The following is a 44,107-nucleotide window of genomic DNA, read 5'->3' as shown; positions in this document are numbered from 1 at the left end:
GCGGGTATGTCCGTCCGCGATGAGCCCATCTGTCCCGCGCCGTCCTCGGGCGCCGCACCCCGTCCCACCGTCACGACGCCTCGCGAAAGCGCCCCTTCATTGGACGAGGTGAAGCCATTCTACGGCAGGTTTTGGGGGCGGGGATAAGTGAGGCGGAACGGCCCGCCCGGCGGACTCGGGCTCTTTAGCTCCGGGAAACGTTTTGCGCGCAGCATTGGCGCCGGGATTCGGGGACCTTTTAGGCCGTTTTCGGCCCGTCGATCACAGGACCGCCACGGTTTTCTCGGAAAAAGTCGGTCTCCGGAACACACCCGGTCGGGGATTTTGATTTTGCGCGCAACCCTCACAAGGCTTCTCTGCGGCTTGGCTTTTGGCGCCGCACTGATTGGCCCGGCAGCGACAGGCCCGGCCATGGCCGACCAGTTCGTGATGCCCTTCGCCTGCCGTGCCGCCGGCGGCCATGTCTCGCTCGCGCCGAGCGCGCCGCAGACCTACCAGATCTACGGCCGCCGGGAGCATCAGCTGATGACCACCTGCTCCCCTTACGACCCGCGGAAGTGCCACAACTGGTCCGTCTATCGCTTCGATCTCGATTGCGGCGGCGTGCGGACGAGCTGGCAATCGGTCGTCGCCGCGCTCGCACCAATCCTGGCGGAGAGCGGCGGGAACCCCTATCCCGGCGCCCACGACGACCCCGGCTATCCGCCCGAACGCGCCGCGGCCCCCTACCGGCCCGGTCCCGGCGGGCGCATCGCCTTCCCGCCCGGCTTCGCGCCAAATCCCATGAAGGTCGCGCGGTTCGAGCGAACGGAGGAAGCGGCCGCGCCCATCCCCCTGCCGCCCAAGAAGCCTGCCGCGCCCGTTGAGGTCGCCAAGGTCGAACCGGCCCCCGCGCCCGTCGCGGCGAAGCCGTCGCCGTCCCGCAAGGCCGAGGCTGCCGGCAAGGCGGACTCCATCGCCAAGACCGGGGCCAAGCCGAAGCCCGCGAAGGTGGCCGAGCAGCGCGCCCTGCAAATCGAGATCGAGCCCGGCAGCGGCGACGTCACCGGATCGCTGCCGAAGCCGGACAGCTCCGGCTCGCTGTGGCGTGACGCCGGTATGGTCTTCGCCTTGACGCTCACCGCCCTCCTCGCTTTGTCCGCCATCCTTCTTCTGCGGCGGCGCGGCATGCTGGCCCTGCCTATGCCGATGCAGGTCCTGAGATTGCGCGCACCGGCGGGACTGCCCGCCCTTCGCCGCTCGATCGTTTCCGAATGGAAGGAAGCCGCGGCCCGTCTGACCGGCGGCAAAGCCGGCTCGGGCATGCGCCTGTGGGACGAGGACTGGCTGCCGTCCACCAAGAGGGAAGCGCTCGATGTTCTCGGCGTCGATCCCCGCGCCGGCCGCGAGACGATCAAGAGCACCGTCACGCGGCTCCGCCGCGCGCTCCATCCCGACCATGCGATCGACGAGGAAGACCGGCTCTTGCGCGAGCGCCGGCTGAAGCAGATCAACGTGGCCTGGGAGATCATCGCCGGGAAACGCCGCGTGCCCTGGCTCAAGACGAAGCCGCAGTCGTCCTAGTCCGCCCCCGTTCAGGGAACGCAAGGGCACGAGCAGCGTTGTTTCGATAACGCCAGCTGATGTTCGTGAGGACCTTCCATGACGACGGCCACCCAACGCCCCAATGCCCCGCGAGCCGGCGCCAGCCGCCACGGCGCGGAGCCCTTCGTCGCCGAGACCTTGTCTCAGATCGAAGCCAGCACCCTGCGCAATCCCTTGGCTGCCGTTGCCGTCGCCGCCGGGGTCGGCTTCATGATCAGCAAGCTCAGGCTGGACAAGGCGGCCCGGAGCCTCGGCCTGTTCCCGATGATCGCCAGCGCCGCCTTCGGCTATTGGCTGAAGCCCCGCGCGGACTAAAGCCGCCCCTCCTCGTATCCTCTTCTCCGCCCCATCGATCCGGGGAAGCTCACCATGGCCCCCCTATTTCGCCGAGCAATGCGCGGCGCGCATCCTGGGGTAGCCGCGTCGTAGAGGCATTCCCCGGGCGGGGATGACGGACGCGACCGGAATCGCTCGCGCCGATCCTGACAGCCCGGCCGTCGATCGCTATGCTGTTTTGCGAGGGTCTTCCGGTTCACCGACCATGCCGCAAACATATTACGAGGTCTTGGGCGTTGCCAAAGGCGCCGGCGCTGCGGAGATTTCCAACGCCTACCGCCAGCGCGCCAAGGAACTTCATCCGGACCTGCCGGGGGGTGATGCCGAGGCGTTCAAGCGATTGAACGAAGCGCATCACGTGCTCTGCGATTCATACAAGCGTGGCCTCTACGACCTTCAAACGAAACTGCAAGAACCGGCCGATGAACCGGCGTCGAACGCCGGCGTTTGGGTCAACATTCTCGCGAGCCTTGCGTCCGGCGCGCTCGGCGTGATGTTCTGGGTGTGGGGCGACAAGCCGGGCGATGCCTATAACGGCTATTTCGTCGCCTTGGGTTGGGTCGCCATCCTGTACGGCATCGGCCTCTTCGTCGACCGGCACAACACGTTCTCCAATCCGCTCATCACCGCGAAGCGCGTGATCGTCTATTTGCTCTATGCAGCGATCGGTCTCGCCATCAGCATGTCTGTTCTGGGCGCGGCTTTGGCGATTCTCGCTGGTCTCTTCGCGCTCGCGTGCTGGCTGTTTTGGCTTGTGTTCTGAGCGGGCGGCCTCTGCCTCGTGAGCAACTAGTCGAGGGCCAGCGTGTTCAGTGTCGACGTCAACGACTGATAGTCTCTCTCCCGGCAATCCGCGTAATTCACGAGCTGCAGCCAAAGATCGAGTTCCCGGCCCCAATCGCGCCAATATATCGGGAACAGCACCGGGCGGTCGGCGCGCTTGTTCCGCAGCCTCGCCTGCATCAGCTCTTCGCGCACTCCGGCGACGCGAAATAATTCGGACTGAGAATGGTCACCACGGAGCGCGACGAGCTGATGGCGCGGTCCAGTTCTTCCTGCCAGCTTTTGCCCTTGTCGATGGCAATGCGGTAATCGAAGACTCGCTTGGCATCGGCCCGGGTTTGCAGCGCGGCCTTCGCACAGTCCGCCGCCTCGGCGTCGGCCTTGGCGAAGCTGAGGAACACATCGAAGGAGGCCGCCTCAGGCTCCTGGACCACATTGGCGGCGCTCTTGGCCTTGAAGTCCGCCATCGCCGCCGCCAGCTCCGCGGCACGATCGGGCCGGGACTCGACGATTTTCAGCTCGCTGATGGCGAGGCCCCGCGCCAGCCAGTTCGACGCCGCATCCAAGATGGACCGCAGCATGACGTCGGGAGGCCAGCCTTGATTTCCCGTTGCCAAGACCGGCATCGCCACGGTCTGGCTCTTGCGATCGTCGAGAAAGGGAAACAGGCCGCGAAACAGATCGCCGACGACCGCCGGCGGCGCGCCGAGCTCATGCGTTTCGAAGCAGGCGACCTGTCCGATATTCATGCCGTCGAAGGCGGGCCCGAGCGGGCGAGACAGCCAGAACGCGCTCGTGGCCCGCAAGTCGTACAGCTTGTTCGCGGCGAGCTCCGCGACCGAGAGCCCGCGCCCCTGCAAAGCGCCGATCAGGGTCGTGGTCTTGGGCGAGTAGTCGTCGGGAAAGGCCGAGACGATCAAGATGTCGGCGCGCTGTTCCGGAGGCAGCGCGGTCAAGTCGCCCTCATAGAGCGCAATGCGCCGCGTCGTGGCGCCATCCGCGACATCGATCTTATCGAGCAGTTTGAACGTCATCCCGAAAGCCAACCCCCGTGACATCGGGCCGGCGCGCCTGACCGACCGAGAGCGCTTGCAACAATATCCGAGAGACAGACCATCGGCCATATGCGCTTCCCGCGGAAAGCCAGCGCCTGACGGTGCTACTGACAGGTGCTAATCGGCGGACGGGGTTGGATCTGCCACATCCGGTTCCGCGGCAATCGTCTTCCGCAAATTCACGATCGCGGCGTCGAGCCGAGCGAGAAACGCGTCGTCGCCGGGAGACAGCTCCTTGATTTTCGCAAAGAGATCGCGTGCCTGCTGCAAGGCATCGCCCGCGGCCCCCGCGTCCTTCTCTTCGAGAGACATGGCGACCGCCTCGAGCTTGCTCAAAGCGGCTTCGTACAACTCGAGGATGGAAGTGACATCGGTCCCTTGGTCCTTCAGCCGCACGACGACCAGGCGCGCCTCCCGGAGTGACTGTCGAGCGCTTGCTGCTTCACCGCGCAGCATCAAGACCAGCCCGATATTGGCATGGCTGGTTGCCAGACCAGCTTGCGCGTCCGGATGGTTTGGATGCGCCTCGGCCAAGCGATCCGAGACGGCCAATCCCTTGTGGAAATATTCGAGAGCATCGCCGAGCTTGCCTTGCGCCATCAAGGCTTCGCCTATGGAGTTGAATGAGTCGGAAAGCGACCGTTGCCAATCCGCGTTGTGCGGATCGGCTTCCGCCAAGTTTTCGGCGACAGCCAAGCCCTCTCGGAATGCGGTTAGCGCCTCGTCGAGATCGCCTTGCCGCATGCGCAACTCGCCAATTTTCTGGCGTGACACATAAAGACTATGCCGGAGCTTGGCATTGTCGGGGTCGGCCTCGGCCAAACGTTCGGAGATGACGAGGTCAAGCCGGTAGGCGAGCATCGCATCGTCGAGCCTGCCCAGCATCGCCATCGTGTCGCCGACGGTGCTGGAGGCGCGGAGAGGCTTTGTTGCCAATGGACATTCTCGGGGTCGACTGTGATCAAGCGTTGAAAAAGGGCGACGCTGGCCTGGTAGGCCTTTAGCGCTTCCTCTCGCTTGTCTTGTAGCTCCAGCGCCTTTCCGAGCTGGAGAACGGCCACGGCAAGGTCGTTTTGGGCCAACACGCTCTCCTGGTCGGCTTCGACAATGCGGTAAGCAATCTCGGTCTTGTCACGGTAGTAGGTCAGCGCATCGGCAAACTGGCCCTGCCGCATCAGGATGTCGCCGATCGCCCCATAGACGATGGCGAGACCGCGCTGCCATTCGGGATCCGCCTCGGCCATGGGTTTGGCCATCTCGCTGGCGGCGCGGTATTCGTCCAAAGCCGCCGCCAGGTCACCGCGGTCCTGATGGATATCGCCGATTCCAATGCGAGACCAAAAACGCCATATCTCGTTTCCCTGTTCGGCGTTGCCAACGATACGCTGAAAGGCTGCTTCCGCATCGCTGAGAGATCCCGCCTGGAGCTGGAACCAGCCGTGGTAATAAGTGCCTTCGACGTTGTCCGGATCGAGTGCGGCGGCCTCGGCGTAATAGGTTCGCGCTTTTTGCGTCTCTGAGATGGCCGCGATGGCCGCGAGGTTTCGGTACGCCTCCGCCGCCGCCTTGTTTTGCGTTGCCGCCGCCTTTTTCTTGTCCTCGGCGACCGCCGCCAGAAGCGGTTCGGCCTCCTCGGGCTTGCCCGCCTTCAGAAGGTCGAGCGCCTTGGCGTAGCGGGGATCGCGGGCAGCACCTTCAGCGATCGAGGTAATGGCATCGGTCAGGCTCTGCTTGGCTCCGGGAACGGCCGCTTCGGCGGTGCCGACGAAACTGTATCGGGCGACCAGCGCCTCGATCTCGCTCAGCCTTTGCTGGCTTTGCTGAGCCTGCCAGCCGAAAAAGCTGCCGATGAGAACAAGCGCGGCAATGGCCCCGGCGATGCCGTTGCGAATTCGGCCCTGGCGGCGACGTTCGCGCTCGCGCGGCGGAACACCTCGTCCGAGGACACGGCGAGGAGACCGGCCACCACCTTGGCCACGGCGAGGTTCTTGCCGTCGCCTTCCTCCCGCGCGTCCGCCGCCAGCACCTCGAGCGGCTCGTCGGAAATCCCTCCATCTGCATCGAGCTTGAACCTCAGCGACGGCGGAAAGCATTCCAGATCGGCATCGCCCGGTTTGCCGTCCACGATCAGGGGGATCACTGGGCGGTCGGGATGGCGCGACTTGAAGAGGCGGATCTCCTCGGTGACGTAGCGGCTCTTCGCCGCCGCGGGCGAGCAGATCACGATGAGAGCATGGGACGCATCCAGCGCGGCCAGCGTCTGGTCGGTCAGCGTGTGACCCGCCGTAAAGTCGTCGCGGTCGCGGAAGATGGGGCGAAGGCTTTGAGGGATGCACCCTGTCGGCGTTTCGCGGCCCTGAAGGTCCTTGTCGATACGGAAGCCTTCGAGCCGGCGGTGCAGCCATTTGGCCCAGCTCGTATCAGCGTGGCTGTAGGAGATGAAGGCCCGGTACTTGCGGGCGTCGGTCTCTACCATAACTGCCTCGGCCCTCGAGCCGAGAGCCGCCCCCGGGGCAGATTATGGGTAAGGTAGGGAGACGCCGCAACCTGGGGTTTGCCAAGGGAGGATGGGTAGCACGGGAAGTCCGGTGCAAGGCTCACTCCTCCGCCACATACACCTCGCTGCCCATGGCGCGGAATTTCTCGCTCATCTCCGCCATGCCTTGCTTCTTGGCTTGCTCCACCGCTTCGCGGCTTGAGAGCATGTCCTTGTCGTTGAGCTTGGCCGCGTAGTCGCGCACCTCGCGGGTAATCTCCATGGAGCAGAATTTCGGTCCGCACATGGAGCAGAAATGCGCGAGCTTGTGCGCCTCCTTCGGCAGCGTCTCGTCGTGGTAGCTCCGCGCGGTTTCCGGATCGAGCGACAGGTTGAACTGGTCCTCCCAGCGGAAGCCAAAGCGCGCTTCCGACAGCGCGTTGTCGCGCGCGACCGCGATCGGGTGCCCCTTGGCGAGATCGGCGGCATGCGCGGCGATCTTGTAGGTGATCACGCCCGTCTTCACGTCGTCGCGGTTGGGAAGCCCCAGATGCTCCTTCGGCGTCACGTAGCAAAGCATCGCCGTGCCGAACCAGCCGATCATCGCGGCGCCGATCGCGCTCGTGATGTGGTCGTAGGCCGGGGCGATGTCGGTGACGAGCGGACCCAGCGTGTAGAACGGCGCCTCGCCGCATTCTTTCAGCTGCTTGTCCACATTGACCTTAATCTTGTGGAGCGGCACGTGGCCCGGCCCTTCGATCATCACCTGGCAGCCATGGTCCCAGGCAACCTTGGTCAGCTCGCCGAGAGTCTCAAGCTCGGCAAACTGTGCTCTATCATTCGCGTCCGCAATGGACCCTGGACGCAATCCGTCGCCCAGCGAGAAGGACACATCGTATTTCCGCATGATCTCGCAAATGTCGGCGAAGCGCTCGTAGAGGAAGCTCTCGCGGTGATGCGCCAGACACCACTTGGCCATGATCGAGCCGCCGCGGCTGACGATACCGGTGACGCGGTCCGCGGTAAGGTGGATATAGCCAAGCCGCACGCCCGCATGGATGGTGAAATAGTCGACGCCCTGCTCGCATTGCTCGATCAGCGTGTCCTTGTAGACCTCCCAATCGAGCTTGACCGGATCGCCGTCGACCTTCTCCAACGCCTGATAGATCGGCACCGTGCCGATGGGCACCGCCGCATTGCGGATGATCCACTCGCGGGTCGTATGAATGTTGCGGCCCGTGGAGAGATCCATGACCGTGTCGGCGCCCCAGCGTGTCGCCCACACCATTTTCTCCACTTCTTCTTCCACCGACGACGTCACGGCGGAGTTGCCGATATTGGCGTTGATCTTGGTGAGGAAGTTGCGGCCGATGATCATCGGCTCGGACTCGGGGTGGTTGATATTGGCCGGGATGATGGCCCGTCCCCGCGCCACCTCGCTCCGCACGAACTCCGGCGTGACGAAGGCGGGCATCTCGGCGCCGAAATTCTCGCGTCGTCGAGGCGCGCTTGCGCTTCGTCTGCGGCGCGCTGGCGCCCGACATTCTCGCGGTGAGCGACATAGACCATCTCTTGCGTGACGATGCCGGCGCGGGCGAACTCCAACTGCGTGACAGGCTGGCCAACGAGCCCGCGCAACGGCCGGCGCTCCACTTTGAACGCGCGGGCGAGATGGGTGGCGCCCACATTGCCGTTGTCTTCGGGCTTCACGTCGCGGCCGTCATACGCTTCGACGCCGCCGCGGACTTCGATCCACGGGGCGCGCAACGGCGCGAGGCCCTGCTTCACGTCGATGTTCGCGTCGGCGTCGCTATAGGGCCCGCTCGTGTCGTAGACCTGGAAGACAGTCTTATGGCCTACCGCTTCGCTACTTGAGGCCGGGGTGCCATTCGACAGCTCGATGGCGCGGAACGGCACGCGCAACGTCTCGTGCCTTGCGGCGACGAATAGATCTTCCGGCTGCCCTGAAGCGGCCCGGTGGTCACCTCGGGCGTGATTTTGTCGCCAAGCGACTTGTCGTGAATGTTCATGGTCTCGGCCTCCATGGCGCATACGGCGCACCGATTGGTTCCAGATGACCAAGCGTTGGGAATTCAGGAAGTTCCTGTCCCTTCGCCGGCATAACCCGGATCAGGTTCGAAGGGTCTCCGCACCGGCCTCGTTTGCGAAAAATCGCGAAAAGAGACAACGGACTCTCAGCCCCTGCCAGGGGCTCCCCTCGGAACACATCCAATGTAGACCCGGGCGGGCGCGGTGATAAGGCCCAGCCGGGGCTTTTCTCACGAGCGCTTGCGCGGGCTGGCGGTCTTACGCGCCGACGCCGTCGTCTTGCGCACGGCCTTGCGCGCGCCGGCGCTCTTGGCCGCTGGCTTGGCTGCGGTCTTGTCCGCGCTCTTGTCCGCGCTCTTGGCCGGAGTTTTGGCCGGGGCTTTCGCCGTATCCCTCTGCCACAAATGCTCGTAGCCGACGAAGGACAGGATCGCGCCCATCGTCAGCACGATGATCCCGCCCATGATCATGGCGGCCGGACTGGCCACCAGTCCGGTGCCGAGCGCTTGCACCTTGCCGGGAAACAGCAGCCGGAAGATGCCGCCGGCGATCGACAGCCAGCCGAGCAGGGTGATGAGGACCCGCCAGTCGGCCACCCAGAGATTATGGGCGTTGACGATGGCCAAGCCCGCCACCAGCGCCAGCATGCCGGCGAGATAGATCAGCGACAGATTGCTCAGGAACTCTTGCGACAGCGCCCGCACGGTGTCGCCTTCGACCACCATGCCGAGCCCCATGATCAGGAACAGCGGGCCGATCAGCCGCGCGATATAGGTCGATGTGCTCATTTTCCCTCCCCCCGCGCCGGTGTCGTCGTGCTGTTGAGCTTCGCCCAGCGCTCTCCAACCCCAATCTGCGCCCCTTCCAAACAGGAACGCAAGTCGTACCGGGTGGAGGCCAAGATGAAACGGAACGTGATAAGGATTTGGCCGGCTCTAATGGTCGAAGCACGCTTTTTGCTGGAGCCGCACGTGGTTAGCGACGGCCAGAAAACTGGCTTCAGGGCTGAAAGCCAAGGACTTCTTGCGGGCCGCGCCCAAGCGGTTTAAGCCTCGTCATTATTCTGCCGTGCTTCACCTTGATTTGCTGGTGTTGAGACTTCCCCCACCCCTTTCCCTTAGCTGCGACCGAGGTAGATAGAGACGTGAATCAGGACGCTTCGACTGCCGCGCAGACGCCCGCCAAATCCGCTTCGGCCAAGGGCCGCTGGATCGCCCTCTTCGTCCTGCTGACGATCACGGTCATCGGCGTGCTGGGCTATTGGCGCTATGCCGAGCTCTATCCCTCGACCGACAACGCCTATACCGGCACCGACGTGGTGCGCGTGGCGCCGCAAATTTCCGGCGCCGTGGCCCATGTCTATGTCCAGGACGACGACAAGGTCGCCATGGGCGATCCGCTGTTCGACCTCGACCCGACGCCCTACGAGGCGGCCTTACGCAACGCCCGGGCTCAATTCGATGCCGCGGCCAACGCCGCCGGCACCGCCGCCGACAATTTAAAGGCCGCCGCGGCCGAACTCGAGACGGCCCGTGCCGCCCTCGGGGACGCCATCGCCAAATATCGCGATGCCAAGGATCAGCAGAAGCCCGACGAGCCGCCCTCGTCCCAAGTGACCGACGCCTGAAGGGCTGGCACGACGCCATGGACGCCTATGACGCCGCCGCGGCCGCCTTCAGCAAGGCCCAGGACGAGGATCTGGTGGTAACCACCCCCACCGTGAAGCTCCGCGCCGCCTCCGCTCAGCTCGACAAGGCGACCAACGATCGGGTGAAGACCCACGTCACCGCGCCGGGCAGCGGCTGGCTGTCCAATGTCCGCCTGCGCCCGGGCGCCGTCATCCAGGCCGGCACGCCCGCCTTCTCCATCATCGAGGACGGTCCCTGGTGGGTCGATGCCAATTTCAAGGAGACCGACCTCGGCCGCATCAAGCCGGGTCAGCCCGCCACCATCAGCCTCGACATGTATTCCGGCGTCACCCTCGAGGCGTCGTCGAGAGCATCAGCGCCGGGTCCGGCGCCATGTTCTCCGTGCTGCCGCCGGAGAACGCGACCGGCAACTGGGTCAAGGTCACCCAGCGCTTTCCAGTACGCATCAAGATCACCAGCGCGCCTAACCCCGATAAGCCGTTGCGCGTCGGCGCCAGCGCCGATGTGACCATCGACACCACCGAAGGCGGGAAATGAGCCGCCGGACGGAGGCAGGCACCAAAGGCAGAGGCGGCAAGCCTCCCCCCAAGCGGCGCCAACCGCCGCCACCGCCGCCACCGCCGCGTCCCGAGTTCGATCGCCCGCCGATCCCGCTCGTCATCGCGGTGGTCCTGACGGCGATCCTCGAAGTCCTCGACATCACGATCGTCAACGTGGCGATGCCCCATATGCTGGGAGCCTTCGGCGCGACGCCCGACCAGATCACCTGGGTGCTCACCTCCTATATCGTGGCCGCCGCCGTAGTGATGCCGCTCACCGGCTATCTCTCCAACTGGCTCGGGCGCAGACGGCTGCTCCTGCTGTCGATCACCGGCTTCATCTTGTCGTCGGTGGCTTGCGGCATGGCCTGGAATCTGGAGAGCATCGTCTTCTTCCGCCTGGCCCAAGGCGTGTTCGGCGCCCCGCTCGTGCCGTTGAGCCAAGCCATCCTCCTCGACGCCTTCCCACGCGAGAAGCACGGCCAGGCGCTTGCCATTTTCGGCCTCGGCATCATGGTGGCGCCGGTGATCGGCCCGGCGCTCGGCGGCTATCTGACCGAGACCTATTCCTGGCGGATGGTGTTCTACATCAACATCCCCATCGGCGCGGTGGCGCTGCTGCTCTCGGTGGGCTATCTGCCCCAGCGCGCCATCAAAGACATCCGAACCGACTGGATCGGCATGGCGCTTCTCGTGATCGCCGTCGGCGCGCTGCAATTCGTGCTCGACCAGGGTCAGATGCGCGACTGGTTCAACTCCAAGGTCATCGTCGTCGGCACCATCATCACCGTGTTCACCACCATCGCCTTCTTCCTGCGAGGCTGGAACAAGTCCGACAACATCATCGACCTGTCGCTGCTGAAGGACCGCAACTTCGTCGCCGGCACACTCGCCATCACCCTATACGGCATCAGCCTGTTCGGCGTGATGGCGCTCATGCCGCTGTTCAGCCAGCGGCTGCTCGGCTATCCGGCTGACGTTGCCGGCACCTTGTTCATTCCGCGCGGCATCGTCAGCGCCATCACGCTGGCAATCACCGGCGGCCTGCTCATCCGCATCTTCGACGCGCGCTGGCTCGTGGCGTCGGGCCTCGTCCTCACCGCGGTCGGCACGCTGCTGATGGCCCATTTCAATCTCTATGTGGACTATTGGGGCATCGCCACGCCGAACATGGTCGCCGGCGTCGGCACCGGCCTGTTCTTCGTGCCGCTCACGGCCGTCGCTTTCGCCAGCGTCGCATCCGGCAAATACGACGAGGCGTCGGGCATCTATTCCCTGATGCGCGGTATCGGCGGCTCAGCCGGCATCGCCATCGTCAGCTCGCTCTTCGTGCGGCAAGCGCATATCCACTTCGCCGAGCTGACCGCGCACATCACGCCCTACAACCAGAACGTCGTGCCCTATCTGTGGGAGCACGGGCTGAACCCGCTCTCGCCGGAATCCGGACCGCTAATCGGTCAAGAACTCGCGCGCCAGGCGCAGATGCTCGCCTTCAACGACATGTTCTGGTTCATCGGCATCGTCACCCTGGCGATCACGCCGGTGCTGTTCTTCATGACGCGGCCGAAAGAAGTGTCGCTGGTGCCGGCCCACTAGGCGCGCGCAAAAAAACGGCGCCGGAAAGCAAAGCCTCCGGCGCCCGCGTCTTCTTCGATCAAAGCGAGGTCTAGGCTACCAGCAGACCTTGGCGCCCGAGGTGCACACCGACGGCGAGACCACGCCGGACCAGCACACCGTGTAGGACTTGGACGTCACCACATCGGGCTTCTGGTAGAGCTCCGAGCTGACGCTGTCCCGCCAATAAGGCTGAGGCTTCGCGCGCATGGCGCTGACGCTGATGGCGCCGAGCCGCTTCTGCGCCTTGAAGTCGGCGATGGCAGTCGCCAGCGCGTTCTGCGCCCGGCTGACGGCCGTCGGCCGATCGAACCCGTCGGCGGTGCCGGACAGTCCGACGCAGCCCGCCTGGGCTGTCGCGCCTTGCACCATGCACAGCCCCGCCGCAGCCAGTGCCAGCGCAAACCCACGCATATACGACCTCATGGAAACGTCTCCTTCACCCGAGCCAGAGTGGTAAGATTATCGCGGTGGCACGCGCTCTTGCCAGCATCTTGCTGCCATCATCAAAGGGTTCCGCCGACCCCTGTATCCTTTGTGCCACAGTGCGGGGTCATTTTGACACGAACATGGCCCGAAACGCCGCCGGCCACGCCGGCAGACGCCAGAAAGGCGGGGGAATGACGTCGAAACTGGTCCTGGTGACAGGGGCATCCAGCGGTATCGGCGAGGCCACGGCCAAGCGTTACGGGGCGGCCGGCGCCCATGTGCTGCTGCTCGCCCGCAACGCCGAGCGCCTGTTCGGCGTGGCCCATGCGATTCGCGAGGCCGGCGGCACGGCCACCGCGCACCCCATCGACCTGTCCGCCTCGGAGGCCATCAAGGACATGGCCGCCCGGGTCGAGGCCGAGAACGGCACCCCCGACATCCTGATCAACAATGCCGGCGCCGGCCGCTGGCTGCCGCTCGTCGACACCTCCCCTGAGGACGCCCGGGCCATGATGGATGTCCCGTATCTCGCGGCCTTCAACGTCACCCGCGCCTTCGCGCCGGCCATGATCGCGCGAGGGACCGGCAATATCGCCTTCATCACCTCGCCGGCCTCCTATCTCGCCTGGCCGAACGCGAGCGCCTATATCGCCGCGCGGCGGGCCTTGGCGGGACTGGCTGAGACGCTGCAAAGCGAGCTGAAGCCCGCGGCCTGTTCGTCACCCTGGTCGTGCTCGGCACGGTCGAGACGCCCTATTGGCAGCATAATCCCGGCAGCCGGGAGAACGTGCCCAAGACCGATCCCAGGCTGGTGCCGACCCTCAAGCCGGAGGAGGCCGCCAAGGCGATTTTCGACGGCGTGGCCGCGAACAAGGCCTTCGTGGTCAAGCCCGCCATCTACCGCGCGTTGTTCGTGATGAATGCGCTGTTCCCCAAGACGGTGGCCAGCCAGCTCCGCCGCGCCGCCAAAAAGGCGAAGACGGGCTAGGACGCGGCGGGACGCGCCGAGCGCCCGGGCGTTGCCGGCGGCAGGGCCAGCAGGGAGCGCAAGGAACTGCGCGGCCGCGCCAGATCCGCCAGGCTGTAGCCGTCGAGCACGCCGAGAAACGCATCGCCCGCCTTCTGAAGTGCCTTGCGCAGCACGCAGCACCGCTCGATCACGCAATCCCCGTCGCCCGGCGCGAAGCACGGCACGAGCATCATGTCCGGCTCGGTTTGCCGCACCACGTCGCCGAGCCTGATCGCCTCGCGTGGGCGCGCAAGCCGCAAGCCGCCGCCCCTGCCCCGCACCGTCTCCACATAGCCGGCGACGCCGAGCTCATGCGCCACCTTCATCAAATGGTTTTTGGAAATGCCGTAGCTTTCGGCGATCTCGGCGATAGTCGCGAGGCCGTCATCCTTGACCGCGAGATACATGAGCAGGCGCAGCGCATAGTCGCTATAGACGGTCAGCCGCACGGCTCTCTCCTCCTCGGGTCACAAAAGATATATTTTATATATTGCTTTTTGGCAAGCGGCGTGAATAGATGGATTAAATATCCATGTTTGTACGGAGCCCTCATGGAATCCACTGTCCAAACCAAGCCCGGGGGCGCGGAAGCCGGCACCTGTTGCGGCTGTTGCCCGCCCGAGCCTTCCAAGCTGACCGAGGCCACCGAGCCGGCGATCCGTCTCCTGGTCGACCGCTTCTACGCCAAGGTGCGCGCCGACGACGAGCTGGGGCCGGTCTCGACCGCGCCATCGCCGACTGGGATCCGCATCTCGCCACCATGCGCGACTTCTGGTCGTCGATCATGCTGACCTCGGGGCGCTACCACGGCAATCCGGTGGCGGCGCACCGCCGTCTCGCGGGCCTCACGCCGGAATTGTTCGAGCGCTGGCTTTCGCTGTTCGCCGAGACATGCGGCGAGCTGTTCGACGCGGCCCTGACCGCGTCCTTCATGGACAAGGCCAAGCGCATCGCCACGAGCCTGCAGATCGCCCTGTTCTACCGGCCGGAGCACGATTGCCCAAGGAGCGCGCCGTGACCTTCGTCGTCACCGACAACTGCATCAAGTGCAAATACATGGACTGCGTGGAGGTGTGTCCCGTCGACTGCTTCTACGAGGGCAAGAACATGCTCGTCATCCACCCGGACGAATGCATCGATTGCGGCGTGTGCGAGCCGGAATGTCCCGCCGAGGCGATCTTCGCCGACACGGAGCCCGGTCTCGACAAATGGCTGACGCTCAACGCCGAATACGCGGAGATCTGGCCGAACATCACGGTCAAGCGCGAGCCGCCGCCCGATGCCGCGGCCTTCGACGGGACGCCGGACAAGCTCGACACATATTTCTCGCCCGAACCCGGGCAGGGTGACGACGCCGGCGATCCCGCCCCGCCGTCCAACCGGCAGAACGAGGTGGCGCCCTGAGGCGACCGCGAAGTCTCCGGCCTAGCGGTGCTCTTCCACGCTGGCGTCGATCAGCGCCTTGTTGAACCACGACAGCGCCCGGGCTTGGCTCGCCCAGCCGACGATCCGGCTTCTGTCCTTGGGATCGACCACGGGCATCCGGTCGGCGCCCAGGGTATCGAAAGCGCGCAGTGCCGTTTCCAGCGTCTCGTCCGATTGCAACGCGCGCTCGCGCTCGCCCTCGGGCAGCACCACCGGATCGCCTTCCGCCGGCGGCCGCATGAAGTCGGCGACACGGATATCCTTCATCACCGTCCGGTGCGGGCCCTCATGCAGCACGATGCCGCGCGATTCGAGTTGGGCCTGGAAGAAGGACCGGCCGAGGATTGCCTGGCTGATGCCGTTGGCGATCGCCACCGTCAGCATCAGCGCCAGGCTCAACGCGAAGCCGCCGGTGAGCTCGAACACCATCACCGTGGTCGAGATCGGCGCGCCGAGCACGGCCGCGGTCACCGCGCCCATGCCGAGAATGGCGTAGAGGCCCTCGCTGGAGCCGATCTCGGGAAACACGCTGGCGGCGATGAGACCGAAGGCGCCGCCCGTCATGGCGCCGAGATAGAGCGCCGGCGAGAACACCCCACCGCCGAAGCGTGAGCCGAGCGCGATCGCCGTCGCCCCGGTCTTGGCGAAGATCAGCGTCACCATCAGGAGGATGGGGAGCTGGTCTTTCAGCGCCGCATCGGTGGTGTCGTAACCGACGCCGAGCACTTCCGGAAACCAGATGGCGATGACGCCGATCAGCAGGCCGCCCACCGCGGGCCGCGCCACCAGTGGCATGTTGATGTTGCGGGCGACCCAATCGGTGGAGAGCACCGTGAGCTGGAAGATGACCGCCACCGCGGCGGCGACGATGCCGAGCAGCACGAAGGCCGGCACTTCCAGATAGGACGCGATGCTGTAGCTCGGCACGACGAACGCGGCGACGTTGCCGAACCAGGCTTGCGACAGGATCGTCGCCACCACGGAGGACAGCACCAGCGGCACGAAGCTGCGGATGGAGAAATGATTGAGGATCACCTCTTGCGCGAACAGCACGCCGGCGATAGGCGCGTGAACGACGCGGCCACGGCGCCGGCGGCACCCGAGGCGAGCAATGTGCGCCGCGCGGCGTTGGGCAGGTTGAGCCGGGAGCAGGCCGCCGCGGCGATGGTCGCGCCGAGATGGACGATCGGGCCTTCGCGGCCGGCGCTGGCGCCGAGCCGAGCGACAGCAGCGCTCGCCAGCGCGCTCAGCAGCCCTGACGCAAGTTCAAGCCCCGCCCGGCATTGACCCGCGCCTCCATGACGTCAGGCACCGCGTCCGTGCGCTTGGCGGTGAGCACATAGCGCAGCATCAGCCCGACTAGAAGCCCGCCCGCGGCCGGCGCCAGCACGATCACCCACCAAGGCTGTGCCCGCGCGGCTTGGACCACGTTCTCCGACATGTCGTGCAGCCAAGGCAGCTGGAAGACGCCGATCGCCAGACGGAAGCCGATAGCCGCGAGGCCCGTGGCCAATCCGATCAGCGGCGCCAAGAGCCACACCACCGGTTGCCGGCTCTCTTGGAACTGCTTGAGATTGGGGATGGTCCAGCGTCCGGCCGTGGCCAGAAGCCTCACACGTCTCAGCGCCATAGAATGGGTTTAAAGACGCAAGTGAGTCTGCTCAAGCCTTAGCGGCAAGGGATCGGCGCGCGCCGGCTCGCCAATTCGACATCCAAATCGTGTTTCATGCATTCGCCGGCACGAAAGCCCATCGATATTGAGGCCGCGCGCCTTGTTGGAACCCAATCCAGGGCCCAACTATTAATCTTGTGTTCCGCCCTGGCCGCAACGGCCAACGGCACGCAACAATCGCATCCACACGAGGGAGGGACCGATGATCCGCACTTCACTTCTCGCAAGCCTCATCCTGGCCGCAGCGACGCTGTCGGCCCAGGCCGTCGAGCCGGTCAAAGGCGCCGTGAAAGGCACCGCAGAGGTCGGCAAGGGCGTCGTTCAAGGGGCCGGTCAGGCCGGCAAGGGCGTCGTCCAAGGCACGGGCACCGTGGTCAAGAAGACCGGCAAGGGCCTGAAATGCATCTTTACCCTCGGCAACCGCTGCTAGGCGGCGCGCGCTGAAGGCAGCGGCGGCTAAAGCCCCTTAGGCGGCCCCGGAACTTTTTTTGTGCAGCGCAGCAATTTCCCCTTGAAATCTATTGTGCACTGCAATATCTCTAGGCTGCACCGTGAAACACCCCGCGGAGATAAAGGAGTTCCGAGATGTTCGACTACAGCAAGGCCAGCAACGAATTTCAGAAGCTGGGCAAGGACAACTACGACGCGATGGTCCGCTCTTATGGCGAGCTCAATCGCGGCTTCCAGGATATCGGCGCCCAGATCACCGGCTATTCGAAGCAGGCATTCGCCGAAGCGACCCGCACTTTCGAGAAGCTCGTCGGCGCCAAGTCGCTCGAGCACGTGATCGAGATCCAGTCGCAGTATGCCAAGACGGCCTTCGACAATTGGGTCGCCGAGGCACGAAGATCGGCGAGAAGTTCGCCACCGTCAGCCGTGACGCCTATAAGCCGGTTGAGCAGGCTGTGGCCAAGACCACGCCGCCGTCCTTCACGCCGACCGCGTAACGCGATCGAGCGATTCGGCAAAAAAAGACCCGGGGTGAAAGCCCCGGGTTTTTTTGTGGCGTTTTGCGGCCGCGCTCAGATCACGACGCGAGCTTGAGCTTCTCGTCCGCGTCCTCGGCGCTCTCGCCCATGGTCCGCATCTCTTGCTCCTCGCCGGCGCACGGCCCGAACTTCTTGAGCAGCCGCGCCATGTAGCGGCGGAAGCGTAAGTGCTGTATCTCGAATTTGTGCCAAGGCGTGTCCTGCCACTTGATGCCGTGACCGATATCGGGATTGGCATGCGCGCGCAGCTTGCGGAACCAGTCCGCGCGCTTCTGATCCGTCTCGCAGGCCACGATGAAGGCCGCGATCAGCCGCGCCTGGTAATCGGCGATCTGCCACACGCCGCCTTCCGCCGGCTCGAACAGCCCGCACACGAAGAAGTCGTCGTGCTCGCGGTCGAACGTGTGGATGAACAGCTTGGAACGTCCCTTCTCGTCGAGAATGTAGGAATCGTCCATGAACGGGAAGCTGATGCTGTAGCCCGTGGCCCAGATCACCATGTCGACGTCTTCGAACGTGTCGTCGACGAAATAGACGCGCTTGCCCTCGAACCGCTCGATGCCGGGCTTGGCGACGATCCGCCCATGCACGATGTGATCGAGATACGTCGTGCAGGCGGTCGGATGCGCCTCGAACAAATTGTGGTCCGGCGCCTCCAGGCCGTAATGGCGATGCGCGCCCACGAGAATGCGCATGCCGAGCTTGTAGAGCCCGTACATGAAGCGGCGCGGCAGCGGCAAATGGCTCAACCGGTCGATCACCGCGTCGGTCGGCTTGCCGAACAGCATCTTCGGGAAGAAATAATAGGACCGGCGCATGGAGTGCACCGCCGCCTTCCCGTCGAGCGCGGCGTCGGACAGAATGTCGACGGCTGAGTTGCCGGCGCCGACCACAAGCACGCGCTTGTCCTTGAGCTGCGCCCGCGACTTCACGTCGTGCGAGTGCAGCATCTCCCCGTCGAACGTGCCGGCGTAGTCCGGCATCTTCGCCTGCCAATGATGGCCGTTGGCCACCACGAGCCCGTCATAGATCCGCGGCTCCGCCTCACCCTCGATGGCGATGCGCCAGCCCCGGTCCGTGCGCTCGGCCGACGTCACCCGGCTGTTGAAAGTGATCCGATCGTAGATTCCGTATTCCGCGGCATAAGCGCGCAAATACTCTTCGGCTTGGGCCGCGCTGACATAGTACGGCATCTCGTCCGGGAACTTGAAATCGGGGTAGCGCGACAGCTTCTTGGACGAATTGAGGTGGGTGGAACCATAGACCACATGCGGGCTATCCGGGTTCCAGATGCCCCCCACGTCGCCCTCCGCCTCGAAGCAATCGAAGGGAATTCCCCGCTCGGCAAAGGTTTTGGCGACGGCCAGGCCGCAGGCGCCGGCCCCGATGATACAGAAACGCTTCACGTCCCCTCACAAGCTCTGGCGCACCATGCGCCGGTGACATTTTGCCCAAGATTGGGCCATGACAGCGGCAGACCTAAGCACTCCCCTCAGGTCCCTTCAACCCATACGATCCTCCTCGCGCCTCATTGATCTGCGTCAAATCCTTTGAGGCTTGGGGCCCGCTCAATGCGCCCTGCGGCTCAAATGCGTGGAGCCTGGATTCGGCGGCACATTCCGTTATGGTCTTGCGCCGCGACGAAGTTTGGGGGGAGGACATGGACAGCCAGCAGGACGTCACCGTCAAGAGCTGGGACGGCACCTGGACCTATCACCCGAAGGTGAAGGTAACGCCGGAGAGCGTCGAGGATCTGGTCGAGATCATGGTCGACCACGTGCGCTTTCCCTCGCCCGTGCGCCCGGCCGGCTCCATGCATTCCACCGCCCGCATGAACGGCGACGACGGCACCATGGTCGACATGAAGGCCATGAATCGCATCCTGCACTTCACCGACGACACGGTGACGGTCGAGGCCGGCGTCTCGCACATGACGCTCGCTTACGCCCTGAAAGAGCGCGGCCTGCAGCCTTACATCACCACCGAGATCGGCAACACGACCATGGCCGCCATGGCCTGCGCCGCCACCAAGGACTCGTCCTTCCCCGGCGGCTTCGGCCAGGTGAGCTCCTATGTCACCGCCGTGCGGCTGGTGACGCCGCAAGGCGAGATCCGCGAGATCAACGAGGCCGACAATCCGAAGGAGATGCAGCTCATCCGCTCGAGCTACGGGCTGTTCGGCATCATCTTCGAGGTGACCATCAAGGTCCGGAAGACCACGGCGCTGTCGGTGCGCCACTACTCGCTGAGCCTGGAGAATTTCCGCAAATACTTCCCCATCTACAAGGCGCGCGGCTACGCCGTGATGTATTACATCTTCCCCTATGCGAAGCGCGTCGTCGTCGAGCTGCGCAAGGACAATCCCGAGGTCGAGCCCAAGTCGCGACTCCGCTGGGCCTATCGCAACCGCTTCTGGCGCAAATACGCGCCGGCGACGGTCCTCTGGATGAAGAAGAACATCTCGAACCCGAAATGGCGGGCGCGGGCCGAGGACGCCTTCTTCTATCTGCTGCGGCAGTTGATGGTTTGGTTCGTGCGCTCCGACCGCACCTGGCCGCACGCGCAGATCATCAATTACCCGCGCGATCCCGGCGAGAACAAATATCTCTTCAGCATGTGGTCGTTCCGCGAGGGCGGCTTCTTCGACACGCTCGAGGAATATTGCGACTTCTGCATCGCCTACGAGCAGCACACCGGCTATCGCTGCAACCTGCCGAGCGTCGGCTACGCCATCGTGCGCGATTGCGAGGCGCTGTTCTCCTATAGCTGGGAGGGCCCGACCTTGAGCATCGATCCGGCCTCCACCGGCGGCCCCGAATGGGAGGAGTTCCTGCTCGCCTATAACGATTTCTGTAGCGAGCGGCGGGGCGTGCCGCTGTTCAACCAGACGCCGTTCCTGACCCGCGACCAGGTGCGCCGGGCCTTCGGCACGCGGCTCCAGCAATTCGCCGCCCGCCGGAAAGAGATCGATCCCCAGGACCGCCTGCTCGATTCCTATTTCCGCGAGCTGTTGTCGTAAGGCGCCGCCGGGCAATTCGTCCCACCCGGTTGCCGTCCGCGGCACCCTTTTCCACCTGAAGAGTTCTCCCCGGAGAAGCACGCGAAAGGGGCCAGACATGGAACGCTTGAAAATCGCCGGCTTGCCCTTCGAGCTCGCGCATCGCGCTCGGCACCTGGGCCATTGGCGGCTGGATGTGGGGCGGCACCGAGGAAAAAGATGCGATCGCCACCATTCATCACGCCCTCGATCGCGGCATCAATCTCATCGACACCGCGCCCGTCTATGGCTTCGGGCAGTCCGAGGAGATCGTGGGCCGAGCCCTGGAAGGCCGGCGCGACAAAGTCCTGATCGCCACCAAGGCCGGACTCGATTGGAGCGGCGAAGGGATCGTCCGCAATTCGAAGCCGGCGCGGCTTGAGAAAGAGCTCGAAGACTCGCTCCGGCGGCTCAAGACCGATGTCATCGACATCTATCAAATCCACTGGCCCGACGAAGCGACGGCCTTCGAGCAGACGGCGAAGACGCTCGAGGGCTTTCGGCGCGACGGGAAGATCCGCGCCATCGGCGTCAGCAATTTCGCGCCGGAGCACATGGACCGCTTTTTGAAGGAAGCGCCGCTCGCCACCATCCAGCCGCCCTACAATCTGTTCGAGCGCGGCATCGAGGACGACGTGCTGCCGTACGCCAAGAAGCATGACATCGTCGTGCTCGCCTATGGCGCCCTGTGCCGCGGTCTGCTCAGCGGCAAGATCACGGCCAAGACGACATTCGACGGGGACGATCTGCGCAACAACGACCCGAAGTTCAAGGCGCCGCGCCGCGCGCAATATCTCGCCGCCGTCGCCAAGCTCGATGCGCTGGCCAAGGACAAGTTCGGCAAATCGGTGCTGGCGCTTGCCGTGCGCTGGCTTCTCGATCGCGGCGACACCATCGCGCTCTGGGGCGCGCGCAAGCCATCGCAGCTCGACGCCATCGGCGACGTCATGGGCTGGCACATCGACAATGCCACCATGAAAGAGATCGACAAGATTCTCGATGAGACGGTGAAGGAGCCTGTCGGCCCAGAATTCATGGCGCCGGCGCGTACCAAGGCAGCCTAGTCGTCCATACCCGCACAGCAAAAGAGGCGCCGTACGGTCCCGGCGCCTCTCATGATGGTCTCGATGTTCTTTGAGGTCTAGAAGCCGATCCAGACGCCACCACGGTAATAACCGCGGCCCTCGCCCGGCTCGCGCCAGCGATAGCCGGCGCCCGGCTCCCACTCGTCACCATAGATGTTGAGGTTCACGCCTGCGGGATACTCATGGGTCCGCTTGACCCGCCAGCAATCGCCGTCGCCGTTGCACACCACCGCGGCCGAGGCCGTGGTCGCAAAAGCCACGACGCCCAACGCCAGAACGGCACTACCAAGATATTTCATCGCCAGGATCTCCTACGTCTTGAGAAGCCGAAAAACGCGCGGCCGACTTCACGGTTGCGCGGGGACGACGATCGTTTCCTAGCCAGATGAAGGAGGCTTCAAGCGAATGGGTACAATTTGGCCTAAGCACCCATGGACTTGATGAACCAGCGCACCAGCGGGAAGGACAGGCTGCGCGGCATGTTGCGCACCGTCTTCAGGAAGCCCTCGACCTGCGGCGGGAAGGCGATCTCGTAAGGGCGGTTCGGCAGCTTCTCGAGGATCTTCCGCGCGCAGCGCTCCGTCTTCATGACGAACAGCTTCTTCTTCGGGTCGTAAGCGGCGTTGAGCGGCGTATCGACGAAGCCCGGATTGATAATGGTCACGTCGACGCCGGTGCCTTTGAGCTCGAGTTTCAGGCTCTCGGCGAGATTGATCACCGCCGCCTTGCTCGCCCCGTAGCTGCCGTTCCCCGGCCAGCCCGCATAGCCGAACAGCGAGCCCATGATGGCGACATGGCCTTGGCGGCGCGCCAGCATCGACGGCAGCACGGCGGCCACGCCGTTGATCACACCGTCCACGTTGAGCGCCATCGTCTTGTGGAAGCCGTCGACATCGATATTGCGGATGTCGAACGGCACATACATGCCCGCCCCCAGCAGCACCATGTCGATGGGGCCGAGGTCGGCCTCGACCTTGGCGGCGCACGCTTTCAGCGCATCGGCGTCAAGCACGTCCGCCGGGAAGGCTTTGATGTTCTCCGAAGCGGCCGAGCTTGTCGAGCCGGTCGCTCGGCCGCGCCGTGGCGGCCACAGTCACGCCGGCGGCGGCCAACCGCCGGGCGATCTCGCCGCAGATGGCCCCGGAGGCGCCGGTGATCCACACCAATTTCCAGGGATATTTCGCGTCAGCCATGACGAAGCCTAACCCACGAAGGGGTCGTGCACGAGGATGGTGTCCTCGCGCTTCGGACTGGTGGAAAGGAGCGCCACCGGCACGCCGACCAGCTCTTCGAGCCGGCGCACATATTTGATGCATTGCGCCGGCAAATCCGCCCAAGAGCGCGCGCCGCGCGTCGATTGCTTCCAGCCTTCCATGATCTCGTAGACCGGCTCGACCCGCGCCTGCTGGATCTGCGCCGCCGGCAGATATTCGATCTCCTTGCCGTCGAGCGTATAGCCGGTGCAGATCTTGAGCTCGGGCAGCGTGTCGAGCACGTCGAGCTTGGTCAGCGCGATGCCGTTGATGCCGGCCACGGTGCAGGTCTGGCGCACGAGGCAGGCGTCGAACCAGCCGCAGCGGCGGGCGCGGCCCGTCACCGTGCCGAATTCTTGCCCGCGCTCGCCGAGCTCCTTGCCCACCGCGTCGGTGAGCTCGGTGGGGAACGGTCCCTCGCCCACCCGCGTGGTGTAGGCCTTGGTGATGCCGAGCACGTAATGGAGCGCGCCGGGCCCGACGCCCGAGCCCGTCGCCGCCTGCGCCGCCACGGTGTTCGACGAGGTGACGAAGGGATAGGTGCCGTGGTCGATGTCGAGCAGCGCGCCTTGCGCCCCTTCGAACAGGATACGCTTGCCTTCCCGCCGCTTGGCGTCGAGCAACGACCACACCGTATCCACGTATGGCAGCACCTTGGGCGCGATCGCCGTGAGCTCGCCGCAAAGCTGATCGGCGCTGATCTCCGGCTCGCCCAAGCCGCGCCGCAAGGGATTGTGATGCGCCAGGATGCGCTCGATCTTGGGCTTCAGGCTCTGCAAGTCGGCCAAGTCCATGACGCGCACGGCGCGGCGGCCGACCTTATCCTCGTAGGCGGGGCCGATGCCGCGCTTGGTCGTGCCGATCTTGCCGGCGCCCGCGGCGGCCTCGCGCAGCGCGTCGAGCTCGCGGTGGAGCGGCAGGATCAGCGTGGCGTTCTCGGCGATGCGCAGGTTGTCGCGGCTGATCGCGACCCCGAGCGCCTCGATGCGGGCGATCTCTTCCGCCAAAGCCCAAGGATCGACGACGACGCCGTTGCCGATCACCGCGAGCTTGTTCTTGCGCACCACGCCGGAGGGCAGCAGCGACAATTTATAGGTCGTGCCGTCGACCACCAGCGTATGGCCGGCATTGTGGCCGCCCTGGAAGCGCACCACCACATCGGCGCGCTCCGACAGCCAGTCGACGATCTTGCCCTTGCCTTCGTCGCCCCATTGGGAACCGACGACCACGACATTGGCCACTATGAAATCCTCTAAATCCTGGAGTTAGACGCAGAAACGGCCCCGAAAGAGCGCGGGGCCGTGTCCCGTTATAGCGTGGCCGCCCGCCCGATGCGAGCCTTCCCTGGCGGCTTAGGCCGCCTTGGCTAACGCCGCTTTCTCGCAAGCGAAGGCCCAGTCGAGCCAGGGCATTAGCGCCTCGACGTCCGATCTCTCCACCGTGGCCCCGGTCCAGATGCGCAAGCCCGCCGGCGCATCGCGATAGGACGCGATGTCCTTGGCTACGTCCTCCCGGCTGAGCCGCGCCGCCATGGACCGCGGGAAGGCATCGCGCGCCTCCGGCGGCAGCGCCGCGATCTCGGAATCGGCGATCCTGAGGCAGACGGACGTGTTCGAGCGGGTCTCGGGCGCCCGCGCCATGAACTCCACCCAAGGCGTCTTGGCGACCCAGTCGGCGATCACCGCCGCGTTGGCGTCGGCCCGGGCCATGGTGCCCTTGAGCCCGCCCACGCTTTCGACAAAGGCGAGCGCGTCCATATAGTCCTCGAGGCACAGCATGGACGGCGTGTTGATGGTCGAGCCCTCGAACAGATCGTCCATCACCTTGCCGTTCTTGGTCAGGCGGAACAGCTTCGGCAGCGGCCAGGGCGGCGCGTAGCTCTCGAGCCGCTCGATCGCGCGCGGAGACAGGATCAGCATGCCGTGCTGCGCCTCGCCGCCCAGCACTTTTTGCCAGGAATAGGTGGTCGCATCGAGCTTCCGCCAATCGAGGTCTTGGGCGAACACGGCGGAGGTGGCGTCGCAGATGGTGAGACCCTTGCGGTCGGCCGCGATCCAGTCGGCGTTCGGCACGCGCACGCCGGAGGTGGTGCCGTTCCAGGCGAACACCACGTCGCGGTCGAAATCCACTTCGGAAAGGTCGGGCAGACTGCCATAGGCCGCCAGCAGCGGACGGACGTCGGTGAGCCTCAACTCGTCGAGGATATCGGTCACCCAGTCGCGGCTGAAGGCCTCCCAGGCGAGCACGTCGACGCCGCGCGGCCCCAGCAACGACCACAGCGCCATCTCCACCGCGCCCGTGTCCGAAGCCGGCACCAGCGCCACGCGATAGTCGTCAGGCAATTCGAGCAAGTCGCGGGTCTTGAGCAGCGCCGCCTCGATGCGCGCCTTGGTCTCCGGCTGGCGATGATTGCGCCCGAGCAGCGCGCCGTTCAGCGCCTCCGGCGTCCAGCCCGGCCGTTTGGTGCAAGGGCCGGAGGAAAAGCGCGGATTGGCGGGGCGTAGCGCCGGCTTTGGCGGCAGGGTCACGGCAGTCTCCTGAAGGAACGAGACGAGGCTCGCATGTGGAGATGCCCATACGAGCGGCGCATATGCCCGTCAAGAGCGCGCCGCCGGTCCGCCGCTCAAGAAAAAACCGCCCGTCGGGAAGACGGGCGGTTAAGGCTAGCAGTCGGCTGTGGTGGATGGGTCTACTTGAAGGCCACCGGCATCGGCGCTGCCGGCTGATGTCCGAGCTTCCAGCGCACGCCGAGCATGACGTCGTGAGACGTGATGTCGTCGATGTCCACGCCGGCGTAGGAGCTGGTGTTGTCGTAGGACGTCACCGTCCCCGACCGCGCGTTGCCGAGATCGGTGTAGCGGTAGGACAGGTCGAGCGTGACGGACGGGTTCACGTCATAGGCGAGACCGCCGTAGACGGCCCAGGCGAAATTCGTCTCGGTGTGATCGGCGCCATAGGCGACACCACCATTCGGCACGTTGACGTCCTTGAGGCCGAGCACGGAGACCGAAGCCATACCGATACCGCCGCCGACATAAGGCGTGATGCACATATAGGTGCCGAGGTCGATATAGGCGTTGGCCAGGCCGACCCAGCTCTCGATGTCGGCGGTATATTCGTTGGTGCCCGGCAGGAAGGTGCCGTCGGCGTCGTTGCTGGCTCGGCTGAAGGTGCCGTTGCCGCCCGGATAGCGATCCTGAGCGATGAACAGCGACTTGCCGCGATATTCACCGGTGACATCGAAGCGGAGCCAAGTGTTGAACTCGTAGCCGATGCCGACGCCGAAGAACGGCGAGCTCTTGATGTCTTCGTGGAAGACTTCGAAGTCATTGAACTGGAAAAGCTCCGTGCTGATGTCGCCGACATTGGGGTTGGCGCCGCCGATAAAGCCCTTCAGGTAGACCGGCCCCGTGCAGCCCACGCAAGGCGCGGGATATTCGAGCGGCGGCGGCGGCGGAAGACCGAGATCGGCGGCATAGGCGCTCGCCGTCTGGCCTAGGACCAGCGCGGCAACGCCGAGAATGAATGAGCGAGTCTGTCCCATCTGATTACCCCTTCTGACTGCAGCCTGGCGATCCAATGACCTGCGGCTCAGGTCACGCTGGCTGTCTCATGAGGGCGACTATCGGCGGGATTGGTTAATGGACTCCTAAGCGCGGTCCCAGGACGGGACAGCTGTGGCGTGCCAGCCACAAGACGCCGGGCGCGTGGCTCTGGCGAGCGGCAACTTCCTGAAAACGTTAGTCTTTTAGATTGCCAGGAAACCGCAGCCTAGGCCGCGGCGGCATCCGACAGGGCGTGGACGATGTCCGAAACCACGGTCTTCACCAGCCCCGCGTCGTCGCCCTCGGCCATGACCCGAATCACCGGCTCCGTGCCCGAAGGACGGATGACCAGGCGTCCGGCCTTGCCGAGCTTGGACTTGCCGTCGTTGATCGCCCGCTGCACCCCCACATTGTCGAGGGGCTGGCCATTCTTGTAGCGGACATTCTCCAGGATCTGCGGCAGCGGCTCGAAGCGGTTGCACACCTCGCTCACCGGCTTGCCGCTCTGGGCGACCACGGCCAGGATCTGCAAGGCCGTGACCAGGCCATCGCCGGTGGTGGAGAAGTCCGACAGCACGATATGGCCGGACTGCTCGCCGCCGACATTGTAGCCGTGCTGGCGCATATGCTCGACCACGTAGCGGTCGCCGACCGGCGTGCGGGTCAGGCCGAGGCCGAGATCCTCAAGATAGCGCTCCAGTCCGAGATTGGACATCACCGTGGCGACCACGCCGCCGCCGGCGAGCCGTCCGCGCCTGAGCCAGAACTCGGCGATGACCGCCATCAACTGGTCGCCGTCGATGATGCAGCCCTTCTCGTCGACGATGACCACGCGGTCCGCGTCGCCGTCGAGCGCGATGCCGATATCGGCGCGCACTTCTTGGACCTTGCGGATCAGGGCATGCGGCGCCGTCGACCCGCAATCCTTATTGATGTTGAGACCGTTCGGATCGACGCCGATCTTGATCACCCTCGCGCCGAGCTCCCATAGGGCTTCCGGCGCCACCTTGTAACCGGCGCCGTTGGCGCAATCGATCACCACCCGGATGCCGTCGAAGCGCAGATTCTTGGGCAGGGTGCGCTTGGCGAATTCGATATAGCGCTCCCGCGCGCTGTCGATGCGGGTCGCGCGGCCGATCTTCTCCGGCGGGGCGAGCAACTCGGTGAGGTCGCCCTCCATCAGCTTCTCGATCTCTTCCTCGGTCTCGTCGGAAAGCTTGTAGCCGTCCGGTCCGAACAGCTTGATGCCGTTGTCGATGAAAGGATTGTGCGAGGCGGAGATCATCACGCCGAGATCGGCGCGAAGCGAGCGGGTCAGCATGGCGACGGCGGGCGTCGGCATCGGGCCGAGCTGGAACACGTCCATGCCCATGGCGGTGAAGCCGGACACCAGCGCGGACTCGATCATGTAGCCGGACAGACGCGTGTCCTTGCCGATCACCACGCGGTGGCGGTACGAGCCATTGGTGAAAACCTTGCCGGCGGCCATGCCGACCTTCAGCGCCACCTCCGAGGTCATCGGATAGGAATTGGCGCTGCCACGGATACCATCCGTGCCAAAAAACTTGCGAGCCATCCCGGTACTTCCCCCGTCTACGCCGCCAGACGGCGCATTCCCCGTTTTTGGATTTGCCTGGCGCGACATCGGATTATGCGCCTCCTCATAGCCTGCTTGCGTTCAAAAAATGTAAGCAAAAATTACACGGCCAGTCTAAGCGCGGCGTGAAATTTGCCTTAATTTTCAGTGCCGAACATGCTCGCGCGCCAAACATCCAGCGCCTGGCGGCTGCCCGCCACGTCATGGACCCGCAACATCTGCACCCCTTGCGCGGCCGACGCGATCGCCGCCGCCTGGCTACCCGGCTCCCGCGACCGGGGATCGCGGCCCTGGCCCACCCCGCCGATGAAGCGTTTGCGCGAGGCGCCGACCAGGAGCGGCACGCCCAGGCCGTGGAACACGCTGAGATTGGCGAGCAAAGCGAGATTGTGGGCGAGCGTCTTGCCGAAGCCGAGACCCGGATCGGCGGCGATGCGGGAGCGGTCGATGCCGGCGGCCACGCAAGCTTCGATGCGCGCCTCTAGATAGTCGAACACCTCGAGCACCACGTCGTCGTAAGTGGGGTCGTCCTGCATCGTCTTGGGCTCGCCTTGGGCATGCATCAGCACCAGATCGAGTCCCGCCTCCACGGCCACGTCCAGACAGGCCGGGTCGTGGGTGAGCGCCGACACGTCATTGAGGATCTTGGCGCCGGCTTCCGCCGCCGCCCGTGCCACAGGCGCTTTCCGCGTATCGATGGAGATGACGGCGTGGATGCCCTTGAGCCCGTCCAGCACTGGCACCACCCGGTCGCGCTCCGCCTCGTCCTCGACCCTGTCGGAACCCGGCCGCGTCGACTCGCCGCCGACATCGACGATGTCGGCTCCCGCCTCCACCAGCTCCGCCGCATGGGTGATGGCGCCCTCGGTGGTGTCGTAGAGACCGCCGTCGGAGAAGCTGTCCGGGGTGACGTTGACGATGCCCATGAGCGCCGGGCGTTTAAGGTCTAAGCCGGCGAAGGGCGCCCGCTGCGCGGTGACGCGCGAAAGCGCCGCGCCGAGATCGGCGTCGCGCACCTCTTTCAGCGCGCTCACGGGAAACAGCCGCCGCCGCGAATTGGTCGGATCGCCCTCGATCAGGACCGCGGACGTGAAGGCGATCGGCCCGCCCGCCAAAGGCAGCGCCAAGCCATCCTCGATGCCGGCGTCGGCCGGCGGTCCGTAGAGAAACCCGATGGGCCGGAGATAGAGCTTCCCATCTGCCGTATTCTTTTCAGCCATGGGGGAGCCTTAGCACAAAGCAACATGCCCGGCACAAGGCCGGGCATGCGCAAATCAAATGCTTTGGAGAGCCGTGTCTAGGTCGGCTGCGGCTCCATGCCGCCAGCGTCCGGCTCCGGCGGCTTCTTGCCCCGGCCGGCGGTCGGCACAGCGGAGGCGGGACCGGGGCGCACCGTATCCTCCTCCGGCACATCGCGCACCGGCGGCTTGCCGTTGAGGAGGTCCTTGATCTCCTGACCCGACAGCGTCTCGTATTCGAGCAGGCCGCGGGCGACGATGTGCAGATCGTCGATATTCTCCGACAGGATCTTGCGCGCGCCTTCCAGCCCCTCATCGACGATGCGGTGGATCTCCTCGTCGACGATGCTCTGGGTCTCGTCGGACAGGTTCTGCTGCCGCGCCACCGAATGGCCGAGGAACACTTCCTCCTCGTTGTCGCCATAGGCCAGCGGGCCGAGCTTATCGGACATGCCGAACTGGGTGACCATGGCGCGCGCGAGCTGCGTCGCCATCTTGATGTCGGACGAGGCGCCGGAAGTGACCTTGTCGTGGCCGAACACGATCTCCTCGGCCACGCGGCCACCCATGGCGACGGCGATGTCTGCCTTCAGCTTGGCGCGGGTGTGGGACAGCATGTCCCCGTCGGGCAGGCGCATGACCATGCCGAGCGCGCGGCCGCGCGGAATGATGGTGGCCTTGTGCACCGGATCGGACGCCGGCTGATGCAGCGCCACGAGCGCGTGTCCGCCTTCGTGGTAAGCCGTCAGCGTCTTCTCCTCCTCGGTCATGACCATGGAGCGGCGCTCGGCGCCCATCATCACCTTGTCCTTGGCGTCCTCGAACTCGTGCTGCGTGACGAGGCGCTTGGAACGGCGCGCGGCGAGCAGCGCCGCCTCGTTGACGAGGTTGGCGAGATCGGCGCCGGAGAAGCCCGGCGTGCCGCGCGCGATGACGCGCAAGTCGACATCCGGCGCCAGCGGCACCTTCCGCACATGCACCTTGAGGATCTTCTCGCGGCCGATGATGTCGGGACGCGGCACCACGACCTGGCGGTCGAAACGGCCCGGACGCAGAAGCGCCGGATCGAGCACGTCGGGGCGGTTGGTCGCGGCGATGAGGATGATGCCCTCATTGGCCTCGAAGCCGTCCATCTCGACGAGCAACTGGTTCAACGTCTGCTCGCGCTCGTCATTGCCGCCGCCGAGACCGGCGCCGCGATGACGGCCGACCGCGTCGATCTCGTCGATGAAGATGATGCAGGGCGCGTTCTTCTTCGCCTGATCGAACATGTCGCGCACGCGGGACGCACCCACGCCGACGAACATCTCGACGAAGTCGGAGCCCGAGATGGTGAAGAAGGGCACATTGGCTTCGCCGGCGATGGCCCGCGCCAGCAGCGTCTTGCCGGTACCGGGAGGCCCGACCAAAAGCGCGCCGCGCGGAATGCGCCCGCCGAGCTTCTGGAACTTCTGGCGGTCGCGCAGGAACTCGACGATCTCCTGCAAATCGTCCTTCGCCTCGTTGACGCCGGCGACGTCGTCGAAGGTCACGCGGCCGTGGCGCTCGGTGAGCAGCTTCGCCTTGGACTTGCCGAAGCCCATGGCGCGGCCGCCGCCCGACTGCATCTGGCGCATGAAGAAGATCCACACGGCGATCAGGAGCAGCATGGGGAACCAGGAGATCAGCACGCCGAACAGAGACGGCACGTCTTCCTCCGACGGCTTGGCGGTGATCTTCACGCCCTTGCTGTTCAGCTTGTCGACCAGGTTGGGGTCGTTCGGCGCGTAGGTCTGGAAGCTCCGGCCGTCGGTGTAATGCCCGGTGATCTGATTGCCGGCGATGGTCACGTCTTGGACGTTGCCGCCTTCGACCTCGGACAGCATCTGCGAGAAGCTCACCTCGTTGCCGCGGACCTGGACGCCGGGCGTCTGGAACAGGTTGAAAAGAGCAACCAGAAGAAGGGCGATGAACACCCAAATCACGAAATTACGGAAGTTCGAATTCATGAACTGACCTGACCTGACGGCTTGGCTGAGAGGCGCGCGGCGTTAAGAGCGTTGCCCCCGAAAAACTGGCTCAGAATGGCCAGTAAGCCCAGTTAACATAGGAACCTGCACGACTTTTGCCAAGTAAAGCTAACGCAAAGAGGTGCATGCTTCCTCAACGGCTTAGGATCGCTGCGGCGTCCCGCCTCGGCTCTCGGATCGGCCCCCGCAGGAACGTTGCTTGGCAGTCAAGGCGCGCTTCGTGGCGCGAGCAAGGCGTGGAGCACTGAGGCGCCTGACGGAAGTCAGCCAGCCCCAATAGGCTTTCGCCGCGCCAGCAGGCCGGCAGCGCCCGGGCCGCGAGCCGCGGCAGCGAGTCCGGCAGGGCCTCGGCCTCGCGGAGCTGACGCCAGCCGCTCTCGCCAAGCGCCCGCACCGTAAGGGTCCGCGGCGCGGCGGTCCCAAGCGTGACCCGGAAGCGATTGTCCCATAGAGCCCCCTCGCCCGGATGGAGCTCGAGCACCGGTAGCCCGTCCCGCCGCATCTCGCGGAAGATCCCGAGCCGCCCCTCGCCGTGCGGCGCGATGCGGCAGCGGCCGAGCGTATGAGCCTTGTCGGGATGCTCGCGGAGCGCGGCGAACAGCGCCTCGAGCTTGGCCAAGCGCACCGGGTCCTCGCTGCCGCCGACCGACGCCAGAAGGCGCGACAGCGACCGCAGGGCGATTTCCTCCGGGCAAGTTGCGAGCGCCGTCCAATCGACGACCGCATAGCCGGCATCGCTGGTCTCGGCATGGCGGGAGAGAAGCTCTTGCGCCGCCTCGTCGAGCGCCGCGCGGGCCCGCCGCAGGCGCCGCGCCGACAGCGCCAGGGCTTCCGGCGTCAGACCGAGCTTGGCGTAGGCATCGTTGGCGCCGCGCAGACGCGCGCGTTCGAATCGAGGGTCCGCGTTGCTCGGATCGACGGCGAAGGCGAGCCCCGCCACCTCGGCGCTGGCGACGAGCCGCGCCTTCGGCACGTCGAGCAGCGGCCGGAGCAAGGGGAGCGGGCCCAGGCCCCCGTCTCGGCCATGGCGGCGAGACCATCGAGGCCGCTGCCGCGCTTCAGCCGCATCAAGAAGGTCTCGGCCTGATCGTCCAGATGATGGGCGGTGACGAGCGCGCCGATGTCGTGCGCGACCGCCTCCGCCGTCATCAGGTCGTAGCGCGCCGTCCGCGCTGGCCTGCACGCCCGTGGTGACGTCGCCTTGGTTTTTCCAGGCGAGGATCGTATGCGGCAGCGACAGCGCGGCGGCATGGCCGACCATCAGCGCCTCGTCACGCGCGCCGGGACGCAAGCCGTGATCAACCGTGAACACGGAGAGCGCCGGACCGTCCTTCCGCGCGGCACGCCAGCGCGCCGCGAGATGCATCAACGCCAGACTGTCCGGACCGCCGGACACCGCGAGCGCCACGCGGGCATAACGCAACAGCGGCTGAAACAGCATGTCCGCTTCTTGGCGCGAGACCGGTCCGCCGCGCGCATTTGCAGCCAGCCTTGTCTGCCTCGCCCTTGGCTTGATTGCGCAGATGATCGTGCATGTCGGGGAATTTGTCGTTGAGCTCCGCAAAGGTGGAACAGGCGGCATCCTTCTGGCCGAGAGCCGCGAGCGACATGCCGAGCTTGAGCAGGCTGTCGGGCGCCTTGTCGCTGGAGGAGTATTTGCGGTAGGCGGCGAGGAAGCTGTCGGCCGCCTTCTTGTATTGCTTGCGCACGTAATAGGTCTCGCCGACCCAATATTGCGCGCTGCCCGCCAGCGGATCCTTCGGATAGGTCTTCACCACCTTGGCGAAGCCCGTCTCGGCCGCCGGATAATCGCGCTGCAGAAGATCGCCGTAGGCTTGCTCGTAAAGCGCCTGGGCGTCGCCGTCGGGGAGCGCGGCAAGGCTCTTGGCCAAGTCGTCTCTTTGGGCCGCGTCGTCCGGCACAGCGCCGGTGGCGGACGGTGGCAGGATCGATTGGGGGGCGTTATCGTCGGCTTCCGCCTGGCCGGGCTGTTGTCCATCGGGCTGTTGTCCGCCGGCCCTTGGCCCATACCAGCGCGGCTTCGACGGATCGCTGTCGTCGGCCTGCGGCGGAATCGCGGCCTGAGGCGCAAGGGGCGCTGATTTGGGCGCGGCCTCGGCCGGTGCCGGCTCGTCCCGTAGAGCCTCCATGACGTCGGGCGCGATATCGGGCTTGCTGGTGTCAGACTTGGGCGCCGGGGGCATCGTCTCCTCCGCCGCAGCGACATCGGCCGGCGGCGGTGGCGTGGCATCGGCCCCGCCGGCCTGACCACCCATCTGGCCGCCCATCATGGCCATCTGATTGGTGAGCGCCCCGATCTGCGTCTCGATCACGCTCACGCGGGAGTCGAGATCGCCATCGCCCGCTGGAGCGGCGCCCGACACCCCTGGCGCCAGGCTCGGTTTGGCGCGGACCAGCGCCTCCAGACGCCCCACCATGGCCTTGAGATCGGCGATCTCCGTCTCAAGCTTGCCGACGCGGGCATCGAGATCGCCGCCGTCTTGCGCCAGCGCCCGGCCCGGCGCGAGACCCAGCAGGACACAGACCGCCAGCGCGGCGAGATGGACGCGGGTCCCCCGTGTGGGACCCCAAATGTGAAGCGATGGGAGCACGATTTGCGACCTTGTCAGCAGGACCGGCGCGGAGCTTCACGCGGCGATGGACACGAGCCGCGGCGAATCCGCCGGAACGCGTCCATTTGCCGGGCCCTTTGGGGCCAAACTTAGGTGTGTTTGGCCCACAAACCGTCCAGCGACAAGGTCTAGTAGCGGGCCACCGCGCCCGCATTCAGGATCGTCTGAGCACGACGGTTCTGAGACCAGCAGGAGATGTCGTCGCACACCGCGATCGGCCGCTCCTTGCCGTAGGAGATGGTCTTGACCCGCCGGGCGCTGAGGCCGTTGCTGAGCAGGAAGCCTTTCACCGCCATGGCCCGCTGAGCGCCGAGCGCGAGATTGTATTCGCGCGTTGCCCGCTCGTCCGCATGACCTTCGATGGTCACGGTGTATTGCCCGTATTGGTTGAGCCAGCGGACCTGTTTGCGCAGGATGTTCTGCGCCTCGCCCGTCAGCCGGGCGCTGTCCACCTGGAAGTGGACCACGTCGCCCACATTGCTCGAGAAATCCCTGGTGCTGCCCGGCGTGGCCGGCCCCTCGCCCCCGAGACCGTATTCCTTCGGCTGCTGGCTCTTCGAACAGGCGCCGAGCGCCAAACCGACCGCCAAGAGCACACCCGCGAGCTTGCAGGCGTGGCCGACCCCACCACGGAAACGCATGTACTTAACTCCCGCTAAATTTAAGAAAATCGTAGGAGTGAAGTCCTTAACGATGTCTTAGCTCCGGAGGCCCCCGAGGGCTTCCGCAGCGATATGGTTAAGACGGAAAAAGGTGGCGTTTATGGGCCGGTTTCCGGGCTCCGAGAGACGGAGCCCGACACGGCGGGGCCGAAATCAGGGCCCTAAAAAGGAAAAGGATGCCTGGAGCGCCGCCGCATCAGCTACGGCGCTCCGGCATCCATGTCCCGTTTTGCCCGGAAGCCAGGAGCTTCCACGGCAAATCAGTGTCGTGATTTAGCCGAGCTTCAGCGGCTCCATGACGACGGCCTTCTCGTGATGGCCGAAGCAGCCACCAAGCGAAACGGCGGCGGCCACGAGCATGACAGCGGCGATAACGCCCTTCAAACCCTGCATGGTCTTCTCTCCTTTGGTTAAAACGGCAATAGCCGTCTTTGCATGTACCGGGGCGACGTTTTCAGATCAAGATCGGACTATTGTCCAGGGACCGTTTTGCCGGTCATTGATGCTAAAATGCCACTCCGAATCTCATCCTCCAGCCCGCTCAAGCTATCCCGCTCGGAGACGCCGATCAAGGTGTGGTTAACGACGTTGAGGCACTCCGATTAAGAAAGCGTAATCGACTGTTGCAAATAGGCCGCAACCGCCGCGCGCAGTCCACAACCAGCCAAAAAATGGCTGAAAACAGCTAATTAATCAGGGGAGACCAGGCCGGGTCGGAGCCGAAGGCCGGGGTCGCGACCTGGCGCTCGTTGTAGCCCGTGAGGTCGATCGTGTAGAGCCGCGGACCGCCGCCGGCACCGGGGGATTCCCGGAAGAACATGAGCACCCGGCCGTTGGGCGACCAGGTCGGACCCTCGTTGTGGAACCCCTCGGTGAGGATGCGCTCGCCCGTCCCGTCGGGCTTCATCACACCGATCAGGAATCGCCCGCCGAGCATCTTGGTGAAGGCGATGAGATCGCCCCTGGGCGACCATACCGGGGTCGAGTAGCTGCCCTCCCCCTGGCTGATGCGGCGCTGATTGGAGCCGTCCGCGTCCATGACATAGATCTGCCTGGAGCCGTCCCGATCGGTCTCGAAGGTGATCTGGCGGCCATCCGGCGCGTAGCAGGGCCCGGTGTCGATCGCGTCCGTATTGGTGAGCTGCAAGGTCCGCCGGCTGCGCAAATCCATGGCGAAAAGGTTGGAATTCCCGCCCTGCTCGAGGCTCATGACGATGCGCATGCCGTCGGGCGAGAACCTTGGGGCAAAAGTCATCCCCGGGAAGGCGCCGACGATCTCCTTCTGCCCGGTCTCGATATTGAGCAGATAGACCTTCGGCTCCGCCCCCTCGTAGGACATGTAGGTGATCTCTTGGGTCGAGGGGCTGAATCGCGGCGTCAGCACCAGGCTCTGGCCTTGGGTCAACAACCGTACGTTGTGGCCGTCCTGATCCATGATGGCCAAGCGCTTCATGCGCCGGTCCTTCGGGCCCGATTCGTCGACGTACACGATACGCGTGTCGAAATAGCCCTTCTCACCGGTAATGCGCTCATAGATTGTATCGGCGATGATGTGGCCGAGGCGGCGGGCTTCCTGCGGCCGCGAGAACACCTGCTCGCCCACCAGCTGCTTGCCGGACAGCACGTCCCACAGCCGGAACTCGGCCCGGATCTTCCCGTTGGTCGAGCCGATATGCCCGACGACAAGGGCTTGGGCGTTGATGACCTGCCAGTCCTCGAAGCGCGGCACGCTGCTCATGGCGAGATCGCGCTCGATGAACGCCGCCTGGTCGATCGGCGCGAACAGGCCCGAGGATTGAAGATCCTCCGCCACGACGGTCGAGATTTCACGCGCCGCTTCGGGATCGATTCCGAGCCCCGCACCAAAATCGGCAATGGCGATCGGCATGGGCTGGATGGTGCCTTGCGTGATGTCGAGCTCGACCACCGCATAGGCCGGCAGCGGCGCCACGACGGCACCGAGCAAGCCCGCAAGCACAATGAGAGATGATCGCCGCATCGTGAATGTCCCCCTAGCCGCTGCGATACATCTGGCTTGGGTCGAAATTGAGGATCATGTCGCGCCACAGCGCATATTTCGCCACCGGCAGCGCATAAGGCTGACACTGGAACACCGCGCGCACCGCGCTATCCGCCGCCGCCTGGAAGAAGGGCGACGAGCCGGAGTTCGCGACGCTCGGATAGCCTTCGAGCGTGCCGTCCTGGTTCAGCTTGAGCCGGATCTTGACGACGATGGCGTCCGCCCCGAGCCCGCCCGGCGGCGGCGTCCAGCAATCGGCGATGCGCGCACGCAAGGCGTCGATCTCGTTCACCGACATCGCCATCTCCGTGCCGTTCGATTGTCCATGCACCGGCTTCGTCTCCGCCGCCCAGTCTTGCGGCTCGGGCTCGTCGACGGCATCGGGAATCTTGTTGAGCAGCGCGGAGATGCGGTCGGTATCGAAGTCCTTCGTCTTGGGCGCCGGTTTCGGGGTATCGGCTTTGGCCGTCTGCTTCGGCGGCTCGGGCTTGCGCACCGGCGCGGCGGGCTTCGGTTGCGGCTTCGGCGCCTCTGCCGTCTTCTCCGGTTTCGCTTCGGGAGCCTTGGCAGCAGGTTTCGGCGCGGGCGGCTTCGGCGCTTCGGCCGTCTTCTCGGGCTTCTTGATCGCCGCGGTCTGCTCAGGCGCCTTGGCGGTCTTCTCCTTCACCGCTTGCGGCTTCTTCTCTTCGGGCTTGGCGGCGAGCGGCGCGTCGTCCTTCGCGTCCTTCATGCCCGCTTTGATCTTGGTGATGTCCGCCGTCGTCGACAGATCGACGGGAACGGCGACGAGCGGCGCGGACATATGCGACGACGAGAGGCCGACGATGGCGAACAGCACGATCGCCACATGCAGTGCGGCAGAGATGAAGGTACTCGGGCCCATGGTCCTGGAAGAGTTCCCCGTCAGGGTTGATCCACTTGATCGGTGACGAGGGTCACGGGCAGGCCGGCTTCCTTGATCCGGACCAGCACCTTCGCGACGTTGCCGTAAGGCGTTCCCTTGTCGCCGCGAACCCACACTTGCGTTCCGCCACCGGCATCCCGGATAGCAGTAAGTTTGGGCATAAGTTCGTCAAAGCCGATCTCGGTGTTCTGCAGGAAGATTTTTCCGTCAGCATCGACGGTGATGCTAAGCGGCGCCTGCTCCGGGTTCACCGGCCCCGCCTCGGTCGCCGGCAATTCCACCTCGGGCAAGGTCGCGTTGGCGTCGATGTCGACGCCGACGGTGAGCAGCGGCGCCGTGACCATGAAGATGATCAGGAGTACGAGCATCACGTCCACCATGGGCGTGACGTTGATCTCGCTCATCGGTAGGCCGGAGCGCCGTCTGGCGCGGCGGTTGGACAAGGCACCGCCTGGTTGAAGTCCTGCTCCCATGATCGGGCCTCACGTGGTCTTGTCGATTTGCCGCGACAGGATGGCTGAGAACTCGTCGGCGAAGCCTTCGAGACGGGCCGCGTGCCGCGCCACTTCGCTGTTGAATTTATTGTAGAAAATGACCGCCGGAATGGCCGCGAGCAGGCCGAGCGCGGTGGCGAACAAGGCCTCGGCGATGCCCGGCGCCACCACCGCGAGGCTGGTGTTCTTGCTCGTGGCGATCGCCTGGAAGCTGGTCATGATGCCCCAGACCGTGCCGAACAGCCCGACGAAGGGCGCGGTCGAGCCGACCGTGGCGAGGAAGGTCAGCCGCCGCTCGAGCCGCTCCACCTCGCGGCCGATGGTGACGTCCATCACCTTCTCGACCCGGTGCTGCACGCCCGGCATGGGCTTCAGCGCACGGTCGCCGCTCTCCCGTCGGTCGAGCGCTTCCACTCGCGCATCGCCGCCACGAACAGCGCCGCCATGCCGGTGTTCCGCCGCTGCGCCAAGTTGGTAGAGCTCGTCGAGCGACTGGCCGGACCAGAACACCTGCTCGAACTTGTCCGCCTCCTTCCGCGTCTTGGCGAACAGGAAGAACTTCTCGAAGATGATCGCCCAACTCCACACCGACGCCAGGATCAGCCCGATGATCACGAGCTTCACGACGAAGTGGGCATTCATAAACAGGTGGAAGATCGACAGATCGACGGCGACATCCGACGGATTCATTCACGGCCTCATGGCATGAGCTCCAAGCGCATGCCCCTAGGCGTCAACCCACGGACGGCCACTTGGATCCCGCGAGGGTTCAAAGACCCGCAGGGGAGTTCGACGTCGCCGGAGGGAGCCGCATTTCGCTCGCTAAACCCCGACCTTTCGCGAGCGATTGTGACTAAACTTGGGCTCTACCGCCCGAGCCGCGGCACGCGACTCTACCCGGCGCAATTTTATGCTTTACCGGTCTTAGCTACGTTTCACGCGACCGGTTAACGAATCGTTGAAGCGCGCCCCGGACCATTTGACCTATCCGTTGGGGTTTGCCCGACGCCGACACCAGCACGACGGTCACCTTGGCGCGGGCAAGCGCCACCCCGTCGCGCCGCACCTCCTGCGCGAGCACCAGGCTGGCGCCGCCGATCTGGGCGCAAGAGGTCACCACTTCCAGCACATCGTCGAGACGGCCCGGTCTCAGAAAATCGATGTCGATATGGCGCACGACGAAGATCGTGGGCTCGCCCTCTTTCGGGTTGGCGAGATCTTGGTGACTGATGCCGAGCAGGCGGACGAAGTCGGAACGGCCGCGCTCGCAGAATTTCAGAAAGTTGGTGTGATAGACGACGCCGCCGGCGTCGGTGTCCTCGAAATAGACGCGCACCGGCAAGACATGGGTCTCGCCCTCGATGCGCCCGGCAAGGTCCGGCCAGGTGCCCACTAGTCTTCGCCGCCGTTGAACAGCGGGAACTGCGCCGGTTGCGCCGGCGGCGCCACGCCGAGATGACCGTAAGCCAGCGCCGTCAGCACCCGGCCGCGTGGCGTGCGGGCGATGAAGCCCTGCTGCAGCAGATAAGGTCGATGATCTCCTCGATAGCGTCGCGCGGCTCCGACATCCCCGCGGCGATGGTCTCGATGCCGACCGGCCCGCCGCCATAGTTCATGGCGATCAGCCGCAAATAGCGGTGGTCGAGCGCGTCGAGCCCGCGCGAGTCCACCTCGAGCTGCGACAAGGCACTATCGGCGAGCTTGGCGTCGACCGCGCCATTGCCCTCGACGGCGGCGAAGTCCCGCACCCGGCGCAACAGCCGCCCCGCCACACGCGGGGTGCCGCGCGCGCCGGCGGGGCGATCTCATGCACGCCTTCCTGCGTCAGCGGCAGTCCGAGCAGCCGCGCGCCCCGTCGCACGATCTCTTCCAACTCCTCCACCGTGTAGAACTGGAGCCGGATGGGAATGCCGAAGCGTTCGCGCAAAGGCGTCGTGAGCAGTCCGGTGCGCGTGGTGGCGCCGATCAGCGTGAAGCGGGCGACATCGATGCGTACCGAGCGCGCCGCCGGTCCCTCGCCGATGATGAGGTCGAGCTGGAAGTCCTCCATGGCCGGATAGAGGATCTCCTCCACCGCGGGCGAGAGCCGGTGAATCTCGTCGATGAACAGCACGTCGCGGTCCTCGAGATTGGTGAGGAGTGCGGCGAGATCGCCCGCCTTGGCGATCACCGGGCCCGAGGTCGCCCGGAAGCTGACGCCGAGCTCCCGCGCCACGATCTGCGCCAGCGTCGTCTTGCCGAGACCCGGCGGCCCGGCGAACAGCACATGGTCGAGCGCTCGCGGCGGCCCGCGGCGGCATCGATGAACACTTTGAGATTGGAGCGGATCTTGGCTTGGCCGATGAACTCACCAAGCGTCTGTGGGCGGAGCGCCGCATCCGGCTGGTCCTCGTCGCGTTTCGCCGCCGCTAGCATGCGCTCACTCATTGGGCGAGCTCCTTGAGCCCGACGCGGATCAACTCCTCGGCGCGGGCCTCGTTGCCCATCTTGGCGATGGCCGCGCTGACGGCCGCCGCCGCCTCGCCGTGGGCATAGCCGAGATTGGTCAGCGCCGAAACCGCATCGCGCGCGCGAGACCTTCCGGCAACGCCGCCACCTGGATGCCGCCGCCGCCCGGTCCGAGGCGGGCGCCAGCGCCGGCATCTTGTCTTACTCGGCGACGATCCGCGCGGCGACCTTGGGGCCGACGCCAGGCGCGCGCGCACCTGGTTCTTGTCCTGGAGCGCTACGGCATTGGCGAGATCGTTGGCCGACAGCGTGCCGAGCACCGCCAGCGCCACCTTGGCGCCGACGCCTTGCACCGAATTGCACGCCCGGAACCAAGCGCGGTCGTGCTCGCTGGTGAAGCCGTAAAGCCGCACGCCGTCCTCTTTGAGATGCGTGTCGATGGCGAGCGTCACCACCTCGCCGATCGGCGGCAGCGTCGACAGCGTGCGCGTGCCGAGCGTCACCTCGTAGCCGACGCCCCCCACGTCGATGATCGCCGTGGACAGCGAGACCGTGTCGACCTTGCCCGTGAGCTTGCCGATCATGACGCGGCCCTCTCGGCTTGCGTGACCCGGGCTTCGAGCTTGGTCCACGCCCGCGTATGGGCATGGGTGATGGCGATGGCGAGCGCATCCGCCGCATCGGCGCTGTCGGGCACGGCGCGCGGCAGCAGGCATTTCACCATGGCGCGGATCTGCGTCTTGTCGCCATGCCCTGCGCCCACCACGGTCTTCTTCACCGCGTTCGGCGCGTATTCGGCGATCGTGAGCCCGGCAAGCGCGGGCACCAGCATGGCGATGCCCCGGGCCTGGCCGAGCTTCAGGGTGGCGGTCGCGTCGCGATTGACGAAGGTCTGCTCGACGGCGGCCTCTACCGGCGACAGCGAGGCCAAGACCTCGGACAGTCCGTCGAAGAGCTGCCGCAGCCGGTGGCCGAGATGCTCGTCCGAATCCGAGGTCACCGAGCCGCAAGCCACATAGCTGAGCTTGACGCCGTCAGTGTCGATGACGCCCCAGCCGGTGCGCCTCAGCCCCGGGTCGATGCCGACAATGCGAATCGCAGCCCTCATGGGCGAATCGTAGCACAGGCCACGCCTGGGCAAGCCGCCGGTCGGCTGGCCGGGAACCGGATTTTAGCCCCGGATCGCGGGAACGGATCTCGCTCACCCGGCGTTAGGAGTTCGGGCGTAAGCTGCGTGGAGCTCCGAGGGAAGCCGGGACACTCCAACGCCCGAGAAGGATCTCTAGGGGGAGCATCCTCGTGTCTGGTGCCAGCAATATCCTCGACCCAGTCGGGGCCGCCCAGGACGACATCGACCGGTCGAAGCATCTCATCGCCTCGACCCTCGACGAACTCTCACGCCATCATAGCTGGCTCGAAAGCTACCATCGCGACGAAAGGCGCCGTGCAGAGCGCCTGCGGCGCCAAGAGGCGCTGGACCGGCTGGCGCTCAAGCGGCAGCGCGCCGCCTGGCGCCTGCGGCGCTTCACCGTCACCTCTCTCGCCGCGATGCGGTCGGCCGCGATCTTCCTGTCGCGCACCACCCTCGCCTGTCTTCGCGCGGCGCGGAGATTCAGCCTGCGCGCCGCCGCCTGGACAGCACCGCGGGCCAAAGCGCTCGCCGCCCTGCTCGGGCGGTCCATGGCGGTGGGTTGGTCGTGGTTCCTGCGGACCGCCCTGTGGCTCGCCCGCGCGGCTTCGCCTATGCATCGATCGGCTTTGCCTGGACGGTCCAAACCTCCGAGCGCCTCGGCATCGTCTTCCGCAAGCGCCTCGCTGCCGGTTACGCGCAAGCCTCGGCCCAAACAGCGGTGCTCACGCACCCGATGCGGAAGCGGGCCTCGGCTGCGTGGATGCGGACCCAGCTGCGGTCACGGCGCTTGGCCAGCACCACGCAGGATCGCCTTGCCGCCGATTGGTCCAGGGTGCGAAGGCGCACGCCCATCCTCGCGCGACACGCAAAGGGCCGGATGGTCGCGGAAAGCGCCACGCTCTCCCGGGCGCTGCAAAGCCACGGGACTGCCGGCGCCGTTTGGGCTCGCACCAGATCCCGGAGCTTCGCGGCCATCGCCGCCAAGACGGCGTCAGGCGGCTGGTCCAGATGTCGTTCCTGGGTTGAAGCGCAGGGCTCGCGCCTATCGCGGGCTTTCGACTCCCTGAAGCCGCATGACCCGGCGCATCGGGCCTTGGTGGTCAGGCGCTGCACCGCCTTGGTTGCGCGCGAGCCGTGGCGCCCCCGGCTGCCCGCCCTCCTCGGAAGCTGAGGGACTACCGGTCGAGATAGCGCGCCCTGAGGTCCTTGGTACGGGCTTCGGTGTGCTCGAGCAGGCAGCTCATAATGGCGCCGCTCGCGCCAGACCCACCCCACCACTCATAGCCGACGGCTTCGCAATCGTGCTCCTTGAATTTTATCCAAGCCCGCTGTGACTCGAGCAGCTCGTCGTTCCAGGCCTTGCGCTCCTTCGCCGGCAAATAGTCGGCGGTGCCGACACTGGCCATGACCTGTTTCCACACCGCGTTCAGGTCCGCGTCGGCCGTCTTATAGGCCTTGCCCAGGCACTCCCGCATCGCGAGGGTGGTGACGGCGTCCGCGCACGGATCGGCCTCTGCCGCGAGTGCCGCCGTGGCGCACAGGCCGAGCCATGCCAGTGTCACGCAAGCCATGCCGGTGATGCCGAGCCTCATCATGTGTCTCCAGTTTAACGTGGCGCGATGGCCGCGCGCCGGCGCCGATAGGTGATGACCGCAATGAGCGCCGCGGCGGCGACGCTCAGGAACACGATGACGAGCGCACTGAACACGAGCGTCAGGATGCGCCCCGTCATGCCGCGGCCCACGGCGAGCACGGCTTGCGGCTTCTCTTCGCCTTCCGGGTAGACGGCCACCAGCTTGTACTCTCCCGCCTTGGGCACCTCGAAGGCGAGCACCGAGCGGCCGGCGCGCCCGCCCAGCTCATAGCTCGAGGTCGCGCCGGGCTGGTCTAGGGTGAGGGGCTCGCCGCCGCCGGCGGGCACGATACGCACCAAGAGGCCGGAGACGTCGGTGCCGGAGTAGATGCGGCCGTCGACCGTGCTCTGATATTCGTGAAAGATGGTGTATCGGCCCGGCTCGAGCGCGAGATCCGCTTGGCCCGGCACCACCACCTGGTCGAGCCCGCTCATCAGATCGCCGATGTTGGAATAAACCCGGTAGCCCGCAAGCGCGAACCCGGCCAAGGCCACGAGGACGGCCGCCACATACCAGACCCGCCCGGGCGCCGGGCGCTCCACCGTCGGCCGTCGCGTTTGATCGGTCATCGCACCTCCCCGGGCCGATTTGCCACCCGGCCTGCCGTCAATCTTCCTCATTGTCATGCCCAATGTCTCGCCCCATACGATAAATCATTGGAAACTCTAGGGACTTGCCGGGTCCGGCCCACCCAAACCGGCAAAGGAGGCCGACTGACAATGCCGTTTTGGTTGAGGCGAAACCTGCTTGCTGTCACCGCAACCCTCGCGCTCATGCTGGCGCTTGTGCCGCCGGGCCATGCTCAAG

Annotated in this window: 47 protein-coding genes, 3 pseudogenes and 1 riboswitch (1 of these 51 cut by a window edge); of the genes and pseudogenes, 15 read left to right on the top strand and 35 right to left on the bottom strand. The window is 65.5% G+C overall.

Annotation, left to right across the window (positions count from 1 at the left end; genetic code table 11):
• Window positions 1-411 precede the first annotated feature (411 nt).
• The 3 genes from AUC69_RS11515 (at window position 412) to AUC69_RS11505 (ending at window position 2,683) form a co-directional block, all read left to right on the top strand.
• Window positions 412-1,563, top strand: coding sequence for a J domain-containing protein (locus AUC69_RS11515; RefSeq protein ID WP_069442272.1), 1,152 nt, complete (start codon window positions 412-414; stop codon window positions 1,561-1,563).
• A 78-nt stretch (window positions 1,564-1,641) separates the two neighbouring features.
• Window positions 1,642-1,899 carry a hypothetical protein gene (locus AUC69_RS11510; RefSeq protein ID WP_069442271.1) on the top strand — a complete coding sequence of 86 codons (258 nt, stop codon included), beginning with the start codon at window positions 1,642-1,644 and terminating at the stop codon, window positions 1,897-1,899.
• Window positions 1,900-2,125: 226 nt separating this feature from the next.
• A complete protein-coding gene (locus AUC69_RS11505; protein WP_069442270.1) occupies window positions 2,126-2,683 on the top strand; it encodes a J domain-containing protein in 558 nt (185 codons plus the stop codon).
• Between the two features lie 26 nt (window positions 2,684-2,709).
• Here AUC69_RS11505 and AUC69_RS17510 read toward each other — a convergent pair whose 3' ends face one another.
• From AUC69_RS17510 to AUC69_RS11470, 7 genes and pseudogenes are all read right to left on the bottom strand, one after another.
• Complete coding sequence (locus AUC69_RS17510; protein WP_158008099.1) at window positions 2,710-2,883, bottom strand: hypothetical protein; 174 nt, start codon at window positions 2,881-2,883, stop codon at window positions 2,710-2,712.
• On the bottom strand, window positions 2,883-3,737 hold the full coding sequence (locus AUC69_RS11495) for a TIR domain-containing protein (RefSeq protein WP_069442268.1): 855 nt from the start codon (window positions 3,735-3,737) through the stop codon (window positions 2,883-2,885). Before AUC69_RS11495 ends, AUC69_RS17510 begins: the two co-directional genes overlap by 1 nt.
• A gap of 138 nt (window positions 3,738-3,875) precedes the next feature.
• Window positions 3,876-4,502 carry a tetratricopeptide repeat protein gene (locus AUC69_RS11490; protein ID WP_158008098.1) on the bottom strand — a complete coding sequence of 209 codons (627 nt, stop codon included), beginning with the start codon at window positions 4,500-4,502 and terminating at the stop codon, window positions 3,876-3,878.
• A complete protein-coding gene (locus AUC69_RS18625; RefSeq protein WP_244500226.1) occupies window positions 4,472-5,281 on the bottom strand; it encodes a tetratricopeptide repeat protein in 810 nt (269 codons plus the stop codon). Before AUC69_RS18625 ends, AUC69_RS11490 begins: the two co-directional genes overlap by 31 nt.
• Window positions 5,282-5,559: 278 nt before the next feature.
• On the bottom strand, window positions 5,560-6,234 hold the full coding sequence (locus AUC69_RS18620; RefSeq protein WP_069442265.1) for a toll/interleukin-1 receptor domain-containing protein: 675 nt from the start codon (window positions 6,232-6,234) through the stop codon (window positions 5,560-5,562).
• A gap of 121 nt (window positions 6,235-6,355) precedes the next feature.
• Window positions 6,356-8,264 (bottom strand): annotated as a pseudogene (gene thiC, locus AUC69_RS11475) (phosphomethylpyrimidine synthase ThiC).
• A gap of 60 nt (window positions 8,265-8,324) precedes the next feature.
• Window positions 8,325-8,463, bottom strand: a riboswitch (TPP riboswitch).
• A gap of 50 nt (window positions 8,464-8,513) precedes the next feature.
• Window positions 8,514-9,071, bottom strand: a complete 558-nt coding sequence (locus AUC69_RS11470; RefSeq protein WP_069442264.1) for a hypothetical protein — start codon at window positions 9,069-9,071, stop codon at window positions 8,514-8,516.
• Window positions 9,072-9,427: 356 nt separating this feature from the next.
• On the opposite strand from AUC69_RS11470, the gene AUC69_RS16455 reads away from it, so the two are divergent.
• Genes AUC69_RS16455 through AUC69_RS11455 form a run of 3 tightly spaced genes read left to right on the top strand, consistent with a single transcriptional unit; the run spans window position 9,428 to window position 12,067 of the window.
• Entirely contained in the window at window positions 9,428-9,910 is a 483-nt protein-coding gene (locus AUC69_RS16455) for an HlyD family secretion protein (RefSeq protein WP_083239372.1), read from the top strand.
• Between the two features lie 17 nt (window positions 9,911-9,927).
• Complete coding sequence (locus AUC69_RS16450; protein WP_083239371.1) at window positions 9,928-10,440, top strand: HlyD family secretion protein; 513 nt, start codon at window positions 9,928-9,930, stop codon at window positions 10,438-10,440.
• Window positions 10,441-10,465: 25 nt separating this feature from the next.
• Window positions 10,466-12,067 carry a DHA2 family efflux MFS transporter permease subunit gene (locus AUC69_RS11455; protein WP_083239370.1) on the top strand — a complete coding sequence of 534 codons (1,602 nt, stop codon included), beginning with the start codon at window positions 10,466-10,468 and terminating at the stop codon, window positions 12,065-12,067.
• 75 nt (window positions 12,068-12,142) lie between these two features.
• Here AUC69_RS11455 and AUC69_RS11450 read toward each other — a convergent pair whose 3' ends face one another.
• The gene (locus AUC69_RS11450; protein ID WP_141700754.1) at window positions 12,143-12,511 is read right to left on the bottom strand and encodes a hypothetical protein; all 369 of its coding nucleotides are present in this window, start codon (window positions 12,509-12,511) and stop codon (window positions 12,143-12,145) included.
• Between the two features lie 194 nt (window positions 12,512-12,705).
• Here AUC69_RS11450 and AUC69_RS16445 point away from each other — a divergent pair, with 194 nt between their 5' ends.
• A complete protein-coding gene (locus AUC69_RS16445; protein ID WP_158008097.1) occupies window positions 12,706-13,431 on the top strand; it encodes an SDR family NAD(P)-dependent oxidoreductase in 726 nt (241 codons plus the stop codon).
• Window positions 13,432-13,498: 67 nt separating this feature from the next.
• Here AUC69_RS16445 and AUC69_RS11435 read toward each other — a convergent pair whose 3' ends face one another.
• Window positions 13,499-13,972 (bottom strand): RrF2 family transcriptional regulator, encoded by a 474-nt coding sequence (locus AUC69_RS11435; RefSeq protein ID WP_069442259.1) that lies wholly within the window; start codon window positions 13,970-13,972, stop codon window positions 13,499-13,501.
• Between the two features lie 102 nt (window positions 13,973-14,074).
• Between AUC69_RS11435 and AUC69_RS18615 the strand changes: the two genes are divergently transcribed.
• Genes AUC69_RS18615 through fdxA form a run of 3 tightly spaced genes read left to right on the top strand, consistent with a single transcriptional unit; the run spans window position 14,075 to window position 14,927 of the window.
• A complete protein-coding gene (locus tag AUC69_RS18615; protein WP_244500223.1) occupies window positions 14,075-14,314 on the top strand; it encodes a globin family protein in 240 nt (79 codons plus the stop codon).
• Complete coding sequence (locus tag AUC69_RS11430) at window positions 14,284-14,541, top strand: group III truncated hemoglobin (protein WP_244500222.1); 258 nt, start codon at window positions 14,284-14,286, stop codon at window positions 14,539-14,541. Before AUC69_RS18615 ends, AUC69_RS11430 begins: the two co-directional genes overlap by 31 nt.
• On the top strand, window positions 14,538-14,927 hold the full coding sequence (gene fdxA, locus AUC69_RS11425) for a ferredoxin FdxA (protein WP_069442289.1): 390 nt from the start codon (window positions 14,538-14,540) through the stop codon (window positions 14,925-14,927). The genes AUC69_RS11430 and fdxA overlap by 4 nt, the downstream gene beginning before the upstream one ends.
• Before the next feature lie 21 nt (window positions 14,928-14,948).
• Here the strand turns inward: fdxA and AUC69_RS11420 are convergent.
• Together AUC69_RS11420 and AUC69_RS19400 are read right to left on the bottom strand one after the other, a co-directional pair.
• Window positions 14,949-16,189, bottom strand: a pseudogene (locus AUC69_RS11420) (chloride channel protein).
• Window positions 16,190-16,194: 5 nt separating this feature from the next.
• Complete coding sequence (locus AUC69_RS19400) at window positions 16,195-16,563, bottom strand: hypothetical protein (RefSeq protein WP_342018579.1); 369 nt, start codon at window positions 16,561-16,563, stop codon at window positions 16,195-16,197.
• Window positions 16,564-16,822: 259 nt separating this feature from the next.
• Here AUC69_RS19400 and AUC69_RS11415 point away from each other — a divergent pair, with 259 nt between their 5' ends.
• Both AUC69_RS11415 and AUC69_RS11410 read left to right on the top strand, forming a co-directional pair.
• Window positions 16,823-17,050, top strand: a complete 228-nt coding sequence (locus tag AUC69_RS11415) for a hypothetical protein (RefSeq protein WP_069442258.1) — start codon at window positions 16,823-16,825, stop codon at window positions 17,048-17,050.
• A gap of 155 nt (window positions 17,051-17,205) precedes the next feature.
• A complete protein-coding gene (locus tag AUC69_RS11410; protein WP_083239368.1) occupies window positions 17,206-17,664 on the top strand; it encodes a phasin family protein in 459 nt (152 codons plus the stop codon).
• Here the strand turns inward: AUC69_RS11410 and AUC69_RS11405 are convergent.
• Complete coding sequence (locus tag AUC69_RS11405) at window positions 17,648-19,015, bottom strand: flavin-containing monooxygenase (protein WP_069442257.1); 1,368 nt, start codon at window positions 19,013-19,015, stop codon at window positions 17,648-17,650. The genes AUC69_RS11410 and AUC69_RS11405 overlap by 17 nt on opposite strands.
• A gap of 254 nt (window positions 19,016-19,269) precedes the next feature.
• Between AUC69_RS11405 and AUC69_RS11400 the strand changes: the two genes are divergently transcribed.
• Both AUC69_RS11400 and AUC69_RS11395 read left to right on the top strand, forming a co-directional pair.
• Window positions 19,270-20,628 (top strand): FAD-binding protein, encoded by a 1,359-nt coding sequence (locus tag AUC69_RS11400; protein ID WP_069442288.1) that lies wholly within the window; start codon window positions 19,270-19,272, stop codon window positions 20,626-20,628.
• A gap of 173 nt (window positions 20,629-20,801) precedes the next feature.
• Window positions 20,802-21,710 carry an aldo/keto reductase gene (locus tag AUC69_RS11395; RefSeq protein WP_083239366.1) on the top strand — a complete coding sequence of 303 codons (909 nt, stop codon included), beginning with the start codon at window positions 20,802-20,804 and terminating at the stop codon, window positions 21,708-21,710.
• A gap of 77 nt (window positions 21,711-21,787) precedes the next feature.
• Here AUC69_RS11395 and AUC69_RS11390 read toward each other — a convergent pair whose 3' ends face one another.
• The 23 genes and pseudogenes from AUC69_RS11390 to AUC69_RS11285 form a co-directional block, all read right to left on the bottom strand.
• Complete coding sequence (locus AUC69_RS11390) at window positions 21,788-22,030, bottom strand: hypothetical protein (protein ID WP_069442255.1); 243 nt, start codon at window positions 22,028-22,030, stop codon at window positions 21,788-21,790.
• Between the two features lie 122 nt (window positions 22,031-22,152).
• Window positions 22,153-22,743, bottom strand: coding sequence for an SDR family NAD(P)-dependent oxidoreductase (locus tag AUC69_RS11385; RefSeq protein WP_244500221.1), 591 nt, complete (start codon window positions 22,741-22,743; stop codon window positions 22,153-22,155).
• Complete coding sequence (locus AUC69_RS16440; protein WP_083239364.1) at window positions 22,736-22,924, bottom strand: hypothetical protein; 189 nt, start codon at window positions 22,922-22,924, stop codon at window positions 22,736-22,738. The genes AUC69_RS11385 and AUC69_RS16440 overlap by 8 nt, the downstream gene beginning before the upstream one ends.
• An 8-nt stretch (window positions 22,925-22,932) precedes the next feature.
• Window positions 22,933-24,225, bottom strand: a complete 1,293-nt coding sequence (locus AUC69_RS11380; RefSeq protein WP_069442254.1) for an adenylosuccinate synthase — start codon at window positions 24,223-24,225, stop codon at window positions 22,933-22,935.
• A 111-nt stretch (window positions 24,226-24,336) separates the two neighbouring features.
• Window positions 24,337-25,512 (bottom strand): phosphoserine transaminase, encoded by a 1,176-nt coding sequence (locus AUC69_RS11375; protein ID WP_069442253.1) that lies wholly within the window; start codon window positions 25,510-25,512, stop codon window positions 24,337-24,339.
• A 161-nt stretch (window positions 25,513-25,673) separates the two neighbouring features.
• Entirely contained in the window at window positions 25,674-26,528 is an 855-nt protein-coding gene (locus tag AUC69_RS11370) for an outer membrane protein (protein WP_069442252.1), read from the bottom strand.
• 227 nt (window positions 26,529-26,755) lie between these two features.
• Window positions 26,756-28,105: a phosphoglucosamine mutase gene (gene glmM / locus AUC69_RS11365; protein WP_069442251.1), complete on the bottom strand. Its 1,350-nt coding sequence runs from the start codon at window positions 28,103-28,105 to the stop codon at window positions 26,756-26,758.
• Window positions 28,106-28,263: 158 nt separating this feature from the next.
• Window positions 28,264-29,346 (bottom strand): dihydropteroate synthase, encoded by a 1,083-nt coding sequence (gene folP / locus AUC69_RS11360; RefSeq protein WP_069442250.1) that lies wholly within the window; start codon window positions 29,344-29,346, stop codon window positions 28,264-28,266.
• Between the two features lie 77 nt (window positions 29,347-29,423).
• Window positions 29,424-31,352, bottom strand: coding sequence for an ATP-dependent zinc metalloprotease FtsH (gene ftsH / locus AUC69_RS11355; protein ID WP_069442249.1), 1,929 nt, complete (start codon window positions 31,350-31,352; stop codon window positions 29,424-29,426).
• Window positions 31,353-31,506: 154 nt separating this feature from the next.
• Window positions 31,507-32,739: a PP-loop family protein gene (locus AUC69_RS19055; RefSeq protein ID WP_069442248.1), complete on the bottom strand. Its 1,233-nt coding sequence runs from the start codon at window positions 32,737-32,739 to the stop codon at window positions 31,507-31,509.
• Window positions 32,672-33,985 (bottom strand): tol-pal system protein YbgF, encoded by a 1,314-nt coding sequence (gene ybgF, locus AUC69_RS18610; protein ID WP_069442247.1) that lies wholly within the window; start codon window positions 33,983-33,985, stop codon window positions 32,672-32,674. The genes AUC69_RS19055 and ybgF overlap by 68 nt, the downstream gene beginning before the upstream one ends.
• 149 nt (window positions 33,986-34,134) lie before the next feature.
• Window positions 34,135-34,647 carry a peptidoglycan-associated lipoprotein Pal gene (gene pal / locus AUC69_RS11340; protein ID WP_069442246.1) on the bottom strand — a complete coding sequence of 171 codons (513 nt, stop codon included), beginning with the start codon at window positions 34,645-34,647 and terminating at the stop codon, window positions 34,135-34,137.
• A gap of 706 nt (window positions 34,648-35,353) precedes the next feature.
• The gene (tolB, locus tag AUC69_RS11335) at window positions 35,354-36,667 is read right to left on the bottom strand and encodes a Tol-Pal system beta propeller repeat protein TolB (RefSeq protein WP_069442245.1); all 1,314 of its coding nucleotides are present in this window, start codon (window positions 36,665-36,667) and stop codon (window positions 35,354-35,356) included.
• A 13-nt stretch (window positions 36,668-36,680) separates the two neighbouring features.
• Window positions 36,681-37,571, bottom strand: a complete 891-nt coding sequence (locus AUC69_RS11330) for an energy transducer TonB (RefSeq protein ID WP_069442244.1) — start codon at window positions 37,569-37,571, stop codon at window positions 36,681-36,683.
• 20 nt (window positions 37,572-37,591) lie between these two features.
• A complete protein-coding gene (locus tag AUC69_RS11325; protein ID WP_069442243.1) occupies window positions 37,592-38,065 on the bottom strand; it encodes an ExbD/TolR family protein in 474 nt (157 codons plus the stop codon).
• A gap of 9 nt (window positions 38,066-38,074) precedes the next feature.
• Window positions 38,075-38,776: a protein TolQ gene (gene tolQ, locus AUC69_RS11320; protein ID WP_244500219.1), complete on the bottom strand. Its 702-nt coding sequence runs from the start codon at window positions 38,774-38,776 to the stop codon at window positions 38,075-38,077.
• Between the two features lie 238 nt (window positions 38,777-39,014).
• On the bottom strand, window positions 39,015-39,479 hold the full coding sequence (ybgC, locus tag AUC69_RS11315; RefSeq protein WP_069442242.1) for a tol-pal system-associated acyl-CoA thioesterase: 465 nt from the start codon (window positions 39,477-39,479) through the stop codon (window positions 39,015-39,017).
• Window positions 39,479-40,513, bottom strand: a pseudogene (ruvB, locus tag AUC69_RS11310) (Holliday junction branch migration DNA helicase RuvB). The gene ybgC and the pseudogene ruvB overlap by 1 nt, the downstream one beginning before the upstream one ends.
• Entirely contained in the window at window positions 40,510-41,118 is a 609-nt protein-coding gene (ruvA, locus tag AUC69_RS11305; RefSeq protein WP_342018577.1) for a Holliday junction branch migration protein RuvA, read from the bottom strand. The pseudogene ruvB and the gene ruvA overlap by 4 nt, the downstream one beginning before the upstream one ends.
• Window positions 41,115-41,642 carry a crossover junction endodeoxyribonuclease RuvC gene (gene ruvC / locus AUC69_RS11300; protein WP_069442241.1) on the bottom strand — a complete coding sequence of 176 codons (528 nt, stop codon included), beginning with the start codon at window positions 41,640-41,642 and terminating at the stop codon, window positions 41,115-41,117. Before ruvC ends, ruvA begins: the two co-directional genes overlap by 4 nt.
• A 714-nt stretch (window positions 41,643-42,356) precedes the next feature.
• Entirely contained in the window at window positions 42,357-42,512 is a 156-nt protein-coding gene (locus tag AUC69_RS17100; RefSeq protein WP_141700753.1) for a DUF4242 domain-containing protein, read from the bottom strand.
• A 329-nt stretch (window positions 42,513-42,841) separates the two neighbouring features.
• Window positions 42,842-43,261 carry a lysozyme inhibitor LprI family protein gene (locus AUC69_RS11290; RefSeq protein ID WP_083239362.1) on the bottom strand — a complete coding sequence of 140 codons (420 nt, stop codon included), beginning with the start codon at window positions 43,259-43,261 and terminating at the stop codon, window positions 42,842-42,844.
• An 11-nt stretch (window positions 43,262-43,272) separates the two neighbouring features.
• Window positions 43,273-43,869 (bottom strand): hypothetical protein, encoded by a 597-nt coding sequence (locus tag AUC69_RS11285; RefSeq protein ID WP_069442239.1) that lies wholly within the window; start codon window positions 43,867-43,869, stop codon window positions 43,273-43,275.
• Window positions 43,870-44,019: 150 nt separating this feature from the next.
• Between AUC69_RS11285 and AUC69_RS11280 the strand changes: the two genes are divergently transcribed.
• Window positions 44,020-44,107, top strand: the 5' portion of a protein-coding gene (locus tag AUC69_RS11280; protein WP_141700752.1) for a hypothetical protein. It continues 527 nt past the right edge of the window; the window shows 88 of its 615 coding nt (coding positions 1-88); its start codon is at window positions 44,020-44,022; the stop codon falls past the right edge of the window.

Origin of the sequence: Methyloceanibacter superfactus (assembly GCF_001723305.1) — a bacterium.
Classification (GTDB): domain Bacteria; phylum Pseudomonadota; class Alphaproteobacteria; order Rhizobiales; family Methyloligellaceae; genus Methyloceanibacter; species Methyloceanibacter superfactus.
Note: the sequence above shows the minus strand (reverse complement) of the source record. Positions and strands in the feature narration are given on the sequence as shown.

What these genes read in the sequence shown, in the direction of transcription:
- AUC69_RS11470 (WP_069442264.1), bottom strand. Translation starts at nt 9,071, where the DNA reads ATGAGCACATCGACCTATATCGCGCGGCTGATCGGCCCGCTGTTCCTG.
- AUC69_RS19055 (WP_069442248.1), bottom strand. Translation starts at nt 32,739, where the DNA reads ATGCATCTCGCGGCGCGCTGGCGTGCCGCGCGGAAGGACGGTCCGGCG.
- tolQ (WP_244500219.1), bottom strand. Translation starts at nt 38,776, where the DNA reads ATGAATCCGTCGGATGTCGCCGTCGATCTGTCGATCTTCCACCTGTTT.
- AUC69_RS16450 (WP_083239371.1), top strand. Translation starts at nt 9,928, where the DNA reads ATGGACGCCTATGACGCCGCCGCGGCCGCCTTCAGCAAGGCCCAGGAC.
- AUC69_RS11370 (WP_069442252.1), bottom strand. Translation starts at nt 26,528, where the DNA reads ATGGGACAGACTCGCTCATTCATTCTCGGCGTTGCCGCGCTGGTCCTA.
- AUC69_RS11400 (WP_069442288.1), top strand. Translation starts at nt 19,270, where the DNA reads ATGGACAGCCAGCAGGACGTCACCGTCAAGAGCTGGGACGGCACCTGG.
- AUC69_RS11495 (WP_069442268.1), bottom strand. Translation starts at nt 3,737, where the DNA reads ATGACGTTCAAACTGCTCGATAAGATCGATGTCGCGGATGGCGCCACG.
- tolB (WP_069442245.1), bottom strand. Translation starts at nt 36,667, where the DNA reads ATGCGGCGATCATCTCTCATTGTGCTTGCGGGCTTGCTCGGTGCCGTC.
- AUC69_RS11415 (WP_069442258.1), top strand. Translation starts at nt 16,823, where the DNA reads ATGATCCGCACTTCACTTCTCGCAAGCCTCATCCTGGCCGCAGCGACG.
- AUC69_RS11330 (WP_069442244.1), bottom strand. Translation starts at nt 37,571, where the DNA reads ATGGGCCCGAGTACCTTCATCTCTGCCGCACTGCATGTGGCGATCGTG.
- AUC69_RS11390 (WP_069442255.1), bottom strand. Translation starts at nt 22,030, where the DNA reads ATGAAATATCTTGGTAGTGCCGTTCTGGCGTTGGGCGTCGTGGCTTTT.
- AUC69_RS11490 (WP_158008098.1), bottom strand. Translation starts at nt 4,502, where the DNA reads ATGCGGCAAGGCGATCTCGACGAGGCGCTAACCGCATTCCGAGAGGGC.
- AUC69_RS11325 (WP_069442243.1), bottom strand. Translation starts at nt 38,065, where the DNA reads ATGGGAGCAGGACTTCAACCAGGCGGTGCCTTGTCCAACCGCCGCGCC.
- AUC69_RS11395 (WP_083239366.1), top strand. Translation starts at nt 20,802, where the DNA reads ATGTGGGGCGGCACCGAGGAAAAAGATGCGATCGCCACCATTCATCAC.
- AUC69_RS11455 (WP_083239370.1), top strand. Translation starts at nt 10,466, where the DNA reads ATGAGCCGCCGGACGGAGGCAGGCACCAAAGGCAGAGGCGGCAAGCCT.
- AUC69_RS11515 (WP_069442272.1), top strand. Translation starts at nt 412, where the DNA reads ATGGCCGACCAGTTCGTGATGCCCTTCGCCTGCCGTGCCGCCGGCGGC.
- AUC69_RS16445 (WP_158008097.1), top strand. Translation starts at nt 12,706, where the DNA reads ATGACGTCGAAACTGGTCCTGGTGACAGGGGCATCCAGCGGTATCGGC.
- ruvC (WP_069442241.1), bottom strand. Translation starts at nt 41,642, where the DNA reads ATGAGGGCTGCGATTCGCATTGTCGGCATCGACCCGGGGCTGAGGCGC.
- AUC69_RS11510 (WP_069442271.1), top strand. Translation starts at nt 1,642, where the DNA reads ATGACGACGGCCACCCAACGCCCCAATGCCCCGCGAGCCGGCGCCAGC.
- AUC69_RS11430 (WP_244500222.1), top strand. Translation starts at nt 14,284, where the DNA reads ATGCGCGACTTCTGGTCGTCGATCATGCTGACCTCGGGGCGCTACCAC.
- ftsH (WP_069442249.1), bottom strand. Translation starts at nt 31,352, where the DNA reads ATGAATTCGAACTTCCGTAATTTCGTGATTTGGGTGTTCATCGCCCTT.
- AUC69_RS11290 (WP_083239362.1), bottom strand. Translation starts at nt 43,261, where the DNA reads ATGATGAGGCTCGGCATCACCGGCATGGCTTGCGTGACACTGGCATGG.
- AUC69_RS17510 (WP_158008099.1), bottom strand. Translation starts at nt 2,883, where the DNA reads ATGCAGGCGAGGCTGCGGAACAAGCGCGCCGACCGCCCGGTGCTGTTC.
- pal (WP_069442246.1), bottom strand. Translation starts at nt 34,647, where the DNA reads ATGCGTTTCCGTGGTGGGGTCGGCCACGCCTGCAAGCTCGCGGGTGTG.
- folP (WP_069442250.1), bottom strand. Translation starts at nt 29,346, where the DNA reads ATGGCTGAAAAGAATACGGCAGATGGGAAGCTCTATCTCCGGCCCATC.
- AUC69_RS18615 (WP_244500223.1), top strand. Translation starts at nt 14,075, where the DNA reads ATGGAATCCACTGTCCAAACCAAGCCCGGGGGCGCGGAAGCCGGCACC.
- AUC69_RS11505 (WP_069442270.1), top strand. Translation starts at nt 2,126, where the DNA reads ATGCCGCAAACATATTACGAGGTCTTGGGCGTTGCCAAAGGCGCCGGC.
- AUC69_RS11285 (WP_069442239.1), bottom strand. Translation starts at nt 43,869, where the DNA reads ATGACCGATCAAACGCGACGGCCGACGGTGGAGCGCCCGGCGCCCGGG.
- AUC69_RS16440 (WP_083239364.1), bottom strand. Translation starts at nt 22,924, where the DNA reads ATGGCTGACGCGAAATATCCCTGGAAATTGGTGTGGATCACCGGCGCC.
- AUC69_RS11450 (WP_141700754.1), bottom strand. Translation starts at nt 12,511, where the DNA reads ATGAGGTCGTATATGCGTGGGTTTGCGCTGGCACTGGCTGCGGCGGGG.
- ruvA (WP_342018577.1), bottom strand. Translation starts at nt 41,118, where the DNA reads ATGATCGGCAAGCTCACGGGCAAGGTCGACACGGTCTCGCTGTCCACG.
- AUC69_RS18620 (WP_069442265.1), bottom strand. Translation starts at nt 6,234, where the DNA reads ATGGTAGAGACCGACGCCCGCAAGTACCGGGCCTTCATCTCCTACAGC.
- AUC69_RS11410 (WP_083239368.1), top strand. Translation starts at nt 17,206, where the DNA reads ATGTTCGACTACAGCAAGGCCAGCAACGAATTTCAGAAGCTGGGCAAG.
- glmM (WP_069442251.1), bottom strand. Translation starts at nt 28,105, where the DNA reads ATGGCTCGCAAGTTTTTTGGCACGGATGGTATCCGTGGCAGCGCCAAT.